This is a genomic window from Lachnotalea sp. AF33-28 (assembly GCF_003477885.1).
GTDB lineage: Bacteria > Bacillota > Clostridia > Lachnospirales > Lachnospiraceae > AF33-28.
This window is the reverse complement of the sequence record NZ_QUEE01000002.1, coordinates 230,687-288,357: the sequence shown is the minus strand read 5'-3', so window position 1 is coordinate 288,357 and position 57,671 is coordinate 230,687. Positions and strand designations below refer to the sequence as shown.

Here is a 57,671-nt window from a genome sequence, read left to right as displayed (position 1 = left end):
TCGTTCCAGCACCTAAGCGTCAGAGCATCCAGCTTATACTCCTCTATGTATTCGTCGATCACCGCGCTCACCTTTGCCAGCGTCAGCAGATTCTCTTCCGGCACTTTGGAGCAGTCCGTATACCGCCGCAGCCGTTCCTCTTTCATAAGGACTGCAGGATCCGCATCGGACTTCTGATTTACTTTATAAAACACCTCTGATAAATCAAAGGATTCCACGTTAATGCCGTATTTCTGCAGCGTAATTTCATCAAACCGCACGGTCTTAAAGGCGGTGGTTCTGGCTCCGATACATCCCACATTAAAGCGCTTCATGCCGTTTACCACACGGCATATGGCGGCGAAATCTCTAAGATTGTCCGCAAATGCCGGAGACAGAGGATGCACCGTATGGGGTTTCATCACCGTAAAAGGAACCTGATACTGCGTGAATACATCGGTAACGGAAAATTTACCGCAGAAGGCGTCCCTTCTGTGGGCGAAATCCATCCTGCCGATCTCATCCGGATAGGCCTGCATGAGGATCGGCACACCCGCATCCTGCAGAGCCGTAATGGCACCGTTTTCATCGGGGAAAATCGGCATGGAGAAGATCACCCCGTCATATTCGCCTTCATGCTCCTTCAGCCACCGGGCATACTTTAGCCCTTCCTCCCTGGTTTCCACTCCCCCGTACCGCGTTGCCTCTGCATCCATGGCGATATAGTCATAGCCCGCATCGCACACCGCCTTTACCATGTCTTCTCTGGCGCCGTAGATGAGCTCTCCAGGCATAAATCCCCGGTTGCCGAAACACAGCGCAAATGTGATTTTCTTCATATTGTCTCCTTCTTTTCATGTCGCCGGCCGCAGGCTGACCACCTGTGTGCATAGAAATGCGCTTTCCCACTCCGGCACATACTGTTTTATAGGTACAGTATAAAATTATTTTCTTATGTAATATATAGCCTTTCGTCCACATAACTTTGATTTTGTTCGCAGAATATGCTATCATGGATTCATCGGCCGGCCGATGTCCGGTACGGCCGGAAAGGAGCGCACATAATATGATCTCTTCCTTCAACATCACCAAACTTACCGCCCTCTTAAAGGACTTTTATACCATAACCGATATCCGCATCACCGTATTTGATACCGACTTTCAGGAAATTGTATCCTATCCCGCCGAACGGGCGTCCTTCTGCCGCTGCATCCGCAAGGATCCGGCGGCCTGCCGCATGTGTGCTAAATGTGACGAGTCCGCCTGCCAGACCGCCTCCAAAAGGCATGACACCTATATCTATCAGTGCCACGCCGGTTTAACGGAAGCGATCATGCCGATCCGTTTCAGCAATCTGATCGTGGGATATCTGCTGTTCGGCCATATCTTCTCCTACCCCGATTATGAAACGGGCTGGAGCAGTATTTCCGAAAAATGCAAACACTACAGCATCAACCTGAGTCTTCTGGAAGAAGCCTGCAGGGAGCGGCCCATCATCACAGAAGAATACATTCTCTCCGCCTCCCATCTGTTGAGCGCTGTGGCCACCTATCTGTCCTTCGAACGGATGGCCACCTTAAAGCTTGAAAACCTGCCGGTGCAGATCGACCAGTACATACAGAAACACCTTACGGATGACATCAGCGCTGTCTCTATTTGTGAACAGTTTCAAATTGGGAAAACCAGGCTGTATGAAATCGCCAGGGAAAGCTATGGTATGGGCATTGCCGAATTCATCCGCCGCCAGCGCATAGAAAAGGCAAAAAAGCTCCTGACGGACCGCCCTGAACTCACGATTGCCGAGGTTGCCTCTCTGTGCGGATTCCGCGATTACAATTATTTCATAACGGTATTTACACGGATCTGCGGCCAGCCGCCCAAACGCTTTGTCCGGTCCCGCATGTAGCGGTTACTATTCACGGCTGCCGATAAAGCAGCGCATGTCTTTACAGAGTATGGTCCTCATTGGGATCCCTTGAAGCCCGCCGGTTCTTTTGCTGCGTAGTTTGCAGCATTAGAACCGCTGCGCGCTTCACGGAGCGAGAGCGTGTCCCAATGGGGAGCATACTCTGTACCGACATGCGCGGGACGTTTACGGCAGCTGTGAATAGTAACATGAAGCGCTCTGTAAGCAAAAAATCTGCTGGACTATTTCGACATTTTGTGAGAAAATAGATGCGGTATGATGTGAAAGAAATAACGATAGGACAGACGCCATCTTATTTCCAAGTATCGATTACATAGTTGAAAGGAGTTTTACAATGATTTATTCACATGAAGTAGAAAAAATGTGCACAGTAGCACAAGGCGTTGCTCATGGTGCTGCTCCGATTCCTGAAGAAGCGAAATGGGTAAAATCCAAAGAAATCAAAGACATCTCCGGTTTGACTCATGGTGTGGGCTGGTGTGCTCCTCAGCAGGGTGCCTGCAAATTGACTTTAAACGTTAAGGAAGGCATCATTCAGGAAGCGCTGGTTGAGACCATCGGATGTTCAGGAATGACCCATTCAGCTGCTATGGCCGCTGAAATCCTGCCCGGCAGAACCGTACTGGAAGCATTAAACACAGACTTGGTATGTGATGCAATTAATACAGCAATGAGAGAATTATTCTTACAGATCGTATACGGCAGAACTCAGTCCGCATTTTCAGAGGACGGGCTTCCGATCGGCGCAGGCCTGGAGGATCTTGGCAAGGGACTCCGCTCCCAGGTTGGTACCATGTACGGCACATTAAAGAAAGGCCCTCGTTACCTGGAAATGGCAGAAGGCTATGTGACAGGTATCGCTTTAGACGCAGATGATCAGATCATCGGTTATCAGTTCGTAAGCCTTGGAAAGATGACAGATTTCATCAAAAAGGGCGACGACCCGAACACCGCATGGGAAAAAGCAAAAGGCCAGTACGGCAGAGTTGCTGACGCTGTGAAGATCATTGACCCTAGAGAAGAATAATCGAGGAGGAGTAAAGAAATGGCTTTATTTGAATCATATGAAAGAAGAATAGATAAGATCAACGCCGTATTAAACAGCTACGGCATTGCTTCCATCGAAGAAGCTGAAAAAATCACCAAAGATGCCGGTCTGGATGTATATGAGCAGGTTAAGAAGATCCAGCCGATCTGCTTTGAAAACGCATGCTGGGCTTACATCGTAGGCGCTGCCATCGCGATCAAGAAGGACTGCAGAAGGGCTGCTGACGCTGCCGCCGCGATCGGCGAAGGGCTGCAGGCATTCTGTATCCCCGGTTCCGTTGCCGATCAGCGTAAGGTTGGTCTGGGACACGGAAACCTTGGTAAGATGCTTCTGGAAGAATCCACCGAGTGCTTCTGCTTCCTGGCAGGACACGAATCCTTCGCAGCTGCGGAAGGTGCGATCGGTATCGCGGAGAAGGCCAACAAGGTACGTCAGAAACCGTTAAGAGTTATCTTAAACGGCCTTGGCAAGGATGCCGCTCAGATCATCTCCAGAATCAACGGCTTCACCTTTGTGGAGACAGAGATGGATTACTACACCGGAGAGGTGAAGGAAATCTACCGCAAATCCTACTCCGAAGGCTTAAGAGCCAAAGTTAACTGCTACGGCGCCAACGACGTAACCGAAGGCGTTGCGATCATGCACAAAGAGGGCGTTGACGTTTCCATCACCGGCAACTCCACCAACCCCACCAGATTCCAGCATCCGGTTGCCGGAACCTATAAGAAGGAATGCATTGAACAGGGCAAGAAGTATTTCTCTGTTGCTTCCGGCGGCGGTACAGGCAGAACCCTTCATCCGGACAACATGGCTGCCGGCCCTGCTTCCTACGGCATGACCGATACCATGGGCCGCATGCACTCCGACGCGCAGTTCGCAGGCTCCTCTTCCGTTCCGGCTCACGTTGAGATGATGGGTCTGATCGGTATGGGCAACAACCCGATGGTTGGCGCTACCGTTGCGGTTGCGGTTGGGATTGAAGAGAGCGCAAAAGCAGGGAAATTTTAAGAGATTGCTCTTATAATAAGTTTTTTTAAAGATGTTTGATGGTTGGAAGTTACTGTTCCCACGTATGAGAGGGCAGCGTATGAGGGCCATCCCCTGCCCTCTCATACGTGGGAATTTTTCGGTAACTGTGAACAGTAACGTTGGAATAAAAATGATTATCACTGTCAGAATAAACTATTGACATTTTAACTTTCCTAGCGTAATATAATATTAGCAGAGAAAAGCAGATGTGTCCATTGGGCGCAAAGTGAAACCCCAAGGAGGTGCAACTCCTTGGGGTTTCTTTTCCTTTTGAAGAGGAATAACTTAGGTTAGCTGTTGGTTATTTATCTCCATCTAACCATTTGCAGATATAGTAGCAAACTATTCCTGCCACGACAGAGATAAGAAAAGCAGATATGTATTCCATTGGTTGCACCTCCTTCCTGCCGGAAAGAGTCAACAGCATATTAATTATATCTATAAAGTAACAGGCTGTCCACTATTTTTCAAAATTCAGAATAGGATTGAGCAGCCGTCAGTGTGGCAGAGTAGCACACCCATAGCACGCAAACATCCCTCAACCCCTAGAAAACCAGTATTCTCCGTTTCGATTGGGGAAGCGGCGAAGGCTGGGAAGTTCTAAGGAAAAAGCTTGATTTTATAAGGTTTTTAATTGATTTGATTGAATTTGGGGGACCGCTTTGGCGGTCCCCTTTCCATGCTGGAATTTTTATATAAATACACTTTGCCTACCAAATTTTCGCCTTGTAGGCAAATGGTAAGCAATGTAACTCAATCTGCTATTCTCATACCATCCACCAACTTAATCCAACCAGTCTTTTTATTGCCCGCGGCATAGTCGCTGCCATAGGTTGCTGTTGATATAAAAAAATTACAAGGTGTTGGTGGGTATCGGCTTAGAGTCGGTGATTTCCGTGTATTATTTGATGTAAATGGTATTATAATCGATATTATAGATATTGGAAATCGTGGTCAGATTTATAAAGGAGTGTGATGAATATGTCTAATGTAAAAGAGAGAATTTTAGGTGCAGTTACTGTAATGAGTGATAAGGATGCAGAAAAAATATGGGAACTAATTCAGGGCACCTTTGCTTTAGCAAATGCACTATTGCCAACACTTCATCCCGGATGATATAATTCATTAAACATTGATATACGCAGGAGGTGTTTTTATGATAGAAATCCGCGAAGTAACTGATCCCGCAGCAAAATCCGAACTATGCAGCTGTATTTTACATCAACTGCCGGACTGGTTCGGCATCGAGTCTTCCATCGCTGAGTATGTTGAGGAAGCGGCAGGGCTTCCCTTTTATGCCGCATATGACCGAACCCGCCCCATCGGCTTTCTGGCTGTCAAAGTCCACAATCCCTATACATCGGAAATCTATGTGATGGGTATACTCGAAGACTTTCACAGGCAGGGGATCGGCACCGCTCTTGTTTCACGCGCAGAAGTCTTCTGCCGGGACCGCGGTCAGAAATATCTCACCGTAAAAACGCTGGATGGTTCCGCAGCCAGTGAGCACTATGCGCGGACGAGGAAATTTTACAAGCGGATGGGGTTTATTCCGCTGGAAGTCTTTCCGCTGCTCTGGGATGAAGCAAATCCCTGCCTGTTTTTAGTAAAATATCTGGAAGACGCAGCCGATCATTCATAGTCCTCGATTTTCCAGGAATCCTCCTACTAATACCTATTTTTGCTTACCGGCGGTTCTTTTCCGCTCTTCTTTCGCGCGCAGACGCTCACAGGCAGTCAGCAGTTTCTTTTTAGGCGCATGATGGTGTGCCATACAGGCCTCACAGTCGCCATAGCGTTCACACTTTAGTCTTTTACAGGGACATTTTATACCGCTGTCCTGTGGGGTCATATTTTTATTCCTCCATACAGTCTAAGTCATCTGCCCGAACCTGATTCCGATTCTCACCGGCGTGTCGTTTCTGCCCATTTATATGCACAGCACTATCTGCTGTAAACGCTCCCGGCAAACGCAAAGTCTACCGCATGCTCAAACCATTTCGCGCTCTCATGCACATCCTCATACTTCCAGTCAGGATATACCAGATAATTTCCCAGGGAAAGGCCATGGCTTCCATGCGGAAAGATATGCAGCTCCACAGGAACCTTATGTTCTGTCAGCGCCTGTGCAAAGAGCAGGCTGTTTTCCACAGGCACGGTCGCATCCTCAAAGGTATGCCAGATCAGTACCGGAGGAAAATCCTCTGTTACCTGCTTCTCCAGAGATACAAGCTCTCTCACCGCAGGATCCTGACAGCGGCTGCCCAGCAGATTTTCAAAAGATCCCTCATGAGCCTTCGGCCCGCTGGTTATGACTGGGTAACCGAGCATCACTTTATCCGGCCTGCAGTTTTTGGTCCGGTCACCGACCGCTTCCCGAACTATGGGATGGTTCCAGAAACACGCGGTGCTGGCCGCCAGATGGCCCCCTGCCGAAAAACCGCAGATGGCTATATTGGCCGGATCGATCCCATATTCTTCCGCATGTTCACGGATAAAGGCAAGCGCCAAAAGCGCTTCACACAGTGACTGCGGAAATACCGCATCCGGCGCCACACTGTAATCCAAAGTAAACGCGCATATACCCCGCCCGGCAAACATAAGCGCCACCGGTTCCTTCTCCCGGTCGGATACAAAAGCATAGCCGCCCCCCGGTATCACCAGAACTGCCGGCCTAAGCCTCCCCTTTCCTTCCCCCTTAAAAATATCGTCCGGCAAATACCCGATTAATTCCGCCGCTTTGCCGTCTTCTCTTACTTTCATATTCTCTCTAATCAGTTTCATCCTGCACCTTTATTCTGCGCTGCGAAGCGCTCAGCATGCTTGCAGGCCGCCGCATCGGCAGGCGCCTGCAGGCTTTCGGTCCGGATACGCATTTTTATCCGGCAGTGCCTTCAATAATACATATACTAATTGGATCCGGACGCGCTGTCAAGTGCTGATTCTGCTGTTTCATCACGCTCCGGCTGATGGCAGCTGCCACAAACCCTGCCACTCTCATCCTTCTATAATACATAAAGGCCGGCGCCTGATGACGGATCAGCCGGCGCCGGCCTGCATTCATAAATCAGGAGGAATCCGTGGGGGGAGTTCTTCCAGGATTTATGCCGGGATATAAATACTGCAATCCCTGACATATTATATCATTAAAGTATCGAAAATGAAAGAATGAATCCTGCAAATACAATAGAAACCATAGAGAGCAGTTTCATCAGAATATTGATGGAAGGTCCGGAAGTATCCTTAAATGGATCGCCGACAGTGTCCCCCACCACCGCTGCTTTATGGGCTTCGCTGCCTTTGCCTCCATACTCTCCCTTCTCGATGAATTTCTTTGCATTATCCCAGGCACCGCCGGCATTGGCCATCACCACAGCCAGCAGAAAGCCGGTGACTGCCGCTCCGGCCAGCATGCCCACCACACCGTTCACACCCAGGATCAGTCCGGTGATGATCGGTGCCGCCACCGCCGTAACCGCAGGCAGCAGCATCTCTTTCTGTGCGGATTTGGTACAGATATCCACACACTTCTCATAATCAGGGTCTGACCTGCCTTCCATCAGTCCGGCGATTTCCCTGAACTGTCTCCGCACCTCCAATACGATGGACTGAGCCACTCTCCCTACGGAATCCATTGTAAGAGCGGCAAACAAAAACGGGAGCATGCCGCCGATAAAAAGTCCGATCAGTACCGGAGGATTGGTAACCGACAGATTAAACGCAGCATCTGGCCTAAGCACCTTTACCTGCTCCACATAGGAAGCGATCAGAGCCAGCGCGGTCAGCGCGGCCGAACCGATCGCAAAGCCCTTTCCGGTGGCCGCTGTTGTATTTCCCAATGAGTCCAGCGCATCCGTGCGCGTTCTCACCTCTTCCCCCATATGAGAGCCATTTCCGCGATGCCGCCGGCATTATCGGCAATCGGCCCATAAGCATCCGTCGCCAGTGTGATGCCCAGTGTGGAAAGCATACCCACCGCCGACAACCCGATTCCATACAGTCCCATATTATAAGATGCTCCGCCTCCCGCGGCGAAATAACTCACCAGGACCGAAGCGGCAATGATCAGTATGGGCACCGCCGCTGAGAGCATACCCAATGAAAGCCCGCTGATAATGGTCGTTCCCGGACCTGTGAGCGCTGATTTTGCCAGTTTTCTCGTGGGCCGGTAAGAATCCGAGGTAAAATATTCGGTGGAAAGTCCGATCAGCACCCCTGCAGCAAGCCCCGAAAGTACAGCAAAGTATACGCCGTTGTACCCGCTGCCTAAGCCGAATCGGATTAGGAAGTACGCCGCTGCCGCGATCAGCAGCCCGCTGATCCAGACGCCATGCCGCAGCGCGCCCAAAAGCTGTTTCTGATCCGCACCTTCTTTTGTCCTTACGAAAAAGGATCCGATGATCGAGGCTAAAATGCCTATGGCCGCCAGCACCATCGGTATCATCACACCGTTAAAGCCCAGTCCTGCAGCCGCGGCCAGCGCGGCCGTGGATATCACAGACCCCACATAAGATTCATACAGGTCCGCCCCCATGCCGGCCACATCCCCCACATTATCACCAACGTTATCCGCAATCACCGCAGGATTTCTGGGATCATCCTCCGGGATGCCGATCTCCACCTTTCCTACCAGATCGGCCCCCACATCCGCAGCCTTTGTGAATATCCCCCCTCCCACCCTGGCAAACAGCGCCATACTGGAAGCGCCCATGCCAAAAGTGAGCATCGCAGATGTAATGGAACGGATCTGAGCATTTTCCAAAGACTGGCCTGCTTCCAGCACCAGATGGGCCGGATTGGAATACCAGTACTTCAGGAAAAAGAACCAGATGGAGATGTCCAAAAGCCCCAGACCTACCACCACAAACCCCATCACCGCGCCGGCATGAAAAGCCACCTTCAAACCTCCGTTCAAGCTCCTCTGTGCGGCTGCGGCCGTTCTGCAGTTGGCCGCCGTTGCGATCTTCATGCCGATAAAGCCCGAAAGGCCGGAGAAAAAGCCGCCTGTCAGAAAGGCCGCCGGGACAAACACTGTCACCAGCCCGGTACAGGCGAGCACGATCAAGACAATAAACATCGCGGCAAAGAAAAATGCAACGCCCTTATACTGTCTCTTCAGATAGGCATTCGCACCCTTCCTTACAGCACCGGAGATATCCTGTACCTCCTTTGACCCCTTATCAGCCTTCAACACCTTTGCTGTCAGATATAAAGCGAACAATAAAGCAGCTATGGATCCAAGCGGAGTTAAAAATGTCAGATTCATCATTTGGCCTCCTTCCATAGGATATCACATGCTCCTGTGAGCATGGATATTCGCTTATCTTTACTTATAGTATAGTTCTGCATATCTGATTATGCAACAGAAAAGGCAGGATATACGAATATTTCCGCCGTCTGAACTGTTACTATTATTTAATTCGTCCTCACTATAGTCTGACAAATTTTGTAGCCACATTCTCGGCAAACATTCGGTCATGCTCCACAATCAAAATCGTGGGCTGATACCGGAGAATCAGCTCCTCCAGCTGTATGCGTGAAAATATATCCACATAATTGAGCGGCTCATCCCATACGAACAGATGTGCGGGCCGCACCAGGCTCCGGGCCAGCAGGACCTTTTTTTTCTGCCCGCTGCTGAAATCCTCCATATTTTTTTCGAACTGCTCCCTTCCGAAATCCAGCTGCCTCAAAACCGTTTTAAACGTCGTCTCATCCAGCCTCTCTGCCGCCACATATTCCCTTAGGGAGCCTTTCAGAAAGGATGTGTCCTGAGAGACATAGTTAATCACCAGTCCGCTGCCGCATGTCAGACGGCCGGTATGGCGCAGTTCCTCCCCCAGAATCAGTTTCAGTATGCTGGATTTACCGCATCCGTTGGGACCTGTAAGGACAACGCGTTCCCCCTGTTCCAGCTGAAAGCTCACCGGCCCCGCCGCCCTCCGATCTCCATAATAAATGCATAGTTCTTCAGCCTCTAATAGCTTACGCTTCGGATACTCCATAAGATTCATCTTCAAATCCGGTGTCTGTTCGATATCGTGCAGCAGCCCCTGTTTATCCTCTAACGCTTTCTCCTGCCTTCGTTCCAGCACCTTTGCCCGCTTCATCATCCTGGCTGACTGGGCTCCGATCGCTCCGCGGTCCGCAGCATGGGTGCCGATCTTGCTGTCCTCAATCTTATCCGACCACCCCTTTGTCCGGCGGAATGCCTCCTCCATTCTTCGGATTTCTTTTTTCAAATGCAGATTTTGATCCAGCTGGCTTTCATCCTCCTGATCCTTATTCTGCTTCCATGAATCAAAATTACCTTTCTGCAGCTGTATGCTGCACCTGTTTAGGGACAGCACATGGTCAATGACCTGATTCAGAAAGTACCGGTCATGAGAGACCAGAATGAAGCCCTTCTTCCGTTTCATATAGTCCGCCAGCTGCGCTCTCCCATCCGCATCAAGGTGATTTGTCGGCTCGTCAATCAGCAGAAAATAATTGGTCTTCAGGAAAAGGGATGCCAGCATGATCTTAGTCTGTTCCCCATAGCTTAAGGTGCCCACCGGACGATAAAGAGCCTCCTCCCGGATTCCCAGGGATGCCGTTTCTTTCTTTATGCGCTCTTCTATCGCATATCCGTCATGAGCCAGATACAGTTCCAATACTCTGCTGTATTCCTCCAGCAGGCGTTCCTGCTGCCTGCGCGCAGCTTCTGTATCCGGTTCTGCGCCTGTCGATGCGGTTTTCTCGCCCCTTTCAGTTTCCGTAAAACGGTCCAGCACCGCTTCCCAGCTGCGGTAAGGCGCAATCCAATCCTTGATCTGATCCAGCGTTCTTAGCCGCTCATCTGAAATCTGCAGCGGAAAATAGTCAAATTTCACGCTGGAGCTGATGCTGCCCCGATACTCCAGTTCTCCCATCAGCAGCTTTAAAAAGGTGGTTTTCCCCCTTCCGTTGCGTCCGATGAATCCCAGCTTCCAGTCCGTATCGATCTGGAAGGAGACGTTTTCAAAAATATTATCATACGATCCCTCATAGCAAAATGTGAGATCTGTTACTCGGATCTGTGACATATGAACCCTCCTTTAAGTAATTATTATCATCGACGGTGTGGGCGGAGCATTTTTTGTTCAATAGATCGTATTTTCCTATTGAGCAAGAAAGAATCCCGTTCGGAGGTCTTTCCCATGAAACAAAAAACACCGCAGGAATCATCCTACGGTATAAACTGTATCGTATACGCTCTGTAATTCACTTCACCTATAAAGCACACGCTTTAAAGAGCCTTCGTGATATGAGGTATCTGCATATTCAGTAAAAAATCCGTACTATCCTGCCCATCCGTCGCAAACAGACGCGGCTTGTCCGCGCAACCTGTTATTGTGGAATATTTAGTTGACTTAGCAAGCGACAGTACGATACATCCTTTCACCCTCATCTTTCATCCGTTTAATATCTGCATTTTTTCTATCATAATATAGAATCATCCATCCGTCAAGGCCCGGATCAGCTTTCACTAATTTAAAAGTAACAGTTGTTACTGTTCACACGCTGCCGATAAAGCAGCGTATGAGAGGGCAGGTGTGGTTTTTCACTTCACATCCAGTTTATAAAATATTCACAGAAATTACCCGATTGCATCCGACTGTGAACATTGACAAACGCCCGAAGCCATGCTATGTTTTACTTATTTATCCCACAAAAAACCAAAAGGAAGGGGAGTCTTTTTAATGGCATATATTGAATTTCAGGATGTGGTTAAGGAATATCAGATGGGGGAAGTTAAAATCAGAGCGCTGGACCAGGCCAGCTTCTCCATAGATAAAGGCGAACTGGTGATCATCGTCGGCGCCAGCGGGGCCGGCAAGACCACTGCGCTGAATATCCTGGGAGGCATGGATACCGCCACCTCCGGCAAGGTGTTTGTAGATGGCAAAGAAGTTACAGCACTTGGGAAAAAGGAGCTGATCCGTTACCGCAGAGAGGATATCGGATTCGTATTTCAGTTTTATAATCTGGTTCCCAACCTGACAGCGGTCGAAAATGTGGAGCTCGCTTCTCAGATCTGTAAGAATTCTCTGGATGCCGCAGACGTTCTTAAAAAAGTAGGTTTGGAAAAACGCCTCCAAAACTTCCCCTCCCAGCTGTCCGGCGGCGAACAGCAGCGTGTCTCCATCGCAAGGGCCATCGCAAAAAATCCGAAGCTGCTGCTCTGTGACGAGCCCACAGGCGCCCTGGATTACAACACCGGAAAACAGATCCTGCAGCTGCTCCAGGACACCTGCCGCAAAGAGGGGATGACGGTCGTTATCATCACACATAACTCCGCTCTGGCCCCTATGGCCGATAAAGTCATACATTTTAAAAACGGCAAGGCCGGCAGCGCAAAAGTGAACGGCCATCCTACCCCTATCTCTGAGATTGAATGGTGAGAATCTCCTCTCTCACTCTGCCCAGTTCCGTATCCGGATTTTTCGCCGGATGCGCCAGATAAAAGCCCTGCAGATAATCGATGTCAGCCCGGATCAGCGCTTCCATCTCCGCCCTGGTCTCCACGCCTTCCGCTATCACGCGTATATTGCGCGCCTTGCAGTAAGAAACCAGATTTTTCAGGATGTGCAGGCGGTCCGGGTCCGTATCAATGTTTCTGACAATGGACATATCCACTTTAATATAGTCAGGCACAGTTTCCAGCAGCACCGTTTCACCGTTATATCCCACGCCAAAATCATCCAGCGCGATACCGCCGCCCCACTGTTTGGTGATATTGCGTTTTGTATTGGTATAATCGCTGTCTGACCGCTCTTCTTCCGTCAGTTCGATGACAATTCTGCTAAGATATGCTTTATATCTCTCCTCAAAGCGTTCCCAATCCTCTTTTGCCATACACTGATTCGCGATGGAATTGAGAAACAGGCAGCAGGTGCCGCCGGATATCGGAAGCTGGCAGAAATATTCCATGGATTTAAAAAAGGTGAGGATCTCCAGCTGATCCAACTGTGACCGTACCCTAGCCAGAGCCAGAAGTTCAGCCGGATTCTGTATATTGTCAGTCTGCGGGCGCATCAGCGCCTCATATCCGAAGATCTCCCCGGTCACGGCATCCACAATAGGCTGAAAATGATATTCCAGGGCTTCTCTTTCCAGGATCATATCCAGTTCCTTCTGGCACTGCAGCTGATATGCCTCCTGATTATAGGATTCAATATTGAATTCGGTAAAACGGCCTTTTCCGTTTCTCTTCACCATATACATGGCAAAATCCGCAAAACGCAGCAGCCGCTCATAGTCCGACGCATCCATAGGATACCACGCGATTCCCGCCGACGCGCTGATACTGGTGCTGGTATAGTCCGGAAAATAGATTCTCGCCGTATGCAGGGCCTCCTGTATCTCATCACACAGCTTCCAGATCTCGTCCTGGGACTCATATCCGTAAATCAGCAGTATAAACTCGTCTCCGGACAACCTGGCAAACAGCATGCGGTCATTCACATGTCTGCGCACAGTGGCGGCAGCTTCCCGAATGTATTCATCACCGTAATCATGTCCGTATTTGTCATTAATCATCTTCAGATTATCCAGATCAATCATAATCATGGCAGCAGTTTTCAGTTTATCCGGATCACGGAACAGCTTTTTGGCCGAATTGTAAAAGGCCCTCCGGTTATAGATATTCGTCAGCAGATCAAAATCCCTGTCATGCTCGATCCGGTGTTTTTCCAGGATTTCGCGTGTGACATCCGTTGCCACCCCGAGGAATACATCGCCCTCCACATGCATCTGCATGCGCACCCAGCAGGGCTTGCCATCCGACTGAAATTCGTAAAGATAGACTGTGCCGTCCTCTGAGCGCTCCCGCAGATACTCCCGGATTTTATGCCATGCTTTCTGAAATCCGGCCGGGTCCACATAATTGGATTCCGTCTTTAGTTCTTCCATGTGGAGGATGGAAAAAAGGGCATCCGTGCAGAACACCTCTCTGCTTAAAGCCGGATTATACTCAAACGCTCCCACCGATACGCCCACCATTTCCAAAATCGTGGACAGTTTCTGCGACTCATCCGCCACCCTGTAGCTTAAATTCTCAATTGCCTCCGACAGCTCATCTATTTCACTGATATGCAGTTTCTCCAGCTTCAGGTTTTTCTCCGGATTGGCGTTTCTGACCTGGGTCATCAGTGTAAACATCGGCTTGGATATCTTTCTGGATACCACTACGATCCCCAGAATACCAATGGTAAAGGTCACAAGGCTGCCCATCAGCATCAGCTGCTGAAATCTGGAGGCGAATCCCAGCAGCTCCCCCTTTGAAACGATTCCAATGATCATCCACCGGTCCTTTACAAAAGGGGTGTTGCTGTCATACAGGGTCAGTGTCTGAACATTTGCATAAACCGTCTGGTTCATGCTGTTCTCGCAGTCCAGCGTGTAGACATTTGTCTGCCCCTCCACCTTCTTTAACGATAATTCCTTAGAATCTCCCAGGATGCTGCGCAGATAAGAGCCATCCTGCATAACAATACTGCAGTTCAGAGAGCCATCTTCCTGCTCCTGTGACTGGTAACTTGCAGCCAGCAGATAGCCTCCCTGACCGATATTGCTAAGCTCCGACTGTATCATAGTGCTCTTCAGGTAAGTGGTGGACATCTCCACCCCCAGGACCGCATACGCCTTTCCCTCATCGTCCGTAATTGGAACGGAATAGGTAAGGATCGGATAAGAATCGCTGGCGGTATCCTGATTCAGATAAAACGGACCGTACCAATAGCCAAAATCTTTATAGTTATCGCTTCCCTGTTCCTGGGCCGCCAAAAAAGGCCCGTAAAAATAAGAACCGGCCTCTTCATCTTCTCCGTCTTCGCCAAAGGTAAATGTGGGATACCAGAGAGAATCCATGGGGATTCCCTGGCTTCTGATCACTTCTGCCGGCCCGCGTTCTGCTAAAAGATCTGAATTATCCACAGAACTGTATGCAGGTTCCTGATCACGAAAATAAAGGCCGGATTTTATATCCTCACGGTCTCCGTCAAGAATCAGGAAAGCGCCCGTTACTGAATTGCGCCTAAGCAGATAAATCAGATCCTCCGACAGATCCGCAAGCAGCGTCTCTGTCAGAGGGTCTCCCACCGCTAAATCCTCTGTTGATTTCTCTTTCTCGTCCAAATATGCCTTCGTCTTACTTTGAATGGACAGCACACAAGATTCCAGATTGGACCATCTTTGCAGCATATCATTCTGCAGACGGTTGCGCTGACTGGTAACCTTGCCTTCGAATATATCAAAAGCGTTGACCTGCAGCTCATTGAGCAGGCCGCCGCGGATCACGACCAGGTAAAGCAGGGCAAACTGGACTGCCATCACCAACAGCATAGGAATCAGCATCTTCTTTAAGATGGACGTCTTCTTACGCATACCAGTCACTTTCCTTCCTGTGTGGCAGCAAGCTCCTGTTTAAACTGGGTCAGCCATTCCTGAAAATTCTCTTCCGTATCAAACATAGCCACAGCGGTGGAATAATCTGTGCCTGCATCCATCAGTTCCTGAATCTTTGCAGCATCCTCCATGGCTTTATCGGACATCGAATACTCCAGCACATCACGGGCTTGGGCTCCGCCTTCAAACGCCCGGTTTGTATACAGCTGATAATCCTCTGTCATTTTTACCGCGACTGACAGAGTCTGACGCATCGTCACTGAGAATTCTGTGTTGGTGGCACTGTCTAACGCTTTATTTATACCTTCCGCCTTGCTTGCTTCCTTTTTTACAGGAAGATAACCGGCTTCAATGGCAAACTCCGTATTTCTCTGTGCTTCGGTGAACCATTTCAGAAATACTGTGGAGGCGTATTCCTCCTTGGCCGTCTTTTTAGTCACTACCATGCCGGCACCCTGCTGCACCGCACAGATTTCCCCGTCTTTAAATATCGGAGCCGGCATTACAGCCGCTTCGATCGGATAGCTGTTTGTGTCGTCCACAATCACTTCTTTAGGAAAATAAGTAGCGGTTGTGGTGGATCCCACCAGCGCAAGAATATCTCCTACCTTGGCATCATCGGATCGAAACTTGCCATAAGATGCAAACCATCCCTTGATATACGGCACATAATAGCACTGCCAGAGCCTGCGCATAATATCGTCATCCACCTGAAAGGTCACTTTACCTTCAGAATCAACAGAAAATATCTCCGATCCCAGCTGCTTGCATCCGATAATTATGTAATTCGCCATCGCATCACGCCCGTAAAACGCCTTGCCGCCCGACCACACATAGTAACTCTCGGCCACCTCAATCAGGCCCTCCACCGTGGACAGCTTATCCAAAGAATAGCCCGTCTTGGCCGCAAATTTATCCCAGTCCGTCTTATTGATCATCAGCACTTCCGTAGCTTTGGCTGTCGGAAAGATCTTCAGCTCCTGGCCCTTGCCCAGCCGGCCTTCTTCTATGTAAGAAGGGATGTATTCCTCAATCTCATCTTCTGTCAGATATTTCTCCAGGCTCACCACAAGGCCCATCTGATCAAACTGATAGGCAGAATCCGCATATGCGGCCACAATGTTGGGAACGGGTTCTGTGCCGACTTTATTGTTGGCTGAATCCAGCACATTTTCCACAAGCTGCGCGATATTTCCCTGGCTGTAAGCCTCCACTACAATTCCCATATCTCTGCCGACTGTCGTATTAAACTCGCTGACAAGCTCATCAAATGCATTTTTTTGTGCGCCGTTATAATAATGCCAGATATCGATATTAACCGGATGATCCTTATCCAGCTTTACTGTTTCGGCATGATTGGATGAACAGCCGCATAATCCCGTCAATAATAGTACTGCGGTCAGTGCAGCCGCTAAGATTCTCTTACTCTTTTTCATCAGGATGAGCCCCCCGTATTGTGTGTGATAAAAAGAGTATAATCTATTTCAGCGGTATTTTCAATAACATTACCGGGTATACCGGCCAAAAAGATAAGATAAACATGGATTTACCTTTCCAAATGCCGGAAATATTCCTGCCTGGTACTGTCAATCTGCCGGATCAGGAATAAAATAATCAGATCACGAATAAACGTTCCAATATCCAGAGTTTTCATGGCTCCCCGCGTATACTCCAGATAAAGTATCCTCTCAATATCCGAAACCGCCGCCTGTCTGTCGTGAAGCAATAGCTCACCTGCCTGCCCGGTGCCCAAAAGCCCCATGATACAATCGCTGATCCTCTTCACTTCCTGATCTGTACAGGATCTCATGCGATCCAAAGATACCGATTCTCCGATGCGCTGGCGGATTTCCTGGCGGAATACGGCCAGCGTCACCTCTTCCTCTATGCTGATGGGGCCCGCCGGAGGGAGATCCTCGAAACGTCCGCAGACCGCTGACTCCATGCTGTCATAAATCTGATACAGCTGCGGACCCTCGATTATACATACCTTCTGCCTCTCCGCAAGCAGAAAGGCCACGCCAAACAGCTCCAGCCTCTGCCTCTCTTCTCTTTCATCCAAAGACAGCAGTTTTGCTATTTCACCTATATCCATAGACTGCTTGCTGCTTAAGACTTGGCCGATCCAGTCCCATCCGGCGTAGAAAATGCCATAAATCCGATCCTCCAGTTTGTCGCGCTCCTGCTGCTGTAAACATTCATTTCTAAGGTATTCCAAGATCCCCAGGAATCGGGCGGCATAAATCTGCATCTCCAGCGTCAGGCCATAGAAACAGGGAGAATGAAAATAGGAAGAATGCAGGGTGCAGCGCTCGTATACCTCTGGGTTTGAGAAATAAAGCCTGTCCAGATCCTCATACACTTCCTGCTGCCGTCCCACCGCACAGACCAGCAGCAGCGTAGTATCCACACAATTCTCCCGGGCTTGCTCAAATCCGTTCTGCCGCGCCGGTTCACTCCAATCCTGCAGTTCTTCACACAGTTTTCTCGCACAATCCAGCAGCTTTGTGTTCACTGTTCCATAAGAGGTCTGCTCTTCCCTGATAATATCGCCGCTGTTTCCTTCCCCGGCCAGCTCCTGCAGTACTAACAGCAGCTTTTGTATATCCCGGTCTGCCGGCCTTACATAGTGAATTCCCTTATACAGTATCCCATTCGTATACTCCTGTTCCATATATCCTCCATATATTGCGCATACTCCGCAGCGGGATGATCCTGGCCATATAAATCCGGCATGAGATAACCGGCATGCGGCAAGGAAAGGCAGAGCGTGGATGCGCTATGATTTTAAAGATTTACCGTTATCAATTACTTTGGGGAGTATCAGGCAGAAATGCCTTTAAAGACTGTTGCTGTATCTATCATAATAAATCGGGCTTGGGAATTCAAGCTGAAATACTGAATATAATGTAACATTCTGTTACTGATGTGCTGGCCGGATTCTTTGGCACGGTTTGGCTGAATAGAATCCGGACAGCACACTGATTTTTTTGAATAACAGCAATTCACTACCCGTCACAGACCGGCATGGATACTGTGAAAGCAGCACCGCCGCCTGGGGTATCATGAAGCGCGATCATGCCCTTCTGCTGCCTCACAAGCTCACTGGCTATACACAGGCCCAATCCGTAGTGATCTTTTTGGCTGCGGGAGGAATCCGCCCGGTAAAAGCGGTCGAAAATTTTATCCTTATGCTCATCCGCCACACCGAGTCCGTTGTCAATGACGCTGATTCGCACATATCTGCCGGACGCCTCTGCCTTCAGCCATATATTCCCTTTGCAGGGCGTGTAGCTGACCGCATTGTCCACCAATATTGTGAGGATCTGCTCCATCCTCCGGCGGTCGCATCTGCACATGGGGAGCGCTTCCTTAGGCAGTACCGCTTCCATCCGGATCTCCTTCTGCCGCGCCCTCGGCTCCCAGGCCTCATAAACATCCAGCAGCAGTGTATCCATCTCCACGTCCTCCATATGAAAGGTCCAGCTGCGGTTATCCGCTCTGGCTAAAAGCAGCATATCATCCACCAGGCGTGACATCTTCTGCCCCTCCTGGCGTATCACCGTGAGGAAACGGCCCTGATCCCCTGCCTCTGCCTTCTCCATCGCCGATGCGGCGGAAAGGATCACCGCCAGCGGCGTGCGCAGTTCATGAGAGGCATCCGCGATAAACTGAATCTGCTTCTGTCTGCTTTCCTTCGCCGGACGGATCATTCTGCCCGTAAAAAACCAGGAAAACAAGAGGAGACACAGCACGGCGGCAGCGTCCAGTCCCAGAACCAGCAGCCTCTGTTGCAGGATCTGTTCTGCCTGCATCCGTAAGGGGTATAAAAGCAGGCAGCTTAAATAGCCGCTGTCTTTTGGCACAACCATCGCGGAAATATAGAATTGCTGTCCGTTTTCCCTACGATAGGTATACTCCACATGCTGCGGCACCACAGTAGCGCTGGGCCCCTGGAAAATATCCAGCAGATAATTTTCCCGGGTATAGGTGACCGCTTCCATCAACAGCTCCTCGGTCTTTACATCCTGCATCTGTTCATTAAATAGGAATGGGGTGCCGTTATCCCACACCGCCAGTATATACTTACCGTTCTGCCGCACGCCCTCCATCCACTGACGGCTGATGGAGGTCTGCCCGCCAAGATAGGAGATGACCGATTCCGCGCTGCTTATAAATTCTCTGCTGTTAGCGCTTTTGGTCTGTTTTTCAGAGCTGATGAGGTATACAAAAGACACGGCGATCATAATCAATCCCGTTACCAGAGTGGCAAATACAGTCATCTCTCTTTGCAGTTTTTGAAACATATTGTTTAGTCCTCCGGCCGGCACAGGCTGTAACCGATCCCTCTGGCCGTTTTTAAGATCATCCTGCTCCCCACCGCCCTTAGACGGCGCCGCAGAAAATGTATATAGTTATCCAGATTTCCGTCCTCCACTTCCGCATCCGGTCCCCACACGCGGGATAAAAGGACCGCTCTTGGCAGCGTCCGCCCGGGATTTTTCAGAAAAGCTTCCAAAAGCTCTCCTTCCTTTCTGGACAGGCTGCAGGAACCCCTGGGACCTGTCAGGCGCTTTTCATCCGGTTCCAGCGCTATGTCTCCGGCTGTCAGCTCACGCCTGGCTGCCCAGGCCGCAGGCCGTCGGAAAATGGAACGGATCCTGGCCATCAATTCTTCATAGGCGAAGGGCTTTACCAGATAATCATCCGCTCCGGCATCCAGTCCGGTCACCTTATCCTCCAGTTCTCCCAAAGCGGTGATCATGATCACAGGCGCCATGACGCCCTGGGCGCGCGCGATACGCAGCAGGCTCACGCCGTCCATCTCCGGCAGCATACAGTCCAGGAGGATCAGGTCATATGCCTGCTGCTGCATGCAGTGGAGGCCTTCAGGGCCTTCATGGCAGACGTCTATGAGTAAACCTTCCTGCAGCAGTTGGAATTTAAGGGTGTCGCAGAGGTTTTTGTCGTCTTCTATGATTAAGATTCTCATGAGTGAAGTGTCCTTTCTTTAGCGGCCGGATATGATGGGGATTGTGTGACGGGGCAGTGGCGGAGAAACCGGCCGCAGTGGGGCCGGGACTGCTGCGATGCATCCGTTCCCTCCCGCAGGCTCACGCCTTCGTGAGTATCTTACCTCATTTTCTTCCCCCTGTCACCGGATTTTGGGGAAATCACAGAATCTACAAATTTTTTAGAGATTATTTAAAGACTGGGATGCTATAATACCTGCAACAACGATCCATCCGGCCGGCACCGCAGTCCGGAATGTTCTATCACATGCGGTGCAGAAATGAGGTATATTATGAAAAAATCTATGCAACGAGGGCTCGCAGCATGTCTGATCATCGCTATGATGCTGATTGGAGCCTGCTCAAAACAGCCTTCCGGCGGGATATCAGGCACGCAGGGGGAGGAGGGCAGCAAAGCAATGGGCCGGTATCTGGAAGAAAGTGTTCCTCTTCCTGACGGCATGACATCGGTTTCCGCTCTCGCACGGCTTGCAGACGGCACGATCCGCATGCTCTGTACGGATGCTAAGGAGGGCATGCATGTGTTTGACTCCAAGGACAACGGGCTGACTTTTAAGGAGGCCGAAGGCTACAGCGAAATCCTTGAAGAAGCGGGCTTCGGGCCCCAGACGGGGACTGAAGCAAAAAACAGCGGCAGTTTCTACGCTTCTACGTCCGCGATCAGCCGGGAAGGGGCACTTCTGATCAACAAGCAGATCTTCTCAACAGGGGACGGCAGCGAAGAAAACACCTCGCTGGACAGCCAATGGTACTATATAAGCAGCGATCTTAAACTGAAGCAGATACCGGTCACATTCAGCAGCACGGCAGAGATAGCGTCCTATAGCCAGATGCCCAATTCCAGCGGTTTCACGGCTGCCGGTGAGCTACTGGTATCAAATATTACGGGAGAACTGCTGCAAATCAACCCGGAAACCGAAGAAGTCCTGCACACCTATCAGGACTGCCTGACCACCTTCTGTATCGGAACTACCCTGTATGCCGTGACCTCCTCCGGTATAGACAGCTATGATACCACCACCGGCCAGCTTCTTGCCGCCGACAGCGTGTTAAATGATTTCTATAAAAATGCAAAAGGTGAAACATCTAACGGCGTTGCCGTCAGCACCGTAGGATCCGGCGCACTTCTGATGGCATCCGGGAAGGAAGACGGCTCTGTCTACTATCTGAATTCCACCGGGCTGTACCGCCATGTTAAGGACGGAACTGCCATGGAACAGATCATAAACGGCTCACTGGTATCCTTCAGCAGTCCTGATACCTCTCTGGCACACATGACAGTAAATGATGACGGGACGTTCCTGATCTCTGCCTATACACGCACGGGAATGCAGCTCTACCGCTATGCCTACTCCGACCAGGTGAGCGCCATGCCGGAAAAAGAGCTTAAAGTTTATTCCCTGACAGACAGCATGACCGTCCGCCAGTCAATTGCCGCCTACCAGAAACAGCACCCGGATACATTTGTTTCATTGGAAATCGGTATGTCCGGCGACGATGCGGTGACCGCATCCGATGCGCTCCGTACCTTAAACACAAACATCATGGCCGGCAAGGGGCCGGATGTGCTGATACTGGACGGTATGCCCATCGACTCCTATATAGAAAAAGGCATGCTGGCGGACCTGTCCGGTCTGCTGGATGAGATTGAACAATCCGACGGACTCTTTGAAAACATTGCCCGGGCTTATGAGAAAAACGGCCAGGTAAATGCGGTCCCCACCGGGTTTCAGGTGCCGATCCTGCAGGGGAGCACCGCCAGCATAGAGCAGGTGTCAGATTTAGCCTCCCTGGGCGATCTGGTTTCGTCCCTGCGCGAATCAAACCCGGATAAGAGCACAATCCTTACCCGCACTGACAGCGACGATCTGCTGAATTTGCTGTATCCGGTCTGTGCACCGGCCTGGTTCTTGCAGGATGGCACAATTGATGAGAGTAAGCTGAAAGAATTTCTGACCGTGCTCAAAAAGATCGGCGATGCCGAAAAAGCCGGCACCGGCCAGGAAGAACCAGATCAGACGATTGTTTTTGTCGGCGGCGGGGGCTTAAGCAGCAATACTGCGGATGCATTGATGGGACTCTTTGATTATCTGTACGGAAACCGTGTTTTAAACGCAGGTGCTATAAGCTCAGTCAATGATCTCTCCTATATTATATCCGCCAATGATTCGCTGGGCTTGTCCTATGTTCCCATGAACGGTCAGGCATCCAACGTATATATTCCAAGAAATATCGTCGGCATAAACGCCAGAAGCGGACAGATCGGGGATGCACAGGACTTCATCCGGGCCTTTCTCTCGAAAGAGAATCAGCTCATGAGCACCGAAGGCTTTCCTGTAAACCGCGCGGCCTTTGACCAGGCCTGTGATAAAGAAGAAAATCAAAGCGGCGATGCGGATCTGGGCAGTCTCTCCGTCAGTGATGCGGCGAGCGGTGAAGCCACCCTCACCATCCATTGGCCGTCTAAAGAGCAGCTGAATGAGTTCCGGGCTATCCTTACAGCTCTAAACACGCCCTGCGCCATAGACTCCACGGTTTTGGATGCGGTAAGAGCCCCTGCCGGCCGCTATTTAGACGGCAGCATAGATCTGGATACGGCGGTATCGGATATTATGCAGAAAATCAATCTCTACCTTTCCGAATAAATCACCGGGGCCGGCTTCGACTTAGATGCCGGCCCGTTTCTCCTCAATTCACTGAAAGGATCCTATTTTATGAAAAAAAGACAGATGACCGGAATCCTCTTTGTACTGCCCAGCCTCATCGGTGTCTGTATCTTTGTGCTGATCCCCTTTCTGGATGTGATACGGCGCTCCTTTCTGGAAGCGGTGAACAGCAGGTGGGTAGGGATACAGAATTATCTGACGGTTTTCACCAATCCGGCCTTCCTTCTGGCCGGTAAAAATACGCTGCGCTTTGTGGGAATCTGCATTCCTCTGCTCATCGTCCTGTCGCTAAGCATCGCCGCCTTTTTAAACAGGCAGGCGGCAGGGGGCATTTTAAAAACCTGTTTTCTGCTTCCCATGGCCATACCCGTGGCCTCCGTGGTGCTTTTATGGCGGGTGCTGTTTCACAACAGCGGCCTGCTAAATCATCTGCTCCATAGCCTTGGATATGCCGGAACGGACTGGATGAATACCGGCTTTGCTTTTTGGATTCTGGTCATCAGTTACCTGTGGCGCAATCTGGGCTACAACATTGTGTTATGGATGGCGGGCCTTTCCTCCATACCGGTCAGCCTGTATGAGGCGGCCAGAGTGGACGGAGCAGGTTCCTTCCAGTGCTTCCTAAAGATCACGATGCCAGGCCTCATGCCCACGCTGTTTACCATTTCCGTTCTGTCGCTTCTAAACTCCTTTAAGGTGTTCCGCGAAGGCTATCTGGTGGCTGGGGATTATCCCCATGAAAGCATGTATCTGCTGCAGCATTTGTTCAATAACTGGTTTCGGGATCTGTCGCTGGATAAGATGGCGGCCGGGGCCGTCACCTGTGCTGCCGTGATATTCGCTTTAGTGCTGATCCTTAAAAAATCCTGGGGCGGCGAGGAGGACTGACCGAATGAAAAAAATACTACCGCTTCTCTTCTGTTTTCTGCTGGCGGGCATCGCCTGTTATCCCATACTGTTTCTTTTGACAGGCTCGCTGATGGCCGATACAGAACTTTCTTCACTGCTGGGACCGGTCCTTAAAGGCAGCAAAGGCTATGCATCCTTCCGCCTGCTGCCAATGATGCCCACCTTAAAACACTATGCCGGTCTGCTTCTGGACTCACCGGAATTCTTTGTGATGTTCTGGAACTCAGTAAAGTTAACCGCGGGGATCCTGGCCGGGCAGGTGCTTGTGGGCATACCTGCCGCCTGGGGGTTTGCCAAATACCGTTTTCCCCTGAAAAAAGCCGTTTTTACCCTGTATATACTGTTGATGATGATGCCTTTTCAGGTGACCATGCTCTCCAACTACCTGGTTCTCGACCGCCTTCATCTTCTTAATACCCATGCCGGCATCATTCTCCCGGCGGCTTTTTCCACATTTCCGGTATTCATCATGTACCGTTTTTTCTGCGGCGTGCCGGGTTCCATCCTGGAAGCCGCGCAGATTGACGGCGCGGGCCCGCTGCAGATTTTTCTTCATATCGGCCTGCCTTTAGGCTCCGCCGGAGTGGTTTCTGCGGTCGTGTTAAGTTTTCTGGAATACTGGAACTTAATCGAGCAGCCCCTGACCTTTCTGCAGGATAAACGCCTGTGGCCGCTGTCACTGTATCTGCCTAATATCAGTCTGGACCGCGCAGGAATAGCTTTCACCGCTTCAGTCACCGCACTTTTTCCGGCCGTCCTGATCTTTCTTAGCGGGCAGGATTATCTGGAACAGGGCATCATTGCCAGCGCTATAAAAGAATGACAAATGTATAATGGAGGTAACACATGAATAAACTGCTCCGAAAAATAACTTCTGTCCGGATCCCTGACTTTCAGTCGGTCTCCCTGCGCCAAAAAGCCCTGCGGTGCCTGGCGGGATTTATGTTTCTGATGATACTGCTCACCCTTCTTTCGAGAGCCGCCCGCAGCATGACCATAGCCGAGGCAGTCCTGGCATCTCCGCAGAAAATGACCATTGACTATAATATCACCGCTAACGGCCGCACCGTACAGGATCAGGAAACCGCGCTCTCCACCCTCCCCAATGTGAAAGTGAAGCAGGTGCATGTGAGGGAAGGCGAATCCGTAAAAGCGGGCGATCCGCTGTTTACGCTGGATACGGAGGATTTAAGCGCCCAGATCCTCGCCCTGAACCAGGAGATCGAAAAGATGAAGCTGCAGGCTCAGGCGGCTGCTTCCAACAATCGGCTGGATCAGGAAAATAAGGAAAACAGCATCGCACGCGCCAGAGAGGATTACAACACAACAAAAGAAAAGACAGACAAGCTCATACAGCAGGCGAAGCAGGCCATGGACGAAGCCAGCCAGGCGCTGACCGACTTCAGGAATAAGCCTTCCCAAAACGGTCAGAACGATATACTGGAAGGCCTGAAAAATGCATACAATACAGCCCTTTCCCAGCAGCAGAGCGCACAGGACTCTCTAAACACGCTCAACAAAGAACTGGAAGAAACCGTTCAGGCCAGGATTCAGGAAGCACAATCCGGCCTCTCAGGCAATGCCATACTGACCGAAGAAGAAAAAAAGAAGATCGAAGCTAAGGCCAGGGCCGAATACGAGCCGCTTTTGTCACAGGCGGACAGGACATTAAAAAATGCCTCCGATGTCTCCGCCAATGCTAAAACCGCTCTGGATCAATACCAGGCTACCGTAAACAGCAACGCGGGGGAAGAGCGGAAAGCGCAGGAAAAGGCTCTGGAAGACGACTATAATGCGAAAAAGCTGGCCTATGAGGATGCGCTGGCTTCACAGGCAGAGAGCCTGCGGCAGGCAGAACGGGCCATCGAGGATGCCGACAGCCCTAAACGGGCCGACAGCTCTGAAACGATCGCGAAGCTCGAGCTGAAAGAGAAAGAAGATGCTCTGAAAAAGCTGGAAGATATGCTGGCCTGTGAGGGCGTTGTAACATCTTCCGCGGATGGACTGATCCTTAAAGTGTCCGTGATGACAGGTGAACCCACTTCATCCAATACCAGCATACTTCTTGCCAATGCAGATGCCGGATGCAGGTTTACCGCGCAGATTAGTGCAGAGGACGCGAAGCATCTAAACCGCGGCGACAGTGTCATCTTAAAAGTCGGCAATGACAAAAAAGAGCTGAAAGATCTGACCATTGATACGATTGAGGTCAACGCCGAAAATCCGGATCTCTATGACATATCGGTGAGTATTCCCAAGGGCCTGGCACAGATCGGTTCCGCCGCAGTGCTGGAAGCCACCAGCAGGTCAAAAATCTATGAAAGCTGCGTGCCTCTAAGCGCGCTGCATATGGAACAGAATAAAAGCTATCTGCTGATCCCCAAAGAAGTGCAGACCGTACTGGGATCCGAATGGACCGTGGAAAAACTGGAAGTCACCGTATTGGAGAAAAACGGGAAATACGCGGCGCTCTCTCCCACCGATTTTCCTTCAGGACAAAAATTCGTTGAAACCTCCACCAAGCCGCTGCAGACCGGCGACCGCATACGTCTGTCGGAAGAATGAAGGCGGCAATGAGATATCTGGTCTTATTCCTGCTGTCAGGAGCCCTTCTTATATGCATGGCAAAGGCTCTGGCAGATGCGGACCGGCTGGATATCTCATCCACTGCCTGGCTGTTTGATCTTACCGATACACCTTTAAATCCGCAAAAGGCAGCCGGTATGCTGGCGCAGGAACAAAGTGAAGCCCATCCCATGCCTTTTCTGCTCTGGAGCCAGCTGTTGGAAAAGCAGATAAGAAACCCTGTCCTGAACCGATCCGCAGCCGCCGGCTGTCTGATCGTTTATGGTGACAGTTCCCTGCTGTTTGGCCAAACCGTTTTGGATCCTTCCGATCAAAAGGGCTGTCTGATCTCCAAAGACCTGGCCTATCGTCTGTTCGGAAGCGTAAATGCGGATGGGATGGAAATTGAACTGGACGGCCGCACGCTCACGGTACGGGGTGTCCTGGATCAGTATGACGGTATTATTGCGGCCGCACCCCTGCCGTCGGATCAGGCAGAGCTAAACATGCTCACGCTCGGACGGCCGGATGATTCACAAAGCACGGATAAAGATGCACAGTCTTTTATGGACCGGCATGGCATCTATGGAACCTCCCGCCGGATTTCCCTGTATCATACGGCCGCAAGGCTGGCCGCTGTGCTCATGCCGCTGCTTGCAGCCGCGTGGGGCTGTGGCAAGCTGTTTAAACAAGCCTTCCGGCTGCGGCATTTACCTGTACCGGCTGCAGGCTGTTTTCTGACCGCGGCAGCCGCGCTGGCAGTGTTTCTGTGGTTTATGCCGTATCCGCCGCGTTTTCCCGCATCGCTGATCCCCGGCAGCTGGTCAGACTTCACTTTCTGGCAGAACAAATTCAGCGATACTGCCGAACAAATCCGGCTGCTGGTCCAGACAGAAAAAACGGTTCCGGAACAGGCCCTGCTGGCTGTCAGCTGGAATGCGGCTGTAAACGGGGTCATGGCCGCGCTGCTGCTCCCGCTCTGGATAAAAACAGCATCCGCCGCACTTAGGGATAATCTGTTTTATCTGCTGTGCGGCTGCATGGTGCTCTCTTTTTTGGTCGCCGTATGGCTGCAAAACGATTACCGGATCATGTGGCTCCTGCTCCCCTGGGCCCTGCTCTGTCAAGCCCTTTCAAGCTATCTGAAACAGATCAGGTTAACCGTTTTGAACTGTACAGATAAATAAACAGCAGCCTGGAAAATGCCGTTTTACGCGCATTTCCCGGGCTGTATCCTCACTGTCCGGCCTTCTCCACATTTTTAAGATGCTCTTCATAGGTTTCTGCATAATAGTAATTGGCGGAATCATCATTAACGAAATAATAATAATCGGTATCCGCCGGATTCAGCGCCGCCTGAATCGCCTTCATGCCAGGATTGCTTATGGGACCGGATGGAAGCGCATCACAGCGGTAAGTATTGTAATAGGCGCTGTATCTGTCCTGATCCCCGTCAATGTAGGGCTTGATATGTTTCTCCACATAAGTGATCGTAGCGTCCAATTCCAGCTTCATGCCCGCATCCAGACGGTTATAGATGATGGACGAGATATTGGGCATCTCATCCGGATTGGCGCCCTCTTTTTCAATCATGGAAGCAATGGTCAGCAGTTCATAGACGGACAGCCCCTTATCGGCAGCCGCGGACCGTATTTCATCGCTGATCTTCTTTTCCGTATTGCGAAGGAATACGCCGATCGCATCCTCCGGCTTGCTGTCGCGGTAAAAATCATACGTATCGGGGAAGAGATATCCTTCCAGCTTAAAACAGCGGTGTTCGTTTTCCGGTATCTCTGCTACCAGGCTGTAATAGCTGTAATCAAAGCTGTTACACACCTCAAACAGGCTCTCGGCGCTGCATACACCGTTTTCTTCCAGCTTGTTAAATATCTGTGCCACCGTATACCCTTCCGGTATGGTGATGCGGACTGTAGGCGATTCCGTTGTCTCCCCGGCCTGACTGCCGCTGCTGCCGCCGTCAGAAGGCGCTGCCGGATCCGTTCCCGCATTTCCGCGTTCAAAATCCATGCTCACGGTTTCAAAAGCTCCGTCGCTGATCTTTCGTATCTGATAAGTTACGGATATGGTATCCCCGCCTGCGGCGGTAGTCACAGAGGCCTGGGCGGTATAGGTGTACTCTCTCGTTTCCTCATCGGACAGCTTCACATTCCCGCTGGTCAGCTGATACGCATCGATGCGCTCGCTCTCATCCACCTCATCGGACTTTAAACCGTCCAGGTATTTGCGAAAGCTGGAATCTCCCAGATCCTTCACCGTCTTAAGTTCATCCTCGGTATTGGCGGCAGTCGTTTCATCCGCTTTACCGCTCTTATTGCAGCCTGTCATCAGCAAAACAAAAGCGATGAGCATAAGCAGGTATTTCATCCGTTTTTTCATTTTCTTCCGTTTCTCCTTTCCAGCATGTCCAGACTTTCTTTCAGTTTGATGACCGACCAGCGGTACTGCCCTTCATCCTCATATTCTCTGTAATAGCACTCCACAATCATGATCACATACATATAGATATTATAGAGCAGTCTGCGGATCATCTCATGATCCGAAAACTCTGTCCTGCCATATCCTCTCAAAAATGCCTCCGGCCTTTTGGGCTCCGTAATCATGCGGAAATAGTGTTCCATCAAAGGATCGCCCCACAGCGCCCGTTCAAAATCGGTGATTCCGGTTATTTTACCGTCCTTCACAAACACATTTCCCGCCCAGAGATCCCAATGAACCAGGGCCGGTTCGCTCACCTCATCCAGCACATCCAGATTGTGGGATACCGGCGATCGCACTTCTTCATAACCGACTCCCAGATCCGCGGATACACGCATGCCGTCGTCCAGCGCATCTTCTAAAAGAACTGCAAACGCCTCTCTCCAGCTGTTTTTTTGCTCCTTTATCCTTCCCAGACACCCGAAGCTTAGGCCCTTCAATCCATTTATCTGAGCATTGCAGCGGCCCAGGCTTTCCTCTATCTGATCTCTGTCTGTATCCGTCATCCACTCCATACACTCGCTGTAGGGCAGGCCCTCCAGCTTCTCCATAAAAAAATAGTCTGAGTTACACAGATGATGAGTGTTGTCATAACAGTATATATGCGGAACCGGCACTGCGGTTTTCTCTTCCGTCAGCCGCATTGCCTCCACCTCTGCCTGCATGATGTTCTTTTCATAGGTTAAAAGACGGTCTGTGCAGGGCGCAATCTTTACAATCACCTGCCGGTCATCCGCAAGTGTCAGCTCATAGGCCGCATTAAAGTAACCGCCGGTCAGCTCCCTGACCTTTGTACTCTCCGCCTCCTGTTGGTTTAATCCCAAAGCGAATACGGCCATTCGCCGAAGTACGTCCTCCGATTGAGCATGCTTGGTTTTGCTGTACATAACGGCCTCCCAATCTTTTATCGTTTTACCGTTCATTTTATCATGAACAGGCTCCGTTTTGTAAAATACGGGCTGCATTTATGTTAACATATTCCGAAATCATATGCAACTGTTCCCTGTAGCAGAAGCAGGCCGGCATCCCTTTAAAGAAGTGCCGGCCTGTTTCAAAATTTCCGCTGATGCAGGACTGCCGGCCACATTCTGTCAGCTTAACAGCTTTTTCACATTCAGCTGTCCCCAGCCCTGATGGCATTTGGCAAATCCCAGGTCATCGCAGCTTTCCCTAAGCTTCAGCTTCACTTCCGCGTTGGTAAGCCACGGCTGCTTCTCCAGCAGCAGGGCAATTGCTCCCGATACAATCGGAGTGGACATGCTGGTTCCGCTCTTTACCGCATAATAGTTATGCGTTTTCTGGTACAGACCGTTGCAGGAGATGATATTTGAGCCCGGCGCTACAATCTCAGGCTTTACAATACAGCAGTCTCTGGTAGGGCCGCGGCCGGAGTAATGCACCATCTTGGTGCCGAATACCTCTACCATCTTGGCATCGTCAGAGCAGCCCACCGTAATCACCTTCCGGCTTATGCCGGGCGTCGTGATCGTGCTCTGCCCAGGTCCCAGATTGCCGGCGGCAACTACCACCACAAGCCCCTGATCCCAGACTTCTTCCACACTGCGCACCAGAATGGAATCCTCTCCCATCCCTTTTTTGGCCAAAGCACCTACCGATATATTTACAATACGGATTCCGTATCTGTCTTTATTTTTAATGATCCAGTTCAGGCCGGACAGCACATTGCTTAAGCTGCCGTTGCCTTTTCTGTCCAGTACCTTTAATGAGATGAGATTGCAGCCGGGGGCCATTCCGACAATTTTCCCCTCTGAAGCCGCTCCGCTGCCGCCTATAATTCCGGCCACATGGGTGCCGTGCCCGTTATCGTCATAGGGAATGCTGCGGTTTTTAAGAAAGTCACAAAATCCAAGGATTCGGTTATCAAAATCCGGATGCGGTGTGATCCCGGTGTCCAGGATTGCCACGCCTATGCCTTTTCCGGTAATTTTTTTCTTATGTGCGCCTTCTCCGTGCACTGTAGCGATTGCATGGAGCATCTGCGCCTGTAGGCACATCGATTGATCGTATATCCGCCTCATGATTTCCTCCATTAAAGTGCATTCAGCCTTTTTTGTCTGATACTTTAAAATATTCATCATGGGCAGCTTTCGTTCGCACGGTGCATTCAATATTTTAGAGCAGCGAAGGTTCCGTCTTCAGATCTGGCCGGCTCCAGTTCCTCCGGTACAGCCTGCACTGCATATGGGACGGATCCAGCTTTAACGCTTCATCCAGATAGCCCAGCGCCCTGTCTATATCTCCCAGCCCGTAATAGCCCAGCGCCAGCAGATAAAAGCAGTGCGCTCTGTTTCTATTGGTGAGATTCTCCTCAAAGATCAGGAAATCCGGCAGGGAAACTGCAAAATAATCCATCTTCACTTTATCCCCGATATGCTGCTCTCCGTAATCGATCAGACGGTAAAATCTGGCGTTGGCCTCCGCCTGCCTGGAAAGCTTACGTTTCGCCAGTCCCTGATACAGGATCATATCGGCGGGCTGGTCATTGTAATACATCATGCCCGCAGGCTCATCGTTTCCGACGCTTGCGGTCAAAAAGCTTTCCTTAGCCTTTTCTTCCTCTCCCAGCATCTCATACACACATCCAAGATAATAATGGATGTGATTGTCTTTGGTGCCCTCCAGCTTGCCCTCGCCAAGATTTTCGGGGTAGCAAAGCGCCTGCTGCAATAGCTGTAAAGCCTGCCCGCAGTCCGCTTTTCTGATCCTCTCTTTGGCCATCTCCACCAGGGCGGCGGTGTACTGTCCGGTCACCTTCCCCTCACCGCCTTCCCACGGATGGAATTTTCTTCCCATTATCAGCTTATAGGCCTGCTCATGCTGTCCCAGCATATTCAGTACGGAGGTCATTTCCACAAACAGATCATCCCGTTCTTCTACCAGCTGCGGATATCTCCGGCAGTGATCCAGACGTTCTTCACAGGACATGCCAAGCTTCTTATACAGCTGATCCAGTTCCAGAAACACTCTGGCATCCGTATTGTCCAGCGCAAAGGCTTTTTCAAGCGCCTCTCTGGCAGACTCCCGGTCGGACAGCTTATTGTAATATAACAGTGAAAGGTTTCTCCAGGCTGTGGGGAATGTGCCATCCAGGCGCACCGATTCCTGCCACAGCTTCAGGGCGCGCTGCCACCACCCCTTATCATAGAACAGGCAGCCCAGATAATAGCAGGCTTTAGGCGCCCCCCCTTCCCTTTCGGCGGCATATTCCAGCACGGCTATGTCTTCCGCCTTATTGGGGAAACAACAGTAGGGAGAACGCGCTTCCGCTTCCGCCACCGCAGCTCCCGCCTCTTTCGTCCGCCCCATTTTGCTTAGATAGTATCCTTCGTAATATTTTAACAGAGGACTATCTGCGCTGCAGAGTCTTAAGGTCTTAAGGGCCTCCTCATAAGCGCCGAATTCCGCAAAATCCCTCGCGGCCATCAGATGGTTATCCGCGGTATTTCTCATCAGTCCTCTGACTCTATAAAGTGCCTGACTGTCTCCTGACAGGAAATATTCTTCCAGGCCGGACACATAATCAAAGGGGTCCAGCTTGAGATTATCTTCGATGGCTGTAAGCGCTTCTTCTTTTCTTTCCAGCTTGCCCAGAAGATACGCTCTTAAACCGCGCGCCTTGATGTTATGCGCATTTTTCACCAGGGATTTCTCAGCAAATTCCAGAGCGGAACCGTATTCACCTCTGCAGGCATCGATGGCCGCCAGAAAGTAAAAAGCCATCTCCTGCTGCTCGTTGGACCAGGATGCCTTGTAAAAGGAGTCGTAAGCCTCCTCCGTATCCCCCTGCCGAAACTGTACCAGTCCCAGATTGTACAGCGGCTCGCTGTCGTACGGGTTTGGATTGTATCCCGTAAGCCTACGAATCGCCTCACGGAAATGCTTTTTAGCTTCCTGATAATCTCCGCGGCGCAAAAGCAGCACACCGTACGCATTGTTGATCCGTATATCGCCGCTGTCCCTCTTGAGCCCTTCCAGGTAGTAATCCTCCGGGCGGTAAGTCGCATGCCGGTACTGTTCAAGATGTAATCCGGTAAGATACAGTTCTTCATTTGTCCGGATCTCCTTTGGATCTTTTGCCGCCTTTGCGGGCTGCGGCAGCTCCTGCATCTTCTCCTCAAGCGGCGTGTAAGCGACCAGCAGCCGTCCGTCCGCCCATACTTCCACCGTCAGTTCGGATTCCTTTTCGTATGTGCAGTCCACCGTTGTTTCATAGATATCAACAGGGGAGAGCAGGGCATGATCCTGAAAGACTGTCTCACCGCACTTTTTGAGCAGAATTTCAGCATTTTCCCGCCTGCCGGTCGCATAGACTGCAAGGCGGATCTGACGGCCGTCTGCTGTCAGATTAACCGCGGCGTCGACCGTCGCATTTTTGACGCTGCCCACTTTTTTATAGGGCATGAAATACTGTTTGAATGTCTTTTCTTCAAAGGGTTTCAGCCAGGTAAAATCGGGCTGGTTATCCGTAAATACCCCGGTCATCAGCTCTATGTACGGGCCGTCCTCATCCGTTAAGTTGCGGTCCCAGGCTTTCCCAAAATCCCCGCAGCCCCAGGTCCACTGCTTTTTACCGGGGGATATATGATGGTCCGCCACATGGAGAATTCCGGCTTCCACGCCGTAATCATAGCCTCCCACAAAATCGTACGCCGACTTTTCCGCCATATAGGAAGTGGGCACCGGTATATTCTTATAGCGGGAGATATCCACGCCTTCGCTGTAATCATGCTTATAATACACTCCGGTCGCGATGGGGAAGCGTGAGACATCTCTCTTGCCATGGTCCATCACCGCATGTACATCCGGAGGGAAGATGGACTGGGTCCGGTCATTAACCGCCACAGCCGGATTCGCCCACCACAAAAATGTCTGCGGCTGCGCGGTCCGGTTATAGAGCTGCCCTTCAATCTCAATATAAGCCTTTCCCGGATACAGCGTAAACTTCGCAATACCCTTTGTCCCGTACATCTGATCCACATCATTGACAAGCAGCGACTTGCTGCCGTCCTCATTATTAAGCTGCACAGTATCCACCGGCAGAAATGTGGTGGGCCGGTGATGCTGGGGCCAGTTAAACTCTATTCCGCCGGAAATCCAGGGACCGGTCAGACCTACCAGCGCGGGCTTGATCACATGATTATAGTAGACAAAATCATAGCCATTGGTTTTATCATACGCACGCTGGATACGGCCCCCCAGCTCCGGCAGAATCATCACTTTCAGATATTCATTCTCCAAAAATACGGCCTTATACTCTTTATCCTTTTTTTCATCATAAATCCGGTCAATCGCCGGATAGGGATAGATCCTTCCCGAACTGCCCTGGTAAACCCTCTTTTCCAGAAACATCGGGTTCTTATCCGGTTTTCCGATTTCATATGTGGGGATGCTTACGGTTTCCTCCCAAAGACGTACTGTTTCCATACTGACTCCTGTCTGCGCATTCAAATCGCGCGGTATTGTATCATCATATTACTGTTCAAAGATGCCGATAAAGCAGCGCATGACAGGGCAGGGTATGGTCCTGTCATGCGCGGAAACTTTACGATAACTGTAAACAGTAACCTTAGATTCATTGTAGCATCTGCAGCGCGAAGATACATTCCTCACTTTTGCTGAAAAATATAAAAAAATTGCGGTTATATATTGACTGCTGTCTCCCTATAGAGTAACCTCTTAGTATAACGAATGAAGGAGTTTTTCATGAAACCAGTTGAACCCGGAGTGGACATCCGTTCCGACTATTATATCTGTACCCCCAGCCCCAATGCCATGAAAGCGTTTTTCTATCCGATCGCGGTGGGACATTTCATCTATCAGCCCGGATATCATCTAAAACGCAGTTCTTATGACAGTTTTCTGATCATGCTCGTGCAGAAGGGGGAATGCACTGTGCGGGCGGAAGGCATAAAACGGCATCTGTCTGCCGGCCAGGCGGTGCTTTTGGATTGTTACGCCCTGCACGAATACGAATCAGCCACAGGCTGGGAAGCCCTGTGGCTGCATTACGACGGCATCGCCGCCAGATCCTATTATGATATGCTCTGCCGCGGGGAAGGCCCGGCGGCAGTTTTTCCCGGCGGATATGCGGTGGACCGGTATCTTTCCCGCATCTATCAGGCTTTCCATACGCATCGGACATACGGAGAAGCTCTGCTCTCCAGGGATATCACCATCCTTTTGACCGAACTGCTGACGGCTGCTGACCGCCGCCCCGAACCTCCGGCTGCCGGCAGCATGGATGATATTCTGCATTATATCTCCGCTCACTTAAGTGAAGCGCTGACGGTGGAGGGGCTGGCATCCCAGGCACATGTAAGCCCATATCATTTTATCCGTGTATTCAAGCAGGAGACCGGATATACTCCTCATGAATATATCATAACTGCCCGGATGAACACTGCAAAATTCCTGCTGAAGACCACCGCCACACCCGTCAAGGAGATCTCCTACTCCCTCGGTTTTTCCTGTGAGGCCGCATTCTGCGCGGCATTTAAAAAGCATGCCGGATGCACTCCGTTAAAATACCGCCGCGATGGCTGAACGCCGCGCGGTTATTTTGTAATGACCGTGATATTTCCGTTGGAGCATCTGGCTTTGATCTTATTGGCGCCGGCAGAGTCTTTTTCCAGTGAACCGGATCTGTTATCCCCGTTCAGCCTGACGGTACCAAAATCACAGGACAGATCCATGCCGTACTCCTTCTCTTCCCCTGTAAACGCCAAATCTATATCGCCGAAATCATTGCTGATGTCAACCGATTTTGTATCCAGTTCCGTCAGCTCAATATCCCCGTTGCTGCCGGTATGCGTCAGTTCACCGACAGTGAGTTTGCTGCCGTCCGTATCGCCGAAATCCTGCTCAAGCCGCAGGGTTGTGCTCTCTATGTTTTTCAGAGTCAGTTCGCCGTTGCTCATTTGCACTGTGCTCTCATCGCCCCTCGCTCCGGAAATGCTCACATTGCCGAAGTCATCCGTGACCTTAAGACTGTCATATTCCACCGTATCGATCTCGATCCGCCCGTTGCTGCATGTCACCTCTGCTGCACCGGCTTTTATATCCGAGATTTCCGTATTGCCAAAGTCCGTCTCAACCGACACCGAATCCGCCTGAATGCCGCTTATCTTCACGTCGCCGTTCCCGCATTCAACTTCCAGTCTGTTCAGGTATTCATCCTCCGGCAGATAGATTCTGACATAATCGCTGCCTGTATGATTCGTGCTGTGATTCCATCCCGTATTAAAGAAAAATGATATGCCGTTTCTGCCCTGGCTCTTCTGCGGAAGAAATGTAAGGGTACCGTTCTTCACCTCATAACTGGGGCCCTGTTCGTCTGTGCAGATTCTATATTCCAGATAATATCCGTCGGAAGGGATCAGTTCCACATCTCCGAAGTGCATCACAGCATCCAGGTTTTCAAATGAATCCAAAGGTGTTTTCTCCAATTCGTGCATGACGTACTGTGACGGAGTCAGGATTTGTCCGCCCCTTCCGATGGAAAAACCGGGCACTCCTCCCATCGCGATTCCTATGCCTGCCACCACCACGCCGGTCAGTATCAGCGCTGCGGAAATTATGAGCCATTTTTTCTTATTTTTCATATTCGTTACCATGCCTTTCCTGCATTTTCATCATTCTGCCGCGCACCGGCAGCTTAAGTCTTATCCTTTATTTTTAGCAAGACGTTTTTTTAACCATGCGGACAGCCGTCTGCCGCACCATTTTCCCATTTTGATGCTTGCATACAGCACCAGAATCCCTATGCCCGTGCACATAAGCCCTAATCCCAAATTGGCCAGCGCCCCGGCAGGCTGCATGAAAAGCAGATATATGCCAACAAGAACGGAAAGTGCGCCGCCCGCAATCAAACAGACTCCGGCCAATAAAATACAGCCGACAAACAAAGCCGCACACAGGCAGGCAGCCATAATAACCAACGCCACGCCAAACGCCAAAGGAAGTCCGAACGGCGCTGCGAAAATGGCAAGAATGATCACCCACAGGGCCGATAAACCTTTCTTCGCTGACTTTTCCGGCTGATCCAGTTTCTTAACGGCAAGACCGGTGATCAGCTGTCTGGCCACCTCCCTGGGGTCCCCCAATTCTTCCACTGCAGCCTCTTCCTGTTCGGGCCCGGCTTCATCGAAGTATTCCCTATAGTATTCCATCGCTTTCTCCCGGTCATCCGCCGGCAGACGGCGAAGCTGTCTGTCCAGTATCTCCAAGTATTCATTCCTGTTCACTTTGTACACCTCCCAATAAAATCTGATCAATGTCGTTTCTGTATTTCTTCCACTCTTCCATAAAGAAAGCTTTCTTTTCCCTGCCGCTTTCCGTTATGGTGTAATACCTGCGGTTCCGTCCCTGAAAAGCCTGGTCATAGGTTGTCAGATAGCCCGCTTCCTGAAGCTTTTTTAAGACCGGATACAGCGTGGACTCCTTTAAATTGACCACGGTTTTTATCTTCTGCGAGATCATATAACCGTAGGAGTCTTCTTCCGCCACGATGGACAGCACTACCGCATCCAGCATAGCCGAACCCAACTGATATGTCATGCGCTCCCTCCTTTTGACTTTAAGCATATATATTATTTATTGCATATAACTTATTTTAGTATATTATATTCTGTATAATATATAATGTCAATACATATACTTCATTTTTATATATTTTCTTATTCTTAAAAATTTCTGTCGCTGAAATTACTGTTTGAATATAAGAAAAAGGCATATGAAATGATTCCATCTCATACGCCTTTATGCTGTCTTCTATTTTATGTTTGATATGTTATTATAACGCAGCCGTGAGCAGTAAAGTGACACTACCCATTTTCCCTGTGCCACCTCGCAATTTCTTCCATCTTTTCCTGTACCTCGCGCTCTGCTCCCTGAGCAGTCGGACGGTAATAAGAGCGGTTTTGAAGGGATTCGGGCAGGCATTTCATATTTGTGATCTTATCTTCCGTATCATGGGCATACTGGTAGCCTTCACCGTAGTGAAGTTCCTCCATAAGCTTTGTAGGCGCGTTCCTGATCTGTAAGGGTACCGGCTCTGTCAGCATCTTCACCGCATCCTGCTTTGCCTGTTCATAAGCGATATAGCAGGCATTGGACTTGGGCGCCATGGACAGATATACAACGGCATGGGTGAGATTGACGCTGCACTCCGGCATACCATTGAAATGGCTGGCCTGATAGGCCGCCACCGCCACCTCCAGCGCATGGCTGTCCGCCATGCCGATATCTTCGCTGGCAAACCGGACCAGCCTTCTTGCCACATACAGCGGATCCTCTCCCGCTTCCAGCATCCGGGCAAGCCAGTAAACCGCCGCATCCGGATCACTGTTTCTCATGGACTTATGCAGGGCTGAGATCAGGTTATAATGCTCCTCGCCCTTTTTGTCGTAGAGAAATGTCTTTTTGCCCATACACTGCTCGAGGGTTGCTTCCGTGACGTGGATAGTTCCCTCACGGTCGATCTCGCCGTTTAAGATCACCATCTCCAGCGTATTTAATGCAGTCCTGGCATCGCCGTTGGCAAACCCTGCAATCACAGCGAGCATATCCGGACCGATGGAGACAGGCTGCCCGCCAAAGCCCTTAGGATCTGTCAGCGCCCTTTGAAGCATCCGCACCAGATCCGGCGTATCCAGCGCCTTCAGCACAAACACCTGGCATCTGGAGAGAAGAGCTGAATTGATTTCAAAGGACGGATTTTCCGTCGTTGCACCGATCAGTATAATGCTCCCCTTTTCCACAAATGGCAGGAACGCATCCTGCTGTGCTTTGTTAAAGCGGTGGATCTCATCTACAAACAATATCGTCTTCTGGCCTAAAAACCGGCTGTTCTCCGCCTTTGTCATGACTTCCCTGATCTCTTTGATCCCGCTTGTCACCGCACTGAAATTGATAAACTCTGCCCTGGTATGCGCTGCGATGATGCTTGCGAGAGTGGTCTTGCCCACTCCGGGCGGTCCCCAGAAGATCATGGATGAAATCTGATCCGTATCGATCAGACGTTTCAGCACCTTGCCCTCTCCCAGCAGATGGGTCTGGCCCACGAATTCTTTGAGAGAAGCAGGGCGCAGCCGGCTGGCCAGAGGAGCTGCCGGTTTTCTGTCCTCAAACAGAGACATCTGTTCCATACTTCACACTCCTTTGATCCGGTGCCAGTACTAGTTGAGACAGCTTATATCCACCCTGTCAAATCCGGCAAACCACTGCTTTACAGCATCGATCATGCGCCCGCAGTCTCCCGGCCGTTCACCTTCCATATTCAGCGCGATCACCGGATCATGCAGCGACATCCGAAACAGCAGCCAGCCCCTGATGTGTTCATCGTGGAAAGAAATACGCACGCCTTCATAATTGTTGGGCACTGCCGGATATCCCATGGCTTTTGCCCGCTCCCCGGCAGTCTCCAAAGCCTGCTGGCCGTAACTGCGGTAATCCTCACCGGCAATCTCAAACCGGAATTCCCGTTCATCGAAGCCTTCACGAAAGCCCTCCAGATAGGAAGCCAGCTTTTTGCCGTCTTTGGCTGCCCTGGCCGCAGCGATCAAAAGTTTTACCGCCAGATAGGCGCCGTCGTCCAGGAAATAATTCTCCTTGAGTGCGCCGTGGCCCGATGTTTCTATCGCCAATGGGGTCATAACGCCCTCTTTATTCAGGCGGATCGCCTCGTTAATCACATTTTTGTATCCACGCTTAAACCTGTGCTGCTTCATCCCCAGACGGTTCTCCAAAAAATCCTGCAGCCGGTCCGAGGTAACCGAATCCGTCACCACAGTCTCACCGGGATGCTCCTCTGACAGGACGGACGCGATCATAGCTATGATCGCATCCCGGTTGATCTGTGCGCCATCCGGAAGCACCGCGGACATCCGGTCCACATCCGTATCAAAAATCAGACCTAAATCGGCATGGCTGCCCAGCACGGCACTTTTAATCGCTTCCATGGCTTTTTTATTCTCCGGATTGGGGATATGGTTGGGGAACATGCCGTCCGGCTCCAGGAACTGACTGCCGCCGATATCCGCTCCCAAAGGCTTTAGTACCTGCTCGGCAAAGAACCCGCCTGCGCCGTTTCCGGCATCCACCACAACCTTCAGCCCTTTTAACGGATGCTCATAATCCTCGGCCGCGACGCCGGATTTAATCTTATCCCGCAGATGGGCGGTATACACCGTAAGGCTGCAAACAGACTTAGCAGCCCCCTCTCCGTCACAGACGTCCAGAGAGCCCGCTAAGTCCAGAATCTCTGCGATATCCTCATGCTCCAGCCCGCCCTCCCGGGTAAAGAATTTCATACCGTTGCGGTTAAAGGGCAGGTGGCTGGCTGTAATCATGACAGCGCCGTCAAATAAAAATTCCGGAAATACAGTCGTCATAAACATGGATGGCGTGGACACCAGACCGCAGTCCCTGCAGGATACTCCCTGTCCGCACATGCCCGCAAAGGCGGCGGACTTCAGCGCATCTGCTGTGATTCTGGAGTCATGTCCCACGCCGATTACCAGATCCTTCGGTTCCTTTTTCAGGCGTTTAGCCAGCCAGATTGCATAAGCCTGCGCGATTCGGTTTACCGCATCCGCTGTCAGGTTCACATGTTCCCCTTCCACGCCTTCCACCGCGATGCCCCGCACATCGCTGCCATTTTGCAATTTCCGTAAATCCGCCATTTTCCCCTCCGAAACCTGTCACCGGCCGTCAGACCGGTGACCTTGGCACACTTTTATTTCTTTTTATTCGGCCGCCATCCTTAAGCGGATGACCTATGCACACCGGTGCTCCTCTATATCCTGCCATCAGCCCTCAGGCTGATGAGCGGTCCGCCGCGTGTCAGGCAAGTACGGATTTGATGTAGGCTGCCATCTCTTCGTCCTGGCAGTTTGCGAAGAAATATTCCTGGAATTTCTCACCGCTTATCGCTGTCTTTAAGAAATCCTGATCGATATTCTTTAAGATGGTCATCATATCCGTATGCGTGATCTTCTTTACCTGATCCAGGATCTTTTTATTTCTCTGCTCCGGTACCACGCGCTCCTTGGGATAACCCTGTCCGCTTTCGCATCCGAACAGCTTCTCAAAAATATACTGCAGACGCAGCTCAGCGCCCCAGCCGAATCCCTTTGCAAAAGGCAGCGCAATGGCGTTGCCGTCATTGATCTGTGCAAACATAAACGCATCTTCTGAATCCACAATATGGCCGCAGAGCACGTTGGGGAAAGAATTGCAGGCCAGCATCGCGCCCTCGCCCGTGCCGCAGCCGGTCACAACATAGTCGGCTGCCTTGGAGTTAAGCAGGATTGCCGCCAGGAGACCGCACATAACATAGGTCAGCTGCGTCTCATCCTCCGCCGTATACATGCCGTAGTTATAAACCTCGTGTCCCATGGGCTCCACGATTTTTTTCAGGTTGTCACAGATCATCTCATTTTTTGCCGCCTGGCTATTCTCATTAATTAACGCAATTTTCATTTTTAATTTCTCCTCGTTTTTCTATGATATTGTAACAGTTTAGACATCCGATGTGAAAACAGGTGCAAAAGCAGGCTTTAAAGCCAAGCTTAACACCTGCTTTTGCACCTGTTTTCCCGCCGTCTGAACTGTTACGTGATATTACATCATTTTTTCCAATGTCGTGCGGATCGCTTTGATAAAGCCCTCGCTGGTTACCACCTGCGGATCCTTAAATGTGGTGATCAGTGCCAGATCCTTTGTCATGACACCGGACTCGATCGTATCTATGGAAGCCTTTTCCAGCTTGTCCGCAAACGCTTTGAGTTCCTCATTCCGGTCCAGTTCCCCGCGCTTTCGCAGCGCGCCTGTCCAGGCAAAAATGGTAGCTATAGGGTTTGTGGAGGTGGACTCGCCCTTTAAGTGCTTATAATAATGCCTCTGCACGGTTCCATGAGCCGCCTCATACTCATAGTAACCTTCCGGGGATACCAGCACGGAAGTCATCATGGCAAGAGAACCGAATGCCGTGGCCACCATATCGCTCATCACATCGCCGTCATAATTTTTGCATGCCCAGATAAAGCCGCCTTCGGATTTAATCACTCTGGCAACCGCGTCATCGATCAGCGTGTAGAAGTATTCAATGCCCGCGGCATCAAATCTGTCCTTATACTCTGCGTCAAAGATCTCCTGGAAGATATCTTTAAAGGTGTGGTCGTATTTTTTGGATATGGTATCTTTGGTGGCAAACCACAGATCCTGACAGGTGTCCAGCGCGAAGTTAAAGCAGCTTCTGGCAAAGCTTTCTATAGAAGCTCTGGTGTTGTGCATGCCCTGGATAATCCCCGCTCCCGTAAAATTATGTATCAGCTCTCTGGACTCTTCTCCTGACTCATTCGTATATACCAGCTCACATTTGCCGGGGGCCGGTATCTTCATCTCAACAGCCTTATATACATCGCCATACGCGTGGCGGGCGATGGTGATCGGCTTCTTCCAGCTTTTCACATACGGTTCGATTCCCTTAACCAGAATCGGCGCACGGAACACGGTTCCGTCCAGAATCGCACGGATCGTGCCGTTGGGGCTCTTCCACATTTCCTTCAGATGATACTCCTGTACTCTGGCCGCGTTGGGGGTGATTGTGGCGCATTTCACAGCCACGCCGTATTTTTTCGTAGCGTTGGCAGCATCTACCGTCACCTGATCATTTGTTTGTTCACGGTATTCCAGGCCCAGATCATAATACTCCGTGTTGAGATCCACAAAGGGACTAAGCAGTTCATCTTTGATCATCTTCCAGAGTATCCTGGTCATCTCATCTCCGTCCATCTCAACCAGAGGAGTCGTCATTTTGATTTTATCCATCTTTTCCTCCATTCTGTACATACTCCGCACCTCATGCGCCGCGCCTGCAAAGGCAGAACGCGGCCGTAGGAACGTCTGGGTCTATTATAGGCTTTAAATCAAAATATTGTCAAGCGAATACAAAAAACCGGGCTAATACAGCGCCGTCAGTTCCACGTCTTTATAGAAAAACTGTATCATCTCCTCGTAGTTTTTACCCGCCAGGGCCATGCCGGCGGCGGCATTCTGGCTCATTCCTGCCCCATGCCCGTTGCCGCCTCCCACGAGATCGTAGCCTTTATTGTCCTCCCAGGCGGAGAGGTAGAAATAGGCGCTGGGAAGCAGTGCTTTATCCGTCACCTCGGTACCGTCTTTTTTCTTAATTATATTCTGAGCGTCTCCTAACAGATTTCTGACCGCACTCTGCTTCAGTATCTTTATTGTATGCTCGGAACCGTGCACTACCAGCTCGTTGATCACACCGCCTATGCCGCGCTGCGTCACTTCCATCGAGGAAACTTTTCCGATGGAACTGATCTTCTGCTGTTCAAAGGAACCGTCCGCTTTCTGCACCAGCACTGAATCCGGATTGTTATCGGTATAAGAACCCAGACCGCTGTTTATGCGGTCCGTAAGCTCCTTCAGGCTTAAGCTGACCCGCCAGCGAAACCATGCATAGGTGCTGTCATAAGCCGGATAATCCTGATCGTCAATAAACTTACGGAAGTTATCCTCATTGGTCAGATCCACCGCATCAGGGCTGTCTGCCATGAGTCTTCCCTGTATATACGGAAAGGCGCCGGGATCCCCGTTCCAGATGGACATATCCGTGGTATGGCCGCAGGATGTGGAAAAATAATAGGCCGTGATCGGCTGACCTTGATGGGTGATGATCTGCCCGTAGGTAGCCTGCACGGCCTCATTGGCCAAAGGCTGTTCCTGTGAGTTATTGTATACCTGGTAGGTGGTGGAATCGTCCACATGAGCTCCGTATTCGCGGCAGGCATTCTCCTCAATCTGTTTATAGGCATAGCTTCTTGCACAGACCGCCTGCGCTTTGAGCGCCTCAAGGCCATAGCTTACAGGCATTTCGCTTGGGACCACCCTGCATAGATAATCTTCCAGCAGCAAATCGTTTACGATCAGGATTCCGGACTCCGCTTTGGTAAATTCCATGGTTCCCCGGTAGGAGGGCGTGCCGTAGCTCCTGTCCACGGACATCAGCCGAATGTTTCCCGCATAGCTCTCTGTCTCGATGCTAAGCCTTCCCTCCTGCAGATACGGGCTGTCTTTGGGAAGGTCAATAACGGTCTCTGCAGCGAAGGTTTCCGACTTATCCTCTCCGTATCTTAAGGTAAAAGGGACATCCGCGGTAAATGTAACACTGTCATGATAGATGGATGAAAAATCGCTGTTACGGATCAGCACGCGGATATTGGAGGTCTCCAGGGCCCTTGTGGTAAGAGCTGCGCAGATCTTTCCGTCCGCCACCACGAACTGCTGCAGGTCGTAGCCGACCAGAATATCGTCTCTGCTCTGCATGCCCAGTTCCCCATAGGTTTTATACACCCGGAAATTATCCCCTATGGGCACATCCCCATAGCCCTGTATTTCGATGCTCGTTTCTTTCACCGCCAGGACCTTTCCCTTAATGCTGTCCTTCTTAAGCGTCACCTTCTGGACCTGTCCCTCACTCATCTGTATATCTGCCAGCGTGCCGCCGTAATTGTCCTGCAGATTTTCCACCGCAAAGGATCTGTAATAGCCGTCATAAAAGGTACTCATAAAACCGCCGCCGCTCTGCTCGATCCATACATTCTGATACAGGACCTGCTCGCTCACAATCTCGGACACGCGGAAAATCTCCCCGTCCCGGGCCTGTACGCGTATCGTACGGTCCATATACCGGTCCATGGAAAGTCCTTCAAAACCGTAGGTTCCCCGGTCCGTATAAACAGTCCACGGAGCGATGGTCTTTAAGTTGGAGGCCGTGCCGTATACCGTGAGTTCAGAGGTCTCCACGGGATTCTCCGAAAGGCTGGTAAGCCACTGGTCAAATGTCTGCCACCAGACATCCTTTGGCACTTTTTCGTTATCCATTGCCGGTTTCATTCCTTCCGGCGTCTCCGTGGATATTCCCAGTTTTTCTGCTATGTAGCGGTATTCCGCATAGGTTAAAGGCTCCCCGGCCGCCGCAGCTGTCGCCGGCACAAGCTCCGTGGTCAGATAGCCGTTCTGGTACAGATAGTCCATATATTTTGCATACCAGTTGCTTTTCTCCGCCTCGCTGAATCTGCTCTGTTCCAGAGCCGTAAGACAGGTTTTCTGATCTGTCAGAGCCAGCGCCAGCGCTTTCGATGCCGCCGCCCGTGTGACGGTCTCCACTTCGCTCTTCTCTTTGCCCATGTCCAGCTTTACGAAAAAGATCACAGCTGCGATCACCAGTATCCCTATAACCGCTGCGGCAATCCGTTTTGCTGCCCCGCGCTTCTTTGCCTGCCTCATCCGATCCTGTCCTCCTTTTGATGTGCCAAAATGAATAAAAGAATCCCGCTTGCGGGATTCTCCGCCTGTCTGAACTGTTACGAAAAAATCCAATCAGGATGGAATCCCGATTGGATTTTTTCTTTCGTATGTCCCAAAGTGCCGGCTCCTATCTTTTGACGCCTAGCCGTGCTAGGTGGGTAAATCCTCAACTTAAGCTTCTGCCTTCCGCTGCATAATGACGGCCTGACATCTGCTAAGCGATCTTGGAATCCCGAATGTCATAATGTAGGTTCAAAACAATAGGAGTTATCGCACACCCCAGGAGTATATTTTCAATATCCATACACAGACTTAAAGAGTTTGCCTCGACAACCTCCCGATTACCCATCTGCCTCTGTATCGATTATACACTAATAGTATGTTCATTTCAACAGATATTTCTCACTCAATATCTGGCAATTCCGTTTTTGTCCACCCTTGCGATGATCAAAGGCTCTGTTACCGGGGAATTTTCCGATACAGAAACTGCCCTCAAAAATTTATCTTCCGCGTCATCAAGGAGCGCTTCCTTTTCCGCATAGAGCACAGCCAGCGGTTCTCCTTTGCTCACACGGTCGCCCGTTTTTTTAAAGAGACGTATCCCTGCGGCACTGTCGATCTGATCCTCTTTCGTATTCCTGCCGGCGCCCAGGAGCACGGCCGCAATGCCGCAGCTCTCCGTATCCATATGGGATATCCATCCGCCGGCCGGACTGATGACCTCCCTGTGAAATGCCGCCGGCACAAAGCGCTCTGGCTCATAGATATAAGACGGATCTCCGCCCTGGGCCTCCACCATATCGGCAAAAACATGCAGAGCCCGGCCGGATTCCACCGCGCGGCGAGCTTTCCTTTTACATTCCGGAAGGTTGCCCATATCCGCCAGATACAGCATATTCGCCGCCAGGCAGTAGCAGAGTTCGGTAAAATCATCCGGTCCCTGTCCTTTCAGTGTCATAACTGCTTCCTGCACCTCCAGCGCATTGCCTATGGTATTGCCCAGCGGAAGATCCATATTTGTGATCAGCGCCGCCGTGCGCCTGCCGGCATGCTCGCCGATGGCCACCATTTTGCCGGCCAATGCGACAGCATCCTCTGCCGTCTTCATGAAGGCTCCGCTGCCGGCTTTTACATCCAGCACAATCGCGTCACAGGACGCGGCCAGTTTCTTGCTCATGACGGAACTCGCAATCAGCGGCATGCTGTCAACGGTGGCCGTCACATCCCTAAGCGCGTAAAGCTTTTTGTCCGCCGGAACCAGGTTGCCTGTCTGTCCCGCAATGCAGAATCCCACACGGTTGACAATCTCATAAAAGCGTTCCATAGAAAGCGCTGTAGTGAGTCCGGGAATCGCTTCCAGCTTATCCAGCGTCCCGCCGGTATGCCCCAGCCCCCGGCCAGACATCTTGGCCACCTTCAGACCGCAGGCCGCAGCGATCGGTCCGATCACCATGGTGGTCTTATCTCCGACGCCTCCGGTGCTGTGCTTATCCACCTTAATTCCCTGAATCGGCGACAGATCCATCACATCTCCCGAACACATCATCTCCAGAGTTAATTCCGCCGTTTCTTCATCGTTCATCCCCTGAAAATACACAGCCATCGCGAAGGCTGCCATCTGATAATCCGGTATCCTGCCCGATACATATCCCTGTATCAAAAACTGCAGTTCCAGGGCGGTGAGCGTATGTCCCAATTTCTTCTTTTCTATTATATCATAAGCTCTCATAAGATATTCCTTCCTTTAAGGTCATCCGGCCCAAAACTCATCGGGAGCAGCTCCGAAAGCGTCCGCTCTGCATGGATTTCTCCGTCTCTGCCCATCAGGATCAAAAAGCTGTCCGGATCGCAGAATTCACGCATCACCTGGCGGCACACCCCACAGGGAGCGCATAGATCGGCGCAATCCTCCTGTTCTTTACCTCCTGCTATCGCGATCATAAGGAACTCCCGGCATCCTTCGCTGACCGCCTTTACAAATGCCGTCCGTTCCGCACATATCGTCGGGCCGTATCCGGCATTTTCCACGTTGCAGCCGGTGTATATCTTTCCGTCTTTTCCAAGCAGCGCCGCTCCTACTGTGAAATGTGAATACGGCGCATAGGATAAAGCCCGCATATCGGACGCAGTGCGCATCAGTTTCTGTTTCATATCCATAAGCTCTCCCGCCTCCTTCGCATACTCACCGCATCAATAGCTGTTCCAGAAAGCTCTCACCGCAGAGTTTTGCCTTGACGCCGAAGTAATCCGTGACGGTGGCCGCGATGTCCGAAAAACTGCTTCTGGTCCCGAGATTCATACCTGCTCTCACCCGCTCTCCCGCCATGACCAGAGGGACATATTCCCTGGAATGGTCCGTGGAAGGAGTGGACGGATCGCAGCCGTGATCTGCGGTGATCATCAGTATATCGTCCTCTTTAAGTCTGCTTTCTATCTCCGGCAGCATACTGTCAAAATAGCTCAAGGCTTTTGCATATCCGTCCACGTCGTTTCTGTGGCCGTAGAGCATATCATAGTCCACCAGATTAGTAAAGCACAGGCCTTCAAAAGGGCGCTCCATCATTTCCAGTGTTCTTTCGATTCCTTCCGCATTGCCCGCGGTCCGGACCGCCTCCGTAATGCCCCGTCCCGCAAATATATCAACAATCTTTCCCACCGAATATACCTGAAACCCGTTTTCTGTCAATGCATCCAGCATGGTCTCTGCCGGAGGATTCAGGGAATAGTCATGCCGGCGCGGAGTGCGGCAAAACGGATACTCTCCTTCAAACGGCCGCGCGATCACCCGGCCCACACCGTAAGGGCCCGCGCAGAGTTTTCTGGCCGTACGGCAGATTTCGTACAGCTCCTCAATCGGTACCACTTTTTCATGGGCCGCCACTTGAAACACGCTGTCGGCGGAGGTATAGACGATTACCTTTCCGGTCTCTATATGTTCCTTGCCGTAATCCCGGATCACCTCCGTGCCGGAATAAGGGCGGTTGCAAAGCACTCCTCTGCCTGTTCTCCTTGAAAACTCCTCCAAAAGCTCTTGCGGAAAGCCTTCCGGAAATGTGGGAAGCGGCTTCTCCGACACGATGCCGGCAATTTCCCAGTGACCGATCGTCGTATCCTTTCCCTTTGAGCGTTCCGCCAGCCTCGCCACAGCGCCGCGGGGATGTTCGGCGCGCTGCCCGCAGCTCACCCCGTCTATCCGAAACAGGCCGAGCTGCGCCATGTTGGGCATATGAAAATACGGGCTGGCGGCGGCAGCCGTCAGCGTATTGCTCCCTTCATCGCCGTAATCAGACGCATCCGGCAGCTCACCGATCCCCACACTGTCAAGCACAATCAAAAATATTCGTTTCATAATCATTCTCCTCGCAAATTCATCCGCGGATACAAAAGGAGCTCTCCTTCTGCTCCGAAATCTCATGAATATCCATATGGTCAACCCGGATAAACCGGCTGCCCTCTTTTATTTTTGCCAGAAACAAGCCTGCCATATCCTTATCTCCCTGAATTTCCAGTTCCACTCTGCCGTCATCCAGATTGCGCACCCAGCCGGTCAGACGGCAGTACGAAGCGCAGTGATACGCATAATACCTAAATCCCACTCCCTGCACTCTTCCTTCAACCATTACGCAATAGCGCGCCATATGAAGACCTCCCATCCATTTTCCCGCCGTCTTAACTGTTACCCTAATCATAATACATACATTTGCGGCAGTCAATAAATGCTTGCGCTTATACAGGCATGTAGAGTATAATGGTTACAGTTATTGGCTGTAAGCCAGTCAGAAAAGAGAAGAACATGCGATGGAAAAAAGTGCAAAGATCATATTAATAGTCGATGATGTAGAATTGAATAGAGCTATTTTGTGTGAATTGTTCCACTCCCGCTATCAGATACTGGAAGCAGAGAACGGCGAAGAGGCGTTAACGCTGGTCAAAGAACACGGTTCGGATATCGCTGTCATGCTCCTGGATATAGTGATGCCTGTTATGGATGGCATAGAAGTGCTGAGAATTATGAAGCGCGAGCAGCTGATCGATACGATCCCAGTCATCCTCATCACCGCCGAAAGCAATGAAGAGACCGCCTTAAGAGGCTACAACATGGGCGTTTCGGATATCGTCAATAAACCCTTTAATCCGGATATCGTATGCCGGCGTGTTGAAAATATCATAGAGCTTTACGATCACAAAAATCATCTTGAAAAAAAGGTGCAGGAGCAGTTATCCATCTTAAATCAGCAGGCACAGAAGCTCAAACAGACCAACAGCTTTGTCATAGATGCTTTAAGCACAGTCGTGGAATTCCGTAACTGTGAATCCGGCTCTCATATTAAACGCATCAACATGATCACCGGTTTTCTGCTGGAGGCTCTGTCAAGCCGTTATCCAGAGTATTATTTTTCTCCGGAAACCATAGATACAATAGCGAGCGCTTCTGCCATGCATGATATCGGAAAAATAGCCATTCCGGACTCCGTCCTCCTAAAACCCGGCAAACTTACGCCGGAAGAATTTGAAATCATGAAGACGCATACCATCCGCGGCTGTGAAATACTGCAAAGCCTGGACTATACGCAGGACGAGGAGTATTATAACTACTGTTATGATATCTGCCGTCACCATCATGAGCGCTGGGACGGCAACGGTTATCCCGATCATCTGGTGGGGGAGCAGATCTCCATTCCGGCCCAGGTTGTCTCTCTGGCGGATGTTTATGAAGCGCTTATCAGTGAAAGGGTCTATAAACCGGCCTATACTCATGAGGAAGCGATTCAGATGATTGCAGGCGGAGAATGCGGCATATTTAATCCGCAGCTTTTAAAATGCTTTCTGGAAATCTCCGACACCGTGCATGAAGCGATCAGCAATGCAAAGCAGCCGGCTGATTACATGCGCAAGCCTCCTGCCCTGCGTATGCCGGTATACAGCAGCGGCGAGGAGTCACTCTCCGACCGCACACTGTGGCTGCTGGAACTGGAAAGAGAAAAATATCATACACTGGCGGAAATTTCCGGAGAAATAATATTTGATTATGACGCACGCAGCGATACCATGCTTTTTTCCGAAAAATATGTGGAAGTGTTCGGCGGCAGTTTCCGTATACCGAACATGACGCAGGTCTTAAGCGCCACTCCCCGGATCGCCGCAGAGGATAAGATATCACTCTTTAAGATGCTTGAAAGCCTAAGTCCGGTCAATTCCAGCTGTAAGATTGAATTTCCCCTGATCACCCAGAACGGAAAGCAGGAGTGGTTTGAAATTTACATACACGCGCTGTGGAGAACCGATGAAAAGGCTGAGTGTGTCAGCCTGATCGGTAAGCTCACAAACATCCATTCCATTAAAATGGAGAAAAAGCGCCTGATCCGCCAGGCGAATACGGATCCGCTCACAGGGCTCTACAACCGCAAGGCCATCGAGGATATGCTGGAAGGCTATTTAAAGCCCGGCACACTGCAAAACGGTGCGCTGGCATTCATTGATATCGATAATTTCAAATCCATCAATGATACCTTCGGCCACCAGTTCGGCGACGAAACGCTCAAGCATGTGGGCGGTCAGTTAAAGCAGCTGTTCCGTTCCTCCGATGTGGTGGCCCGCATCGGAGGCGATGAATTTGTCGTTTTTCTGTCCAATATAGGCAGTAGAAAGGTGATTCAGGAAAAAGCGGCGATGATCTGCAATGTGTTCTGCCAGACCCTGACCGAGGGGGGCATGAGCGCCAGCATATCCGGCAGCGTGGGCATCAGCTGCTACCCGGAGGACGGATCTTCCTACAAGGAGCTGATAAATAAAGCGGATAAGGCTCTTTACTACGCCAAGCATATGGGGAAAAATCAATACGCTTTCTACCATCCGGATATGGAAGAAAGCGAAGGGGTATTCGATACACGGATCCTATAATTGGCAGTACTATAGAAGAGAGAAGGAAAAGCAGTCATATACGCCGCTTTTCCTTCTCTCTTCCATATTACTGCTGCATCTCCTCTCCTGTCCGAATGCGGACAATCACATACTCGCAATGCTTACCGGTACGGAAAGGATAACCCCAGCCTGCGATTCCTGAAGACACGATCAGATCCATACCTCCAATCCGCTCGTATCCGTAATTTCTCGTGTCTCTGCCGAATAACTCTGTGAGCAGCCCCACCGGCCAGATCTGGCCGGCATGCGTATGGCCCGACAGCATGAGATCGTATCCGGCAAGCGCATTGTCCTTCAGGCTGTTTGGCTGGTGATCCGCCAGTATATGAAAGCCTTCCCCGCTCTCCCCTTCTAAAAGCGCTCCCGCACCGATTCTCACAATGCCCGTGTAGTATGCATCAGAGCGATCCGCGCGGCCGGTCAGCGTCAGTTCCCGGTTCAGCTCGACCGTCTCATCTTCCAGAATCCGTATCCCGGTGCCAGCTACAGCTTCTCTAAGCTGCTCTTCCGTATATCCACAGTCCGCCGCATATCTTCCTTTATCATGATTGCCGTATACATAATAAATTCCTAACGGAGCCGGTATCTGCGCCAGCGTTTCAAAGGCCTCCCTCACCTGTTCCAAATTCGTCCGTTCATCCACAATATCGCCGCCCAAAATCACAAAATCCGGACGGTTCTCCCCGATACGGCCGCAATATACCGACAGCGTATCTTTATCCATGGTAGTTCCGAAATGCAGATCAGAGAGGAACGCTGCGGTATAGCCTTCTTCACGGAGTTCTTTCCCGGTCACGATTGTATAACCGGTTTCCGTCACATGCTGCATGTTCACATATCCGTAGCTTAAGATCAGAACCGTCAGCAGTATCGGGATCAGACCGCTGCAATACAGGATATGGCCTCTCCTGCTTTTTATATGAAACACTTTTACCAGAATGAGCCGCGCAAGATCCACCGCTGCGGCAGTTCCGGCAATATGCAGCACGACCAGCGCCCACATCCCCCAGATGTTGGCCGCCGGCAAGGCGGCTGCGGCTGACAAAATCACGGCTGTCAGCCTGCCGAAAGCTTTATGACGATGCCCTATAAGCAGGACTGCCATTCTTCTGAAATAAAAATACAAATATATCCATAGCGGCAGCACCAGAACTGCCTGAACGATCATATATCGAACGCGCATATTCATCTCCTTTTACATGCATGAGCGGGGCATTTCAACGGTCCCTGCCCTAACATGCCATCAAAATTATAGTATCTCCATTTTATCATACCTGCTTACGGCTTTCTACTTTATTTGGCTGCTTATGCTGCACCCTTATCCCCCATGCCAGACTGCGCCGCTGACGTTGCGGTTAAGAGCTGCCGATAAAGCAGCGCAGAGCGGGACGTTTACGACAGCGTGAGCAGTAACCCCGCGAACAAATATTCGTTTCATCTTGAAAACCGCTGCTATATGTGCTATATTAAAGTAAGAACATATGTGCGCACCGTCCGTCAAAGTGTTGAGGCAGTGCGACCGGATTCCGCAATTACAATTATGCCGCCGGCATTAAAGCGAGGTAAAGTATGTTAGTGACACAGGACCTGACCATAGAGAGAAAACTGGAGATCTTATCGGACGCCGCCAAATATGACGTCGCATGCACCAGCAGCGGAGTGGACCGCAAAGGAGAAAAAGGCACCATCGGAAGCGCGTCGGCCTGCGGGATCTGCCACAGCTTTGCGGCGGACGGCAGGTGTATCTCCCTGCTTAAGATTCTCTATACCAATGAATGTATCTTTGACTGCAAATACTGTATCAACCGCTCTTCCAACGATGTGGTGCGCACTTCCTTTACTCCGGATGAGGTCTGTATGCTCACCATAGAGTTTTACCGCAGGAATTACATCGAGGGGCTGTTCTTAAGCTCCGGCATTCTGAAAAGCCCGAACTATACGATGGAACTGATGCGGCAGGCGCTGGAAAAGCTGCGGGTGGAATACCGTTTCAACGGTTATATCCATGTAAAGGCAATCCCCGGCGCAGACCCTGAGCTGATCGAGAAAGTTGGATATCTGGCCGACCGGATGAGCATAAACCTGGAACTGCCCACCGCAGAGAGCCTCCGCAGGCTCGCTCCCCATAAAAACCGTAAAAATATCCTTGCACCCATACGCCAGATCCAGAACGGAATCCGGGCCGACCGCCTGTTAAGCGGCGATCAGCTGATGGCTCTGCCGGACAAAGAGCGCCAGCTGCTGACGCCCAACGGGATCACCGCCACCAAGCAGAGGGCGCTGACCGTGCGCCGGGAACAGCCGCATTTCGTTCCGGCCGGCCAGAGCACGCAGATGATCATCGGGGCGACTCCTGAGAGTGACTATCAGATTGTATCGGTTGCGGAAGCACTCTATAAGAATTATGACCTGAAAAGAGTGTTTTACTCAGCTTATATTCCGATCAACGAGGACAAAGAACTTCCCGCACTGGGACAAAAGCCGCCTCTGCTTAGAGAGCACAGGCTGTATCAGGCTGACTGGCTGCTGCGTTTTTACGGTTTTCAGTCAACAGAGCTGCTTTCGGAAGAAAAGCCGAATTTCAATGTATTTCTGGATCCCAAATGTGACTGGGCAGTACGCCATCTGGAGTGCTTTCCGGTGGAAATCAACAAAGCAGACTATTACACTCTTCTTAGGGTGCCGGGCATCGGCGTCAAATCCGCGCAGCGCATCATGAAAGCCAGAAGATATGCAGTCCTGGATTTTGATGACATCAAGCGTCTGGGAGTCGTCTTAAAGCGCGCCGTATACTTCATCACCTGCCAGGGCCGCATGATGTACAGAATACGGCTGGAAGAAAACTTTATCACTCACAATCTGATCGACAATGATAAAAAAAAGACATGGAGCATCGAAAATGATATGACCTACCGTCAGTTATCCCTGTTCGATGATTTCCAAATGGATTCCTGGGAGGTAGTGGGATGAGCACACCTATGAAGACCATATTTTTATGTGAGGATACGCCGGACGGCATCTATACCGCGATCTATGACGCATGGGCAAGCCGGCTCGGCCATGATAACGTAAAGCTGGTCATAAACGGCGAGGACAATCTGGAGCTCTTTGCTCAATACCGTGAAGTGAATACCGATTACGAAAAAGCGGTTAAGGTAGCCCGATCGGTTCAGATGAAGATATCCGGCGAAGCCTATCACATGATGTATAAGGCGGTCATGTCCGATCAGCCGGATAAAGCCGATGCAGCCTACCGCTTTTTGATTGATGGCTTCAAATACGGCGCCCGCATTGTAAATATGCTGGGGAATCCATCGGTTGCCCGTATCTTTGAATTAAACCGAAAAGTATCCGGTGAACAGCATCTGTTCGTGGAGTTCATTCGTTTTATCGAGTTAAATAATGGAATTCTGCTGGGCAAGATCGCGCCCAAATGCAATGTGGTCCCATTGGTCGCTCCGCATTTTGCCGACCGTTTCTCCGGTGAAAACTGGATGATCTATGACGAAAACCGCCGCCTCGCCGCGGTTCACGAGAGCGGCCGGCCCTGGGTGCTGATGGATACTAAAGGCACAGAGTGGGAAGCGCTGTGTGAAAAAACAGAAAATGAAGATGTCTATGTTACGCTCTGGAAAATCTTCCACCGCACCATAGCCATTAAGGAACGTGAGAACCCCGCCTGCCAGAGAAATCATATGCCTCTGTGGTACCGTAAAAACATGACGGAATTTTTGTAAAATCTGCTGGACAAACGCAATTGTCTGTATTATAATATTCTTCGTGGCAGTAATTGCAAATGTAGTTCAATGGCAGAACACCAGCTTCCCAAGCTGGATACGCGGGTTCGATTCCCGTCATTTGCTTCCGTTTGTATAACCGTATTCAAGAACAGGGATAGTCTTAAGGACTGTCCTTATTTTTATTCATTAGATTATACTGCCTATCATTTTTTTGTAATTCTTTTCTTATTTATTCTCCGGTTTTACTCTAATAAAGTCTCAAGGCAGATCTGAATCATGCCTTGAGACTTTATTATAATTTATTGAAGCGCTGTTTTCTTTACCTGCATCAGGCCCTTGGATACCGCCGGAATGGCAATCAACACCAGAGTGATGGCCGCTTCACCAAAAATATAACATGCGTTGTATGCCAGTGAATAAGGCAGTGGAGCCCATCCCTCCCAGGCATACATGCCAAAAAAGATCCAGCCGGAAATCACAGCAAACACATAACGGCCGCATACTCCCAGAAGATATCCTTTAATCAGGCCGTTCTTTTTCTGGCAGAACAGCCCTGACAGGCCCAGAGCGCCAAATGCGCATATGTAATCCACGATCAGCTGCGCCGGGTAGAGCACATAGGGATCCACAATCAGCTGCAGAATACCGTAGGCCACCGCCGTCATAAGGCCGGTCTTAAGGCCATACCAATAGCCGGGCAGGCAGATGAAAAACATGCTTAACAGCGTGATCGAACCTCCGAACGGGAAGCTGTACACCTTCATAAAGGATGTCACCGTTGCCAGCCCCATGGCTACCGCACAGAATACCAGCTGCTTCGTGTCCACTGTTTTCTTTTTCTTGTTGCTTAGAGCCACAGCTATAACCAGAATCGCAGCAACGATTAAAATCAGAGCCACATAGCCTGCCGTCGTGGGTAAATAGGTCGTGTCCCCATACTCATCCACTACGGTCTTAATAAAAAAATCAAACATAAAAAATGCCTCCTTCGCATAGATGCAAGGGGGGCATATAGTAAGCTTTCTCATTTGCTTCCTTACGCCGGTATTATCCGGTTCAAGTAATGAGGGTCAATTTACATCTCTCAGCCTGTTACAGCTCCCCTAGCATTTATATTCATTTTTTCTTTTTGTATAATATATCACCAGCCATTCGGTCAATGACATACTCACATCTGTTGCGCCTTCTTATAATATATCAAATTATACGGATTGTCAACAAGCAGTTTACAGGGACAGCCTACATAACAGAGCCTGCACAGTTTGCCTGTTGCAGCCGGATGGCAGGTATCACACTGGCGATATCTTCCTTCATGCGCAGCGCTTCTCTTCTCGCCGCCATTGCGTACTCCGTTTCCGGGCAGCCTTCTTTCTTATAGGCACACATAATCCCCCGGGAGGAATTGATCACCGCGCCAAGGCCATTTTTGTCAAAGGCATAGCTTACATCTTTGGCACCGCCGCCCTGTGCACCGTAACCGGGTACCAGGAAAAAGACGGAAGGAGCCTTTGCACGAAGTTCCTTAAGCTGATCCGGATAGGTAGCGCCGACCACTGCGCCCACACAGCCGTATCCGTACTCTCCCATGGCCTGCGCGCCCCATTCTTCACAGCGCTCCGCCATGATTTCATAAACAGCCTTGCCGTCGATCCGCCGGTCCTGGAGTTCTCCTGACGACGGGTTGGAAGTCTTCGCCAGAACAAAGATGCCCTTATCATACTCACTGCAGCACTTGAGCAGCGGCGCGATTCCATCCGTTCCAAGATATCCGTTCACGGTCAGGCAGTCGGCTCCAAATGCCGCGCAGCTCTGCCCGTTCACATCCGTCATACCCAGATGCGCTATGGCATAGGCTTCCATAGTGCTGCCAATATCATTACGTTTGCCGTCCAGAATCACGAACATGCCTTTGCTCTTAGCATAAGCCACTGTCTCCGCCATAGTCTTCATTCCCTGCCATCCATACATCTCATAGTAGGCCGCCTGCGGTTTCACCGCCGGCACAATATCATACAGGGCGTCGATCAGCCCTTTATTAAATGCAAGCAATGCGGCCGCCGCGCCTTCCAGCGTGTTGCCGTACTGTGCAAAAGCTTGTTCTTTTATATATTCCGGCACATAATCCAGCTTCGGATCCAGCCCCGCTACAGTCGGATTTTGAAATTCCACTATTTTTTTGATCAATCGGTCCATTGACATGATAAATATTCTCCTTTCATCGTCAGCGACTTTGGGTCGGTGACCTGCGTACATCTTTGGTGCGCTTATTCTTTAAAATCTGGGGGGAACAGACTACTGTCCGCCTGCCAGATTCAGTATAGCAGAGGTTGGGGCAAATGTCGAGACAGAACCTCAAAACATATGCTGATGATTTATCGGTATGTTATTGTTCGCTGCTATCGTAAAGTTCCCGCGTAAGACAGGGCAGGGTATATTCCTCATTGGGACACGCTCTCGCTCCGTGAAGCGCGCAACGGTACTAATGCTGCAAAAAACACAGCATAAGTACCGGCGGGCTTCAAGGGATCCCTATGAGGAATATACCCTGCCCTGTCTTACGCTTCTTTATCGGTA

Annotated in this window: 42 protein-coding genes, 1 tRNA gene, 1 other RNA gene, 1 pseudogene and 1 riboswitch (1 of these 46 cut by a window edge); of the genes and pseudogenes, 16 read left to right on the top strand and 29 right to left on the bottom strand. The window is 50.6% G+C overall.

Annotated elements, in window-relative coordinates; translation table 11 throughout:
• Positions 1–818, bottom strand: the 5' portion of a protein-coding gene (locus tag DWZ56_RS03755) for an L-fucose/L-arabinose isomerase family protein (protein ID WP_118555050.1). 586 nt of this gene lie to the left of the window's left edge; the window shows 818 of its 1,404 coding nt (coding positions 1–818); its start codon is at positions 816–818; its stop codon lies off the left edge, out of view.
• Between the two features lie 227 nt (positions 819–1,045).
• Between DWZ56_RS03755 and DWZ56_RS03750 the strand changes: the two genes are divergently transcribed.
• The 5 genes from DWZ56_RS03750 (at position 1,046) to DWZ56_RS03735 (ending at position 5,625) form a co-directional block, all read left to right on the top strand.
• A complete protein-coding gene (locus DWZ56_RS03750) occupies positions 1,046–1,885 on the top strand; it encodes a PocR ligand-binding domain-containing protein (protein WP_158584432.1) in 840 nt (279 codons plus the stop codon).
• Positions 1,886–2,240: 355 nt separating this feature from the next.
• Entirely contained in the window at positions 2,241–2,933 is a 693-nt protein-coding gene (locus DWZ56_RS03745) for an iron-sulfur cluster assembly scaffold protein (RefSeq protein WP_118555048.1), read from the top strand.
• A gap of 18 nt (positions 2,934–2,951) precedes the next feature.
• A complete protein-coding gene (locus tag DWZ56_RS03740) occupies positions 2,952–3,962 on the top strand; it encodes a GGGtGRT protein (protein WP_118555047.1) in 1,011 nt (336 codons plus the stop codon).
• Between the two features lie 1,002 nt (positions 3,963–4,964).
• Entirely contained in the window at positions 4,965–5,099 is a 135-nt protein-coding gene (locus DWZ56_RS23285; RefSeq protein WP_279220272.1) for a hypothetical protein, read from the top strand.
• 40 nt (positions 5,100–5,139) lie between these two features.
• Positions 5,140–5,625 (top strand): GNAT family N-acetyltransferase, encoded by a 486-nt coding sequence (locus tag DWZ56_RS03735; protein WP_118555046.1) that lies wholly within the window; start codon positions 5,140–5,142, stop codon positions 5,623–5,625.
• A gap of 302 nt (positions 5,626–5,927) precedes the next feature.
• On the opposite strand, the gene DWZ56_RS03730 is transcribed toward DWZ56_RS03735, so the two are convergent.
• From DWZ56_RS03730 to abc-f, 3 genes and pseudogenes are all read right to left on the bottom strand, one after another.
• The gene (locus tag DWZ56_RS03730) at positions 5,928–6,746 is read right to left on the bottom strand and encodes an alpha/beta hydrolase (RefSeq protein ID WP_243095047.1); all 819 of its coding nucleotides are present in this window, start codon (positions 6,744–6,746) and stop codon (positions 5,928–5,930) included.
• Positions 6,747–7,129: 383 nt separating this feature from the next.
• A pseudogene (locus DWZ56_RS03720) lies at positions 7,130–9,249 on the bottom strand (sodium-translocating pyrophosphatase).
• Between the two features lie 163 nt (positions 9,250–9,412).
• Positions 9,413–11,047 (bottom strand): ribosomal protection-like ABC-F family protein, encoded by a 1,635-nt coding sequence (abc-f, locus tag DWZ56_RS03715; RefSeq protein WP_118555043.1) that lies wholly within the window; start codon positions 11,045–11,047, stop codon positions 9,413–9,415.
• A gap of 657 nt (positions 11,048–11,704) precedes the next feature.
• Between abc-f and DWZ56_RS03710 the strand changes: the two genes are divergently transcribed.
• Entirely contained in the window at positions 11,705–12,406 is a 702-nt protein-coding gene (locus DWZ56_RS03710; RefSeq protein WP_118555042.1) for an ABC transporter ATP-binding protein, read from the top strand.
• Here the strand turns inward: DWZ56_RS03710 and DWZ56_RS03705 are convergent.
• The 5 genes from DWZ56_RS03705 to DWZ56_RS03685 all read right to left on the bottom strand — a co-directional run bounded on the left by DWZ56_RS03705 (position 12,384) and on the right by DWZ56_RS03685 (position 20,403).
• Positions 12,384–15,389, bottom strand: a complete 3,006-nt coding sequence (locus DWZ56_RS03705; RefSeq protein WP_118555041.1) for a bifunctional diguanylate cyclase/phosphodiesterase — start codon at positions 15,387–15,389, stop codon at positions 12,384–12,386. The two genes, DWZ56_RS03710 and DWZ56_RS03705, sit on opposite strands and share 23 nt — an antisense overlap.
• Before the next feature lie 5 nt (positions 15,390–15,394).
• Positions 15,395–16,846, bottom strand: a complete 1,452-nt coding sequence (locus DWZ56_RS03700) for an extracellular solute-binding protein (protein WP_118555040.1) — start codon at positions 16,844–16,846, stop codon at positions 15,395–15,397.
• Positions 16,847–16,956: 110 nt separating this feature from the next.
• Positions 16,957–18,084: a hypothetical protein gene (locus DWZ56_RS03695; protein WP_118555039.1), complete on the bottom strand. Its 1,128-nt coding sequence runs from the start codon at positions 18,082–18,084 to the stop codon at positions 16,957–16,959.
• A gap of 334 nt (positions 18,085–18,418) precedes the next feature.
• Complete coding sequence (locus DWZ56_RS03690; RefSeq protein WP_118555038.1) at positions 18,419–19,717, bottom strand: sensor histidine kinase; 1,299 nt, start codon at positions 19,715–19,717, stop codon at positions 18,419–18,421.
• Positions 19,718–19,722: 5 nt separating this feature from the next.
• Positions 19,723–20,403: a response regulator transcription factor gene (locus DWZ56_RS03685; protein WP_118555037.1), complete on the bottom strand. Its 681-nt coding sequence runs from the start codon at positions 20,401–20,403 to the stop codon at positions 19,723–19,725.
• Positions 20,404–20,715: 312 nt separating this feature from the next.
• On the opposite strand from DWZ56_RS03685, the gene DWZ56_RS03680 reads away from it, so the two are divergent.
• The 5 genes from DWZ56_RS03680 (at position 20,716) to DWZ56_RS03660 (ending at position 27,770) form a co-directional block, all read left to right on the top strand.
• Complete coding sequence (locus DWZ56_RS03680) at positions 20,716–23,088, top strand: extracellular solute-binding protein (protein ID WP_158584431.1); 2,373 nt, start codon at positions 20,716–20,718, stop codon at positions 23,086–23,088.
• 69 nt (positions 23,089–23,157) lie between these two features.
• Positions 23,158–23,997: a carbohydrate ABC transporter permease gene (locus DWZ56_RS03675; protein WP_118555035.1), complete on the top strand. Its 840-nt coding sequence runs from the start codon at positions 23,158–23,160 to the stop codon at positions 23,995–23,997.
• 4 nt (positions 23,998–24,001) lie between these two features.
• A complete protein-coding gene (locus DWZ56_RS03670; RefSeq protein WP_118555034.1) occupies positions 24,002–24,841 on the top strand; it encodes a carbohydrate ABC transporter permease in 840 nt (279 codons plus the stop codon).
• 23 nt (positions 24,842–24,864) lie between these two features.
• Complete coding sequence (locus DWZ56_RS03665; protein WP_118555033.1) at positions 24,865–26,583, top strand: biotin/lipoyl-binding protein; 1,719 nt, start codon at positions 24,865–24,867, stop codon at positions 26,581–26,583.
• A gap of 8 nt (positions 26,584–26,591) precedes the next feature.
• Positions 26,592–27,770 carry an ABC transporter permease gene (locus DWZ56_RS03660; protein ID WP_147369379.1) on the top strand — a complete coding sequence of 393 codons (1,179 nt, stop codon included), beginning with the start codon at positions 26,592–26,594 and terminating at the stop codon, positions 27,768–27,770.
• Positions 27,771–27,819: 49 nt separating this feature from the next.
• Here DWZ56_RS03660 and mltG read toward each other — a convergent pair whose 3' ends face one another.
• From mltG to DWZ56_RS03640, 4 genes are all read right to left on the bottom strand, one after another.
• Complete coding sequence (mltG, locus tag DWZ56_RS03655) at positions 27,820–28,980, bottom strand: endolytic transglycosylase MltG (RefSeq protein WP_118555031.1); 1,161 nt, start codon at positions 28,978–28,980, stop codon at positions 27,820–27,822.
• On the bottom strand, positions 28,977–29,966 hold the full coding sequence (locus DWZ56_RS03650; protein ID WP_158584430.1) for a phosphotransferase family protein: 990 nt from the start codon (positions 29,964–29,966) through the stop codon (positions 28,977–28,979). Before DWZ56_RS03650 ends, mltG begins: the two co-directional genes overlap by 4 nt.
• Positions 29,967–30,170: 204 nt before the next feature.
• Positions 30,171–31,076: a S8 family peptidase gene (locus tag DWZ56_RS03645; protein ID WP_118555220.1), complete on the bottom strand. Its 906-nt coding sequence runs from the start codon at positions 31,074–31,076 to the stop codon at positions 30,171–30,173.
• Between the two features lie 136 nt (positions 31,077–31,212).
• Positions 31,213–34,524, bottom strand: coding sequence for a DUF5107 domain-containing protein (locus DWZ56_RS03640; RefSeq protein ID WP_118555029.1), 3,312 nt, complete (start codon positions 34,522–34,524; stop codon positions 31,213–31,215).
• Positions 34,525–34,803: 279 nt separating this feature from the next.
• Between DWZ56_RS03640 and DWZ56_RS03635 the strand changes: the two genes are divergently transcribed.
• Positions 34,804–35,643, top strand: coding sequence for a helix-turn-helix transcriptional regulator (locus DWZ56_RS03635; protein WP_158584429.1), 840 nt, complete (start codon positions 34,804–34,806; stop codon positions 35,641–35,643).
• 11 nt (positions 35,644–35,654) lie between these two features.
• Here DWZ56_RS03635 and DWZ56_RS03630 read toward each other — a convergent pair whose 3' ends face one another.
• From DWZ56_RS03630 to DWZ56_RS03570, 13 genes are all read right to left on the bottom strand, one after another.
• Entirely contained in the window at positions 35,655–36,713 is a 1,059-nt protein-coding gene (locus DWZ56_RS03630; RefSeq protein WP_118555027.1) for a DUF4097 family beta strand repeat-containing protein, read from the bottom strand.
• A gap of 48 nt (positions 36,714–36,761) precedes the next feature.
• Entirely contained in the window at positions 36,762–37,343 is a 582-nt protein-coding gene (locus DWZ56_RS03625; protein ID WP_158584428.1) for a DUF1700 domain-containing protein, read from the bottom strand.
• A complete protein-coding gene (locus DWZ56_RS03620) occupies positions 37,330–37,656 on the bottom strand; it encodes a PadR family transcriptional regulator (RefSeq protein ID WP_118555025.1) in 327 nt (108 codons plus the stop codon). The genes DWZ56_RS03625 and DWZ56_RS03620 overlap by 14 nt, the downstream gene beginning before the upstream one ends.
• A 266-nt stretch (positions 37,657–37,922) precedes the next feature.
• On the bottom strand, positions 37,923–39,245 hold the full coding sequence (locus DWZ56_RS03615; RefSeq protein WP_118555024.1) for a replication-associated recombination protein A: 1,323 nt from the start codon (positions 39,243–39,245) through the stop codon (positions 37,923–37,925).
• Positions 39,246–39,275: 30 nt separating this feature from the next.
• Positions 39,276–40,781, bottom strand: a complete 1,506-nt coding sequence (locus DWZ56_RS03610; protein ID WP_118555023.1) for a phosphomannomutase/phosphoglucomutase — start codon at positions 40,779–40,781, stop codon at positions 39,276–39,278.
• Positions 40,782–40,941: 160 nt separating this feature from the next.
• Complete coding sequence (locus DWZ56_RS03605; RefSeq protein ID WP_118555022.1) at positions 40,942–41,580, bottom strand: RpiB/LacA/LacB family sugar-phosphate isomerase; 639 nt, start codon at positions 41,578–41,580, stop codon at positions 40,942–40,944.
• Between the two features lie 141 nt (positions 41,581–41,721).
• Complete coding sequence (locus DWZ56_RS03600; protein ID WP_118555219.1) at positions 41,722–42,930, bottom strand: NADP-dependent isocitrate dehydrogenase; 1,209 nt, start codon at positions 42,928–42,930, stop codon at positions 41,722–41,724.
• 132 nt (positions 42,931–43,062) lie between these two features.
• On the bottom strand, positions 43,063–45,414 hold the full coding sequence (locus tag DWZ56_RS03595) for a SpoIID/LytB domain-containing protein (protein ID WP_118555021.1): 2,352 nt from the start codon (positions 45,412–45,414) through the stop codon (positions 43,063–43,065).
• Between the two features lie 126 nt (positions 45,415–45,540).
• Positions 45,541–45,724: non-coding RNA, 6S RNA (ssrS, locus tag DWZ56_RS03590), on the bottom strand.
• Between the two features lie 117 nt (positions 45,725–45,841).
• The gene (locus tag DWZ56_RS03585; protein ID WP_118555020.1) at positions 45,842–47,164 is read right to left on the bottom strand and encodes a pyrimidine-nucleoside phosphorylase; all 1,323 of its coding nucleotides are present in this window, start codon (positions 47,162–47,164) and stop codon (positions 45,842–45,844) included.
• Positions 47,161–47,592: a cytidine deaminase gene (locus tag DWZ56_RS03580; RefSeq protein ID WP_176928237.1), complete on the bottom strand. Its 432-nt coding sequence runs from the start codon at positions 47,590–47,592 to the stop codon at positions 47,161–47,163. The genes DWZ56_RS03585 and DWZ56_RS03580 overlap by 4 nt, the downstream gene beginning before the upstream one ends.
• A gap of 25 nt (positions 47,593–47,617) precedes the next feature.
• Positions 47,618–48,784, bottom strand: coding sequence for a phosphopentomutase (locus tag DWZ56_RS03575; RefSeq protein WP_118555019.1), 1,167 nt, complete (start codon positions 48,782–48,784; stop codon positions 47,618–47,620).
• A 19-nt stretch (positions 48,785–48,803) separates the two neighbouring features.
• Positions 48,804–49,073 (bottom strand): acylphosphatase, encoded by a 270-nt coding sequence (locus tag DWZ56_RS03570; RefSeq protein WP_118555018.1) that lies wholly within the window; start codon positions 49,071–49,073, stop codon positions 48,804–48,806.
• Positions 49,074–49,233: 160 nt separating this feature from the next.
• On the opposite strand from DWZ56_RS03570, the gene DWZ56_RS03565 reads away from it, so the two are divergent.
• Complete coding sequence (locus DWZ56_RS03565) at positions 49,234–51,336, top strand: diguanylate cyclase (protein WP_118555017.1); 2,103 nt, start codon at positions 49,234–49,236, stop codon at positions 51,334–51,336.
• A 67-nt stretch (positions 51,337–51,403) separates the two neighbouring features.
• Here the strand turns inward: DWZ56_RS03565 and DWZ56_RS03560 are convergent, their stop codons facing one another.
• Positions 51,404–52,540 (bottom strand): metallophosphoesterase, encoded by a 1,137-nt coding sequence (locus DWZ56_RS03560; protein ID WP_158584427.1) that lies wholly within the window; start codon positions 52,538–52,540, stop codon positions 51,404–51,406.
• Between the two features lie 386 nt (positions 52,541–52,926).
• On the opposite strand from DWZ56_RS03560, the gene DWZ56_RS03555 reads away from it, so the two are divergent.
• The 3 genes from DWZ56_RS03555 (at position 52,927) to DWZ56_RS03545 (ending at position 55,220) form a co-directional block, all read left to right on the top strand.
• Positions 52,927–54,327 (top strand): putative DNA modification/repair radical SAM protein, encoded by a 1,401-nt coding sequence (locus DWZ56_RS03555; RefSeq protein ID WP_118555015.1) that lies wholly within the window; start codon positions 52,927–52,929, stop codon positions 54,325–54,327.
• Entirely contained in the window at positions 54,324–55,094 is a 771-nt protein-coding gene (locus DWZ56_RS03550) for a TIGR03915 family putative DNA repair protein (RefSeq protein ID WP_243095044.1), read from the top strand. The genes DWZ56_RS03555 and DWZ56_RS03550 overlap by 4 nt, the downstream gene beginning before the upstream one ends.
• Before the next feature lie 55 nt (positions 55,095–55,149).
• A tRNA-Gly gene (locus DWZ56_RS03545) sits at positions 55,150–55,220 on the top strand.
• Between the two features lie 176 nt (positions 55,221–55,396).
• On the opposite strand, the gene DWZ56_RS03540 is transcribed toward DWZ56_RS03545, so the two are convergent.
• A complete protein-coding gene (locus tag DWZ56_RS03540; RefSeq protein ID WP_118555014.1) occupies positions 55,397–56,071 on the bottom strand; it encodes an energy-coupled thiamine transporter ThiT in 675 nt (224 codons plus the stop codon).
• A 42-nt stretch (positions 56,072–56,113) separates the two neighbouring features.
• A riboswitch (TPP riboswitch) is annotated at positions 56,114–56,212 on the bottom strand.
• A 124-nt stretch (positions 56,213–56,336) separates the two neighbouring features.
• The gene (gene pyrF, locus DWZ56_RS03535) at positions 56,337–57,296 is read right to left on the bottom strand and encodes an orotidine-5'-phosphate decarboxylase (protein ID WP_118555013.1); all 960 of its coding nucleotides are present in this window, start codon (positions 57,294–57,296) and stop codon (positions 56,337–56,339) included.
• Positions 57,297–57,671 lie beyond the last annotated feature (375 nt).

Coding starts and splice junctions, on each gene's coding strand:
- DWZ56_RS03615 (WP_118555024.1), bottom strand. CDS start 39,245: ATGGAACAGATGTCTCTGTTTGAGGACAGAAAACCGGCAGCTCCTCTG.
- pyrF (WP_118555013.1), bottom strand. CDS start 57,296: ATGTCAATGGACCGATTGATCAAAAAAATAGTGGAATTTCAAAATCCG.
- DWZ56_RS03650 (WP_158584430.1), bottom strand. CDS start 29,966: ATGTACAGCAAAACCAAGCATGCTCAATCGGAGGACGTACTTCGGCGA.
- DWZ56_RS03645 (WP_118555220.1), bottom strand. CDS start 31,076: ATGCTCCATGCAATCGCTACAGTGCACGGAGAAGGCGCACATAAGAAA.
- DWZ56_RS03610 (WP_118555023.1), bottom strand. CDS start 40,781: ATGGCGGATTTACGGAAATTGCAAAATGGCAGCGATGTGCGGGGCATC.
- abc-f (WP_118555043.1), bottom strand. CDS start 11,047: ATGTCACAGATCCGAGTAACAGATCTCACATTTTGCTATGAGGGATCG.
- DWZ56_RS03550 (WP_243095044.1), top strand. CDS start 54,324: ATGAGCACACCTATGAAGACCATATTTTTATGTGAGGATACGCCGGAC.
- DWZ56_RS03565 (WP_118555017.1), top strand. CDS start 49,234: ATGGAAAAAAGTGCAAAGATCATATTAATAGTCGATGATGTAGAATTG.
- DWZ56_RS03670 (WP_118555034.1), top strand. CDS start 24,002: ATGAAAAAAATACTACCGCTTCTCTTCTGTTTTCTGCTGGCGGGCATC.
- DWZ56_RS03620 (WP_118555025.1), bottom strand. CDS start 37,656: ATGACATATCAGTTGGGTTCGGCTATGCTGGATGCGGTAGTGCTGTCC.
- DWZ56_RS03640 (WP_118555029.1), bottom strand. CDS start 34,524: ATGGAAACAGTACGTCTTTGGGAGGAAACCGTAAGCATCCCCACATAT.
- DWZ56_RS03635 (WP_158584429.1), top strand. CDS start 34,804: ATGAAACCAGTTGAACCCGGAGTGGACATCCGTTCCGACTATTATATC.
- DWZ56_RS03735 (WP_118555046.1), top strand. CDS start 5,140: ATGATAGAAATCCGCGAAGTAACTGATCCCGCAGCAAAATCCGAACTA.
- DWZ56_RS03705 (WP_118555041.1), bottom strand. CDS start 15,389: ATGCGTAAGAAGACGTCCATCTTAAAGAAGATGCTGATTCCTATGCTG.
- DWZ56_RS03555 (WP_118555015.1), top strand. CDS start 52,927: ATGTTAGTGACACAGGACCTGACCATAGAGAGAAAACTGGAGATCTTA.
- DWZ56_RS03660 (WP_147369379.1), top strand. CDS start 26,592: ATGAGATATCTGGTCTTATTCCTGCTGTCAGGAGCCCTTCTTATATGC.
- DWZ56_RS03680 (WP_158584431.1), top strand. CDS start 20,716: ATGAAAAAATCTATGCAACGAGGGCTCGCAGCATGTCTGATCATCGCT.
- DWZ56_RS03665 (WP_118555033.1), top strand. CDS start 24,865: ATGAATAAACTGCTCCGAAAAATAACTTCTGTCCGGATCCCTGACTTT.
- DWZ56_RS03600 (WP_118555219.1), bottom strand. CDS start 42,930: ATGGATAAAATCAAAATGACGACTCCTCTGGTTGAGATGGACGGAGAT.
- DWZ56_RS03740 (WP_118555047.1), top strand. CDS start 2,952: ATGGCTTTATTTGAATCATATGAAAGAAGAATAGATAAGATCAACGCC.
- DWZ56_RS03700 (WP_118555040.1), bottom strand. CDS start 16,846: ATGAAAAAGAGTAAGAGAATCTTAGCGGCTGCACTGACCGCAGTACTA.
- DWZ56_RS03575 (WP_118555019.1), bottom strand. CDS start 48,784: ATGAAACGAATATTTTTGATTGTGCTTGACAGTGTGGGGATCGGTGAG.
- DWZ56_RS03685 (WP_118555037.1), bottom strand. CDS start 20,403: ATGAGAATCTTAATCATAGAAGACGACAAAAACCTCTGCGACACCCTT.
- DWZ56_RS03630 (WP_118555027.1), bottom strand. CDS start 36,713: ATGGTAACGAATATGAAAAATAAGAAAAAATGGCTCATAATTTCCGCA.
- DWZ56_RS03710 (WP_118555042.1), top strand. CDS start 11,705: ATGGCATATATTGAATTTCAGGATGTGGTTAAGGAATATCAGATGGGG.
- DWZ56_RS03745 (WP_118555048.1), top strand. CDS start 2,241: ATGATTTATTCACATGAAGTAGAAAAAATGTGCACAGTAGCACAAGGC.
- DWZ56_RS03695 (WP_118555039.1), bottom strand. CDS start 18,084: ATGGAACAGGAGTATACGAATGGGATACTGTATAAGGGAATTCACTAT.
- DWZ56_RS03730 (WP_243095047.1), bottom strand. CDS start 6,746: ATGAAAGTAAGAGAAGACGGCAAAGCGGCGGAATTAATCGGGTATTTG.
- DWZ56_RS03605 (WP_118555022.1), bottom strand. CDS start 41,580: ATGAAAATTGCGTTAATTAATGAGAATAGCCAGGCGGCAAAAAATGAG.
- DWZ56_RS03580 (WP_176928237.1), bottom strand. CDS start 47,592: ATGGATATGAAACAGAAACTGATGCGCACTGCGTCCGATATGCGGGCT.
- DWZ56_RS03585 (WP_118555020.1), bottom strand. CDS start 47,164: ATGAGAGCTTATGATATAATAGAAAAGAAGAAATTGGGACATACGCTC.
- DWZ56_RS03595 (WP_118555021.1), bottom strand. CDS start 45,414: ATGAGGCAGGCAAAGAAGCGCGGGGCAGCAAAACGGATTGCCGCAGCG.
- mltG (WP_118555031.1), bottom strand. CDS start 28,980: ATGAAAAAACGGATGAAATACCTGCTTATGCTCATCGCTTTTGTTTTG.
- DWZ56_RS03675 (WP_118555035.1), top strand. CDS start 23,158: ATGAAAAAAAGACAGATGACCGGAATCCTCTTTGTACTGCCCAGCCTC.
- DWZ56_RS03690 (WP_118555038.1), bottom strand. CDS start 19,717: ATGTTTCAAAAACTGCAAAGAGAGATGACTGTATTTGCCACTCTGGTA.
- DWZ56_RS03540 (WP_118555014.1), bottom strand. CDS start 56,071: ATGTTTGATTTTTTTATTAAGACCGTAGTGGATGAGTATGGGGACACG.
- DWZ56_RS23285 (WP_279220272.1), top strand. CDS start 4,965: ATGTCTAATGTAAAAGAGAGAATTTTAGGTGCAGTTACTGTAATGAGT.
- DWZ56_RS03750 (WP_158584432.1), top strand. CDS start 1,046: ATGATCTCTTCCTTCAACATCACCAAACTTACCGCCCTCTTAAAGGAC.
- DWZ56_RS03570 (WP_118555018.1), bottom strand. CDS start 49,073: ATGGCGCGCTATTGCGTAATGGTTGAAGGAAGAGTGCAGGGAGTGGGA.
- DWZ56_RS03560 (WP_158584427.1), bottom strand. CDS start 52,540: ATGCGCGTTCGATATATGATCGTTCAGGCAGTTCTGGTGCTGCCGCTA.